At 63.8% G+C, this 56,606-nt stretch carries 51 protein-coding genes and 1 tRNA gene (1 of these 52 running past the window's edge); 22 read left to right on the top strand and 30 right to left on the bottom strand.

All coding sequences use genetic code 11. The features are described 5' to 3' along the window. Window positions 1-381, bottom strand: the 5' portion of a protein-coding gene (locus H163_RS0114520; protein ID WP_019965326.1) for a cupin domain-containing protein. 57 nt of this gene lie to the left of the window's left edge; only the first 381 of its 438 coding nucleotides appear in the window; its start codon is at window positions 379-381; its stop codon lies beyond the left edge, outside the window. A 3-nt stretch (window positions 382-384) separates the two neighbouring features. Beyond that, a complete protein-coding gene (gene gloB / locus H163_RS0114515) occupies window positions 385-1,158 on the bottom strand; it encodes a hydroxyacylglutathione hydrolase (RefSeq protein WP_026355872.1) in 774 nt (257 codons plus the stop codon). Window positions 1,159-1,293: 135 nt separating this feature from the next. Here gloB and H163_RS0114510 point away from each other — a divergent pair, with 135 nt between their 5' ends. After that, window positions 1,294-2,076, top strand: coding sequence for a class I SAM-dependent methyltransferase (locus H163_RS0114510; protein ID WP_019965324.1), 783 nt, complete (start codon window positions 1,294-1,296; stop codon window positions 2,074-2,076). A 3-nt stretch (window positions 2,077-2,079) separates the two neighbouring features. On the opposite strand, the gene metW is transcribed toward H163_RS0114510, so the two are convergent. Beyond that, window positions 2,080-2,712 carry a methionine biosynthesis protein MetW gene (metW, locus tag H163_RS0114505; RefSeq protein WP_019965323.1) on the bottom strand — a complete coding sequence of 211 codons (633 nt, stop codon included), beginning with the start codon at window positions 2,710-2,712 and terminating at the stop codon, window positions 2,080-2,082. 1 nt (window position 2,713) lies between these two features. Continuing rightward, window positions 2,714-3,952 carry a homoserine O-acetyltransferase MetX gene (metX, locus tag H163_RS0114500; protein ID WP_019965322.1) on the bottom strand — a complete coding sequence of 413 codons (1,239 nt, stop codon included), beginning with the start codon at window positions 3,950-3,952 and terminating at the stop codon, window positions 2,714-2,716. A gap of 248 nt (window positions 3,953-4,200) precedes the next feature. On the opposite strand from metX, the gene pheA reads away from it, so the two are divergent. The 3 genes from pheA to H163_RS0114485 all read left to right on the top strand — a co-directional run bounded on the left by pheA (window position 4,201) and on the right by H163_RS0114485 (window position 7,252). Continuing rightward, window positions 4,201-5,070, top strand: a complete 870-nt coding sequence (pheA, locus tag H163_RS0114495; RefSeq protein ID WP_019965321.1) for a chorismate mutase — start codon at window positions 4,201-4,203, stop codon at window positions 5,068-5,070. A gap of 62 nt (window positions 5,071-5,132) precedes the next feature. Then, window positions 5,133-6,239 (top strand): histidinol-phosphate transaminase, encoded by a 1,107-nt coding sequence (hisC, locus tag H163_RS0114490; RefSeq protein WP_019965320.1) that lies wholly within the window; start codon window positions 5,133-5,135, stop codon window positions 6,237-6,239. Window positions 6,240-6,316: 77 nt separating this feature from the next. Continuing rightward, a complete protein-coding gene (locus H163_RS0114485; RefSeq protein WP_019965319.1) occupies window positions 6,317-7,252 on the top strand; it encodes a prephenate/arogenate dehydrogenase family protein in 936 nt (311 codons plus the stop codon). 112 nt (window positions 7,253-7,364) lie between these two features. On the opposite strand, the gene H163_RS0114480 is transcribed toward H163_RS0114485, so the two are convergent. Together H163_RS0114480 and H163_RS23720 are read right to left on the bottom strand one after the other, a co-directional pair. Further along, the gene (locus H163_RS0114480; RefSeq protein WP_026355870.1) at window positions 7,365-8,627 is read right to left on the bottom strand and encodes a hypothetical protein; all 1,263 of its coding nucleotides are present in this window, start codon (window positions 8,625-8,627) and stop codon (window positions 7,365-7,367) included. A gap of 98 nt (window positions 8,628-8,725) precedes the next feature. After that, window positions 8,726-9,967 carry a hypothetical protein gene (locus tag H163_RS23720; protein WP_019965317.1) on the bottom strand — a complete coding sequence of 414 codons (1,242 nt, stop codon included), beginning with the start codon at window positions 9,965-9,967 and terminating at the stop codon, window positions 8,726-8,728. A 317-nt stretch (window positions 9,968-10,284) separates the two neighbouring features. Between H163_RS23720 and H163_RS22895 the strand changes: the two genes are divergently transcribed. Further along, the gene (locus H163_RS22895) at window positions 10,285-12,282 is read left to right on the top strand and encodes a putative bifunctional diguanylate cyclase/phosphodiesterase (protein ID WP_019965316.1); all 1,998 of its coding nucleotides are present in this window, start codon (window positions 10,285-10,287) and stop codon (window positions 12,280-12,282) included. A gap of 11 nt (window positions 12,283-12,293) precedes the next feature. On the opposite strand, the gene H163_RS0114460 is transcribed toward H163_RS22895, so the two are convergent. Continuing rightward, complete coding sequence (locus tag H163_RS0114460) at window positions 12,294-13,196, bottom strand: polyprenyl synthetase family protein (protein WP_019965315.1); 903 nt, start codon at window positions 13,194-13,196, stop codon at window positions 12,294-12,296. A 242-nt stretch (window positions 13,197-13,438) separates the two neighbouring features. On the opposite strand from H163_RS0114460, the gene mtgA reads away from it, so the two are divergent. The 3 genes from mtgA (at window position 13,439) to H163_RS0114445 (ending at window position 15,153) form a co-directional block, all read left to right on the top strand. Then, a complete protein-coding gene (gene mtgA / locus H163_RS0114455; protein WP_019965314.1) occupies window positions 13,439-14,218 on the top strand; it encodes a monofunctional biosynthetic peptidoglycan transglycosylase in 780 nt (259 codons plus the stop codon). A 145-nt stretch (window positions 14,219-14,363) separates the two neighbouring features. Continuing rightward, window positions 14,364-14,549 (top strand): 50S ribosomal protein L32, encoded by a 186-nt coding sequence (gene rpmF, locus H163_RS0114450; RefSeq protein WP_026355869.1) that lies wholly within the window; start codon window positions 14,364-14,366, stop codon window positions 14,547-14,549. Between the two features lie 184 nt (window positions 14,550-14,733). Next, window positions 14,734-15,153: a hypothetical protein gene (locus H163_RS0114445; protein WP_019965312.1), complete on the top strand. Its 420-nt coding sequence runs from the start codon at window positions 14,734-14,736 to the stop codon at window positions 15,151-15,153. 35 nt (window positions 15,154-15,188) lie between these two features. Here H163_RS0114445 and H163_RS0114440 read toward each other — a convergent pair whose 3' ends face one another. Then, window positions 15,189-15,839 carry a septation protein A gene (locus H163_RS0114440; RefSeq protein ID WP_026355868.1) on the bottom strand — a complete coding sequence of 217 codons (651 nt, stop codon included), beginning with the start codon at window positions 15,837-15,839 and terminating at the stop codon, window positions 15,189-15,191. A gap of 599 nt (window positions 15,840-16,438) precedes the next feature. Here H163_RS0114440 and H163_RS0114435 point away from each other — a divergent pair. Further along, complete coding sequence (locus H163_RS0114435; protein WP_019965310.1) at window positions 16,439-17,026, top strand: hypothetical protein; 588 nt, start codon at window positions 16,439-16,441, stop codon at window positions 17,024-17,026. A gap of 54 nt (window positions 17,027-17,080) precedes the next feature. Here H163_RS0114435 and phbB read toward each other — a convergent pair whose 3' ends face one another. Both phbB and H163_RS0114425 read right to left on the bottom strand, forming a co-directional pair. Next, window positions 17,081-17,809 (bottom strand): acetoacetyl-CoA reductase, encoded by a 729-nt coding sequence (phbB, locus tag H163_RS0114430; RefSeq protein WP_019965309.1) that lies wholly within the window; start codon window positions 17,807-17,809, stop codon window positions 17,081-17,083. Between the two features lie 129 nt (window positions 17,810-17,938). After that, a complete protein-coding gene (locus tag H163_RS0114425; RefSeq protein ID WP_019965308.1) occupies window positions 17,939-19,120 on the bottom strand; it encodes an acetyl-CoA C-acetyltransferase in 1,182 nt (393 codons plus the stop codon). 332 nt (window positions 19,121-19,452) lie between these two features. On the opposite strand from H163_RS0114425, the gene phaR reads away from it, so the two are divergent. Further along, window positions 19,453-20,055 (top strand): polyhydroxyalkanoate synthesis repressor PhaR, encoded by a 603-nt coding sequence (gene phaR, locus H163_RS0114420; RefSeq protein WP_019965307.1) that lies wholly within the window; start codon window positions 19,453-19,455, stop codon window positions 20,053-20,055. A 300-nt stretch (window positions 20,056-20,355) separates the two neighbouring features. Here phaR and H163_RS0114415 read toward each other — a convergent pair whose 3' ends face one another. Then, complete coding sequence (locus tag H163_RS0114415) at window positions 20,356-20,787, bottom strand: GlcG/HbpS family heme-binding protein (protein ID WP_019965306.1); 432 nt, start codon at window positions 20,785-20,787, stop codon at window positions 20,356-20,358. Between the two features lie 144 nt (window positions 20,788-20,931). Here H163_RS0114415 and ggt point away from each other — a divergent pair, with 144 nt between their 5' ends. After that, a complete protein-coding gene (ggt, locus tag H163_RS0114410) occupies window positions 20,932-22,533 on the top strand; it encodes a gamma-glutamyltransferase (RefSeq protein ID WP_208975402.1) in 1,602 nt (533 codons plus the stop codon). A gap of 91 nt (window positions 22,534-22,624) precedes the next feature. Here the strand turns inward: ggt and H163_RS0114405 are convergent, their stop codons facing one another. The 5 genes from H163_RS0114405 to H163_RS0114385 form a co-directional block, all read right to left on the bottom strand. Next, a complete protein-coding gene (locus H163_RS0114405) occupies window positions 22,625-22,960 on the bottom strand; it encodes a hypothetical protein (RefSeq protein ID WP_141658924.1) in 336 nt (111 codons plus the stop codon). Between the two features lie 694 nt (window positions 22,961-23,654). Further along, window positions 23,655-24,014, bottom strand: a complete 360-nt coding sequence (gene rplT / locus H163_RS0114400; protein WP_019965303.1) for a 50S ribosomal protein L20 — start codon at window positions 24,012-24,014, stop codon at window positions 23,655-23,657. Window positions 24,015-24,042: 28 nt separating this feature from the next. After that, window positions 24,043-24,240, bottom strand: a complete 198-nt coding sequence (gene rpmI, locus H163_RS0114395) for a 50S ribosomal protein L35 (protein WP_019965302.1) — start codon at window positions 24,238-24,240, stop codon at window positions 24,043-24,045. 309 nt (window positions 24,241-24,549) lie between these two features. Continuing rightward, window positions 24,550-25,092 carry a translation initiation factor IF-3 gene (infC, locus tag H163_RS0114390; RefSeq protein WP_026355866.1) on the bottom strand — a complete coding sequence of 181 codons (543 nt, stop codon included), beginning with the start codon at window positions 25,090-25,092 and terminating at the stop codon, window positions 24,550-24,552. A 210-nt stretch (window positions 25,093-25,302) separates the two neighbouring features. After that, the gene (locus tag H163_RS0114385; RefSeq protein ID WP_019965300.1) at window positions 25,303-26,490 is read right to left on the bottom strand and encodes a glycosyltransferase family 4 protein; all 1,188 of its coding nucleotides are present in this window, start codon (window positions 26,488-26,490) and stop codon (window positions 25,303-25,305) included. A gap of 75 nt (window positions 26,491-26,565) precedes the next feature. Here H163_RS0114385 and H163_RS0114380 point away from each other — a divergent pair, with 75 nt between their 5' ends. Further along, window positions 26,566-27,366, top strand: coding sequence for an alpha/beta hydrolase (locus tag H163_RS0114380; protein ID WP_019965299.1), 801 nt, complete (start codon window positions 26,566-26,568; stop codon window positions 27,364-27,366). Window positions 27,367-27,369: 3 nt separating this feature from the next. Here the strand turns inward: H163_RS0114380 and purU are convergent, their stop codons facing one another. Together purU and H163_RS0114370 are read right to left on the bottom strand one after the other, a co-directional pair. Further along, a complete protein-coding gene (gene purU / locus H163_RS0114375; RefSeq protein ID WP_019965298.1) occupies window positions 27,370-28,221 on the bottom strand; it encodes a formyltetrahydrofolate deformylase in 852 nt (283 codons plus the stop codon). Between the two features lie 118 nt (window positions 28,222-28,339). Continuing rightward, window positions 28,340-28,810, bottom strand: coding sequence for an Lrp/AsnC family transcriptional regulator (locus H163_RS0114370; RefSeq protein WP_019965297.1), 471 nt, complete (start codon window positions 28,808-28,810; stop codon window positions 28,340-28,342). A 114-nt stretch (window positions 28,811-28,924) separates the two neighbouring features. On the opposite strand from H163_RS0114370, the gene H163_RS0114365 reads away from it, so the two are divergent. Beyond that, window positions 28,925-31,309: a transketolase gene (locus H163_RS0114365; protein ID WP_019965296.1), complete on the top strand. Its 2,385-nt coding sequence runs from the start codon at window positions 28,925-28,927 to the stop codon at window positions 31,307-31,309. A 257-nt stretch (window positions 31,310-31,566) separates the two neighbouring features. On the opposite strand, the gene H163_RS22890 is transcribed toward H163_RS0114365, so the two are convergent. The 4 genes from H163_RS22890 to H163_RS0114345 all read right to left on the bottom strand — a co-directional run bounded on the left by H163_RS22890 (window position 31,567) and on the right by H163_RS0114345 (window position 37,456). Next, entirely contained in the window at window positions 31,567-32,565 is a 999-nt protein-coding gene (locus tag H163_RS22890; RefSeq protein WP_019965295.1) for a L,D-transpeptidase family protein, read from the bottom strand. A gap of 259 nt (window positions 32,566-32,824) precedes the next feature. Then, on the bottom strand, window positions 32,825-35,443 hold the full coding sequence (locus tag H163_RS0114355; RefSeq protein WP_019965294.1) for a cation-transporting P-type ATPase: 2,619 nt from the start codon (window positions 35,441-35,443) through the stop codon (window positions 32,825-32,827). Window positions 35,444-35,522: 79 nt separating this feature from the next. Continuing rightward, window positions 35,523-37,232: a cation:proton antiporter gene (locus H163_RS0114350; protein ID WP_019965293.1), complete on the bottom strand. Its 1,710-nt coding sequence runs from the start codon at window positions 37,230-37,232 to the stop codon at window positions 35,523-35,525. After that, window positions 37,229-37,456 carry a helix-turn-helix domain-containing protein gene (locus H163_RS0114345; protein WP_019965292.1) on the bottom strand — a complete coding sequence of 76 codons (228 nt, stop codon included), beginning with the start codon at window positions 37,454-37,456 and terminating at the stop codon, window positions 37,229-37,231. Before H163_RS0114345 ends, H163_RS0114350 begins: the two co-directional genes overlap by 4 nt. A 136-nt stretch (window positions 37,457-37,592) precedes the next feature. Between H163_RS0114345 and H163_RS0114340 the strand changes: the two genes are divergently transcribed. Next, window positions 37,593-38,453, top strand: coding sequence for a universal stress protein (locus H163_RS0114340; protein ID WP_208975401.1), 861 nt, complete (start codon window positions 37,593-37,595; stop codon window positions 38,451-38,453). A gap of 139 nt (window positions 38,454-38,592) precedes the next feature. Here H163_RS0114340 and H163_RS22885 read toward each other — a convergent pair whose 3' ends face one another. After that, on the bottom strand, window positions 38,593-39,027 hold the full coding sequence (locus H163_RS22885; RefSeq protein ID WP_019965290.1) for an NUDIX domain-containing protein: 435 nt from the start codon (window positions 39,025-39,027) through the stop codon (window positions 38,593-38,595). A 225-nt stretch (window positions 39,028-39,252) separates the two neighbouring features. On the opposite strand from H163_RS22885, the gene H163_RS0114330 reads away from it, so the two are divergent. Further along, the gene (locus tag H163_RS0114330) at window positions 39,253-40,329 is read left to right on the top strand and encodes an NAD(P)-dependent alcohol dehydrogenase (RefSeq protein WP_019965289.1); all 1,077 of its coding nucleotides are present in this window, start codon (window positions 39,253-39,255) and stop codon (window positions 40,327-40,329) included. Window positions 40,330-40,440: 111 nt separating this feature from the next. Here H163_RS0114330 and H163_RS24945 read toward each other — a convergent pair whose 3' ends face one another. From H163_RS24945 to H163_RS0114305, 6 genes are all read right to left on the bottom strand, one after another. Next, window positions 40,441-40,782 carry a hypothetical protein gene (locus H163_RS24945; RefSeq protein ID WP_342210616.1) on the bottom strand — a complete coding sequence of 114 codons (342 nt, stop codon included), beginning with the start codon at window positions 40,780-40,782 and terminating at the stop codon, window positions 40,441-40,443. Beyond that, a complete protein-coding gene (locus H163_RS22880) occupies window positions 40,779-42,620 on the bottom strand; it encodes a TRAP transporter permease (RefSeq protein WP_342210617.1) in 1,842 nt (613 codons plus the stop codon). The genes H163_RS24945 and H163_RS22880 overlap by 4 nt, the downstream gene beginning before the upstream one ends. Before the next feature lie 142 nt (window positions 42,621-42,762). Beyond that, window positions 42,763-43,740, bottom strand: coding sequence for a TAXI family TRAP transporter solute-binding subunit (locus H163_RS0114320; protein WP_019965288.1), 978 nt, complete (start codon window positions 43,738-43,740; stop codon window positions 42,763-42,765). A 238-nt stretch (window positions 43,741-43,978) separates the two neighbouring features. Beyond that, window positions 43,979-45,328: a sigma-54-dependent transcriptional regulator gene (locus H163_RS0114315; RefSeq protein ID WP_019965287.1), complete on the bottom strand. Its 1,350-nt coding sequence runs from the start codon at window positions 45,326-45,328 to the stop codon at window positions 43,979-43,981. Next, window positions 45,325-47,187, bottom strand: coding sequence for a sensor histidine kinase (locus H163_RS0114310; protein ID WP_019965286.1), 1,863 nt, complete (start codon window positions 47,185-47,187; stop codon window positions 45,325-45,327). The genes H163_RS0114315 and H163_RS0114310 overlap by 4 nt, the downstream gene beginning before the upstream one ends. 87 nt (window positions 47,188-47,274) lie before the next feature. Then, on the bottom strand, window positions 47,275-48,108 hold the full coding sequence (locus tag H163_RS0114305; RefSeq protein WP_019965285.1) for a helix-turn-helix transcriptional regulator: 834 nt from the start codon (window positions 48,106-48,108) through the stop codon (window positions 47,275-47,277). Between the two features lie 108 nt (window positions 48,109-48,216). Here H163_RS0114305 and H163_RS0114300 point away from each other — a divergent pair, with 108 nt between their 5' ends. The 7 genes from H163_RS0114300 (at window position 48,217) to H163_RS0114270 (ending at window position 56,352) form a co-directional block, all read left to right on the top strand. Next, window positions 48,217-49,476 (top strand): cytochrome P450, encoded by a 1,260-nt coding sequence (locus H163_RS0114300; protein ID WP_019965284.1) that lies wholly within the window; start codon window positions 48,217-48,219, stop codon window positions 49,474-49,476. Between the two features lie 29 nt (window positions 49,477-49,505). After that, a complete protein-coding gene (locus tag H163_RS0114295; protein WP_019965283.1) occupies window positions 49,506-49,826 on the top strand; it encodes a 2Fe-2S iron-sulfur cluster-binding protein in 321 nt (106 codons plus the stop codon). Window positions 49,827-49,999: 173 nt separating this feature from the next. Further along, window positions 50,000-50,242 (top strand): type II toxin-antitoxin system VapB family antitoxin, encoded by a 243-nt coding sequence (locus H163_RS0114290; RefSeq protein ID WP_019965282.1) that lies wholly within the window; start codon window positions 50,000-50,002, stop codon window positions 50,240-50,242. After that, window positions 50,242-50,682, top strand: coding sequence for a type II toxin-antitoxin system VapC family toxin (locus H163_RS0114285; RefSeq protein ID WP_019965281.1), 441 nt, complete (start codon window positions 50,242-50,244; stop codon window positions 50,680-50,682). Before H163_RS0114290 ends, H163_RS0114285 begins: the two co-directional genes overlap by 1 nt. 202 nt (window positions 50,683-50,884) lie before the next feature. Further along, window positions 50,885-51,499, top strand: coding sequence for an ImuA family protein (locus H163_RS0114280; RefSeq protein ID WP_019965280.1), 615 nt, complete (start codon window positions 50,885-50,887; stop codon window positions 51,497-51,499). Further along, window positions 51,414-52,895, top strand: coding sequence for a Y-family DNA polymerase (locus tag H163_RS0114275; RefSeq protein WP_026355863.1), 1,482 nt, complete (start codon window positions 51,414-51,416; stop codon window positions 52,893-52,895). The genes H163_RS0114280 and H163_RS0114275 overlap by 86 nt, the downstream gene beginning before the upstream one ends. A 1-nt stretch (window position 52,896) precedes the next feature. Next, the gene (locus tag H163_RS0114270) at window positions 52,897-56,352 is read left to right on the top strand and encodes an error-prone DNA polymerase (RefSeq protein ID WP_019965278.1); all 3,456 of its coding nucleotides are present in this window, start codon (window positions 52,897-52,899) and stop codon (window positions 56,350-56,352) included. Window positions 56,353-56,486: 134 nt separating this feature from the next. On the opposite strand, the gene H163_RS0114265 is transcribed toward H163_RS0114270, so the two are convergent. Then, window positions 56,487-56,563: transfer RNA gene (locus H163_RS0114265), tRNA-Met, on the bottom strand. Between the last annotated feature and the right edge of the window lie 43 nt (window positions 56,564-56,606).

Raw genomic sequence — 56,606 nt, 5'->3', positions numbered from 1 at the left:
GACCGTGCAGCCCACAAGCGTGAAATCGCCGAGGCTTTGAGCCTGCTGCCAGGCATGACGCGGCACCACCGCCTGCGGGCGCTGACCGGCAGCCAGATCGGACCCGAGGGTCACAAGCTCAACCGGCCCTTCTCCGTCGCTGATCAAAAGTTCCAGCGGTGCGCCACCGTACCAGTGCCACACCTCCACCGCATCCACCTTGTGCCAGCGCGACAGCACGCCCTCCGGCAGCAGGAAATAGATCGCCGTCGAAGCCGGGCGGCCTGTTGCATCGCAGGCCGGATCGCGGAAGGTCTCGGCATAGTAGCCGCCTTCGGGATGCGGCTGCATGTCCAGCGTTTCGATGATTTCGGCGGCGGTGAATCCGGTCAGAGGTCTCATGGCTCAGAACCTGTCCTTGCGTCCCCGCAGTTCCGCGAAGACTTCGGCAGGGCTGGCCCCTGCCATGCCGAGGGCTGCGGCAAGCGCCGGATCACCCGCCCGCAGGAACGGATTGGTTGCCCGCTCCCGTTCCATGGTGGTTGGCAGGGTGGCCATATGTTCCGCCCGCAACCGCTCCACCTCTGCTACCCTTTCCTTGAGCGCAGCGTTATCCGGATCAACACTCAGGGCAAAGCGGCCATTGGAGAGGGTGTATTCGTGGCCGCAGTAGATGACAGTATCATCCGGCAGGCGGCGGTTCAGCTTGTCGAGCGAGGCCCACATCATTTCCATGTCGCCTTCGAAGACGCGCCCGCAGCCCAGCGAGAACAGGGTGTCGCCCGTATGGATGACGCCCGCCTGCTCGAACCACCAGGAAATCTGGTCGAGCGTATGACCCGGCGTCGAGATGGCCTCCACCTTCAGCTCGGCTATGTGGAAAATGTCGCCATCTTCCACCACTTCATCGAGGCCTGAAATCTTGTCCCGCGACAGGCCGGGGCCGATCACCCGCGCACCCGTTGCTTCCTTCAGCGGCACCAGCCCCTGCACATGATCCCAGTGATGGTGGGTGATCAGAATATGCGTCAGGCGCCAGCCGGTCTCGGCCAATTCAGCCAGATAAGGCGCGGCGTCCGGCACGTCGATGGCAATCACCGATCCGCTCTCCGGATCGCGTGCCAGCACACCGTAATTGTCGGACAGGCAGGGAAACTGCCTGATCTGAAGCCGCGCCATCTTGTCTCTCCCGTTGATGAATCCGGCCTGCAGAGTGGCAAATGCCGCAGGCAGGGGCAAGGGCGATCGGGTCATCAGCCCTTGCGTCTTGGGTCAAGGCAAGGTTCAATCGCGCCGAATTGAACCGGGCAGGCCATGTATCTCGACGTCGGCGATCTCAGAACCTTTTACGACCTGCCGCTTGGCCGCCTGCTGCGCAGCCTCATCGGCGCGCGCGTGCGCTCCCTCTGGCCCAGCGCGAAAGGCGAAAGCCTGCTCGGCATCGGCTATGCGGGACCATTCCTGCGCCCCTACATGGATGAGGCGGAGCGCTGCGTTGCGGCCATGCCGGCGGCGCAGGGTGTTGTTCACTGGCCGCGCGAGCGGGCCAATGCCTCGGTGCTGGTGGAAGCGGACCAGCTGCCCTTTTCCGACAGTTTCTTCCAGCGCGCCATCATGGTGCATGCGCTGGACATGGCCGGCGATCCTGCCGCCCTGCTGCGCGAGGCCTGGCGCGTGCTGGTGCCGGGCGGCAAGCTGATCGTCATCGTGCCGAACCGGCGCGGTGTCTGGGCACGGGCGGAAACCTCGCCATTCGGCTATGGCCGCCCGTTCTCCAAAAGCCAGATCCAGGCGCTGCTGCAGAGCTGCCAGTTCGACGTGATCTCGAAGGAGGAAACGCTCTATATCCCGCCGGTTAAGTCGAAAGTCATCCTGCGTTCGGCGCGCACCTGGGAAACCGTTGGCCGCGCGCTCTGGCCGGCCTTTGCCGGACTGCTGGTGATCGAGGCGCAGAAGCGGCTCTACAAGCCCGCTCAGGCCGATGGCGGCAAGCGCAGCGTGCTGAGGGTTCTCAGGCCCGTCTTCGTGCCGGAGGCCGGCGTTACCCCCGGCCTCAACCCGCACCGGCGGGACAAACCAGGCCCGCGCCGCCGGTGAAGTTTAGCGGCGCAGCAGGAACACCGCCTGCTCGCCGGCCAGATTCCAAAGCCACCAGGGCGCATTGAAGCTGATGCGCGACCCCTGCCCGTTGAGCGCCACGGCCTTGACCACCGTTGCATCCATCTCGTCCACCAGCGCGACAAAATCGCGGATGGAACAGAAATGGATGTTGGGCGTGTCATACCACTGGTAGGACAGATACTTGGTCACCGGCATCCGTCCGCGCAGCAGAAGCTGCATGCGGTTGCGCCAGTAGGCGAAATTCGGGATCGAGACGATCACCTGCCCGCCGATGCGCAGCAGCTGCTCCATCACGCCCTTCGGATCGCGGGTGGCCTGCAGCGTCTGGCTCAGGATCACCACATCAAAGGCATTGTCCGGATAGTCGGCAAGGTCCGTGTCGGCATCGCCCTGCACCACGGAAAGCCCGCGTGCCACGGCCTTGTTCACCCCGCCCTGCGACAGCTCCATGCCGCGCCCGTCAACGCGCCGCCGCTCGGCCAGAAGCTGCAGCAGCGCCCCGTCTTCACAGCCCACGTCCAGCACCCGTGCCCCCTCGGGCACAAGGTCGCACATGACGAGATGATCGCCGCGCGGCTGGTTCAGTGTTCCGCCTGTGTTGCCGTTTGCCATCTTACGCTCCTCCCGGTCCGGCGATGCCGCGTGCAGCTGCTGCTCCCGTCAGGAAGCCGCGCACGGTGCGGAACATTTCCGGCTCATCCAGCAGGAAGGCATCATGGCCGCGGACACAGCTGATCTCCACGAACGAGACGTTGGCCGCAGCCGCATTCAGCGCCCGCACCACCGCCTTGCTCTCCGATGTCGGGAACAGCCAGTCCGAAGTGAAGGACATGACACAGAAGCGCGTCGGCGTGTGCAGGAAGGCCTTGCTCAGAATGCCGCCGTGCTCCGCAGCAAGGTCGAAATAGTCCATCGCCCTTGTCACATAGAGATAGGAATTGGCATCGAACCGGTCGACAAAGGTCATGCCCTGATGGCGCAGATAGCTTTCGATCTGGAAATCCGCGTCAAAACCAAAGGTCAGCGCCTCGCGGTCCTGAAGATTACGGCCGAATTTCTGATGCAGCGACATGTCGGACATGTAGGTGATATGCGCAGCCATGCGCGCCACGGCGAGCCCTTTGCTCGGGCGGGTGCCATCTGCAAGGTAGCTGCCGCCGCGCCAATCCGGGTCCGCCATCACAGCCTGCCGGCCCACCTCGTGGAAGGCAATGTTCTGCGAGGAATGGCGGGCGCCGGTGGCAATGGGCACGGCCGAAAACACCCGCTCAGGGAACAGCGCCGCCCATTGCAGCACCTGCATGCCGCCCATGGAGCCGCCCACCACGGCAAACAGGGTTTCGATGCCCAGATGATCCACCAGCCGGGCTTGCGCGCGCACCATGTCGCGGATGGTCACAACCGGCATGGTCAGCGCATAGGGCTGGCCGGTTTCCGGATTGGTGGAGGCCGGGCCCGTGGTGCCCATGCAGCCGCCCAGCACATTGGCGCAGATGACGAAGAAGCGGTCCGTGTCCACCGGCTTGCCGGGGCCCACCAGCATCGTCCACCAGCCGGGCTTGCCGGTCACCGGATTGCGCGAGGCAACATACTGGTCGCCGGTCAGCGCGTGGCAGATGAGAATGGCGTTGCTGCGGTCCGCATTGAGCGTGCCGTAAGTCTCATAGGCAATCTGCCAGTTGGCCAGCGTGCCGCCGGCATCCAGCGGCAGTGCCTGATCCGGCCCGAAGCGCAGGCACTGGCTGCTGGGCGTGTCGATTTCCCGGCGCTGTGCCTTTTCCAGATCGGCAAGGCTCGCGGCCACGGCAGCTGCACCGTCCTGCGGGATCGAAGTCTGAGGTGTATCGGTCATGCCGGACGCATCATCCCGTTTTCACTGGCCGCTTCAAGGGCCGTTCTCACGCGCCATTTTCCCGAGAGAGGCCTGCCCTGCCGGGCGGCGGAAGCCTCGCTGCGGCAACAGCGCGCCACCATCTTCAAGGGGTTGTTAGCTAGGGTTCGCGAGGCCATGGTGTCAACGTTTTCTTTTGCTTTCCGCCCGCTTGCTGCCTATGACTATCGCCGAATGCATCGCATGTTTCAGGAAGGCATTTCCCGCCCATGGCCAGTGACCACACCCAAGGCACCGCTCTCGACAGCCTGCGCCAGCGCATCGACGTGCTCGACGCCGAGCTGCACCGTCTGCTGATGGAGCGGGTGCGCGTCATCGACGGCATCGTTGCGGCAAAGCGCGCCAGCGGCGCAGACGGCGTGATGTTCCGCCCGGACCGGGAAGCCGACATGATGCGCCGCATGGTCGAGCGCCACGAAGGCAGCCTGCCGCTGACCAGCGCCGAGCATCTTTGGCGTGAGATCATCACGGCCTGCACCCGCCTCCAGGGCGAGTTTCAGGTGCATCTGGACGGGTCTGCCGACATTGCCGCCATGCGCGATGCCGCGCGCTTCTACTTCGGCTTTGCCGTGGAGATGGAAACGGCCGGCGATCCGGCCGATGTGGTCGGCACGGTTGCCGCCTCCCATTCCGACCTTGGCGTCATCGCCCTGACCGAGCGGGCCGAACTGCCCTGGTGGCGCGGGCTTGGACAGGACGGGGCGCAGATCATCGCCCGCCTGCCCTTCTTCGTCGCCGAGGAGCGCCCGGCGGATCTGGCCTCCATGGTCATTAGCCGCCCCATTCCGGGCTCCGGCACGCCGGACACGGCGGTCTATGATGCCCGCTGGCGCGGCGTTCTGCCCGGCAGCCTGATGGATTCCGGCCTCGAAATCCTGAGTTTCTTCCGCCATGCTGACGGCGTTGACGCCCTGCTGGCCGCCTCCGGCGACATCAGCGAAGACGAGGTTCTGACGCTCTGCCGCGAGGCCGGGGCCGAGCCGGACGTGCTGCGCTTTGTCGGCGGCTATGCCGCTCCCATCGACATCGATGAGGGCGAGGCGGACGAGCTTGACGATTTCAGCGAAGACGCAGACTGATATCCTGCCCTGCAGGCCTTTCATAGACAGCGGCCAAACACACGAGAGACAGAGACACTTCCATGGACAGCGCCACGAAATCCCGCCCCCAACCGCGCGCAGGCATTCTCGACATCGCCCCTTACGTTCCCGGCAAGTCCAAGGCCTCGGGCACCGGCAAGGTGCACAAGCTGTCCTCGAACGAATCCCCGCTGGGTGCCAGCGAAGCCGCAAAGAAGGCCTATGCCGAAGTGGCCGCCAAGCTGGAGCTTTATCCGGACGGCGCATCCACGGCCCTGCGTGACGCCATCGGCGAGGTGGTGGGCATCAACCCGGAGCGCATCATCTGCGGCGCCGGGTCGGACGAGATCCTGACGCTCATCGCCAACACCTATCTGGCACCGGGCGATGAGGCGATCTATTCGGAGTTCGGCTTCCTCGTCTATCCGATTGCCATCCGCGCTGCCGGTGCAACGCCCGTTGTCGCCCCGGAAAAGAACCTGACGACGGATGTGGACGCGATCCTTGCCCGTGTGACGGAGAAGACCAAGATGGTCTTCCTCGCCAACCCGAACAATCCGACCGGCACCTACATTCCCTTTGACGAGGTGCGCCGCCTGCATGCGGGCCTGCCCTCCCATGTGGTGCTGGTGCTGGACGCGGCCTATGCGGAATATGTGCGGCGCAATGACTACGAGAGCGGCATCGAGCTGGTGGCGACCTCGAACAATGTCATCATGACGCGCACCTTCTCCAAGATCTATGGCCTCGCCAACCTGCGCCTCGGCTGGTGCTTTGGCCCGGCGGAGATGATCGACGCCATGAACCGCATCCGCGGGCCGTTCAACGTCTCGGGACCGGCCATGGCCGCCGGCATTGCCGCGATCCGCGACCGTGCCTTTGTCGAAGCAGCCATTGCCCACAACGAGACCTGGATGGCATGGACGGCGGCAGAGATCGAAAAGCTCGGCCTCAAGACCACGCCCAGCGTCGGCAACTTCCTCCTCATCCACTTCCCGGATGAGGACGGCAAGCGCGCCGCCGATGCCGATGCCTATCTGTCGGAGCATGGCCTGATCCTGCGGATGGTCGCCAATTACGGCCTGCCGGGCGCGCTGCGCCTGTCCATCGGCACCGAGGAAGCCAACAAGGCGGTGGTTGCCGCTCTTGCCGGTTTCATGGCGCGCTGAAAGCGCCAAGCCCCTGATGGCCCGGCCCAGCCCCAGCGGCAGCCGGGCCAAACCCATTTGAAGACACCAGACGAGACATGTCAGATCCCCATTTTCAGCGCGTTGCCCTGATCGGCATCGGCCTCATCGGCTCCTCCCTCGCCCGCGTCATCCGCGAAAAGGGCCTGGCGGAGACCATCACCATCTCGACCCGCTCGGCGCCGACGCTGGCCCGTGCGGAAGAGCTGGGGCTTGGGGACCGATACTGCCTCTCGGCAGCGGATGCGGTGAAGGATGCGGATCTGGTGGTGGTCAGCGTGCCGGTCGGCGCTTCGGAAGAGGTGGCGAAAACCATCGCGCCGCATCTGAAGCCGGGCGCGATCCTGACGGACGTGGGCTCCACCAAGGGCTCGGTCGTCTCGCAGATGGCCCCGCATGTGCCGGAAGGGGTGCATTTCATCCCCGGCCACCCGATTGCAGGTACGGAACATTCCGGCCCGGATGCAGGCTTTGCGGCACTGTTCCAGAACCGCTGGTGCATTCTGACGCCGATGCCGGACACGGATGCCGGGGCGATTGAGAAGCTTGCAGCCTTCTGGACCGCCTGCGGCTCCAATGTGGACACCATGGACCCGCAGCACCATGACCTGGTGCTCGCCATCGTGTCGCACCTGCCGCATATCATCGCCTACAACATCGTCGGCACGGCCGATGATCTCCAGACGGTCACCAAGTCGGAAGTGATCAAATATTCCGCTTCCGGCTTCCGCGACTTCACCCGTCTGGCAGCATCTGACCCCACCATGTGGCGCGACGTGTGCCTGCACAACAAGGATGCGATCCTTGAAATGCTGGCGCGGTTCTCGGAGGATCTGTCCGCCCTGCAGCGGGCGATCCGCTGGGGCGACGGACAGGCTCTGTTCGACCTGTTCACCCGCACGCGCGGCATCCGCCGCTCGATCATCGAGGCCGGACAGGAAACCCCGGCGCCGGACTTCGGCCGTCAGGCCGCAGCCCCCGGTGCAGGCGAATAAGACCAAGCCTTGATGAGATGTCTCATCCAGGTTTGGTCAAGCCCGTGCGGCCTGTGAGCATGTTCCAGGCGTGATGCGCCGGCATCGTCAGACTTGGTCCAAGGCTATGTCCTCAGACAGTCACATCCGTCTGCAGCACAAGGCTGACGGATGTGGATGACAGACTGACAGCCGTCTTGTTGATGGACACCGAAACGCCCACCGTCCCGGCCGGCATCGCACTGTCCGCAGGTTTGCCCATTCCGGGGAAGAGATTGGCAATGCCGCCGGCGCTTCCCTCAACGCCCGGCATGCCCTGCTCCTGCAACTGCTCCGTGCGGAAATCGTTGAGCGCGTCGCGGCCTTCCTCGATCTCGCGCTTGGCCTTGGCCAGTTCCTTGCGCTCTTCCCTGTCGTTCTTGTTGGCAAGGCCTTCAATCTGCTTGGACAGAAGATCGATCTGTTTTTCCATATCGCGCAGCTTGTCATAGTCGGCTTGCTTGCGGGCGCTGCCGTCATAGGCGCTGCCATAAGCCTTCACCGTCACGTGCGTGCTGTTGTAAGTGGCGATGGCTTCGCGCACCTCCAGGAGCAAGCGGGCCGAGGGTTCCTGTTCTGCGCCAGCAGCTTCTCCCGCTTCTTCTCCCGCAGCTTGCGCACCGGCCGCAGCAGGAGCGGTGGTCTTGTCCGCCGCCGGAGCGTCCTGTCCGGGAGCAGCCTCAGCCTGCTTCACCGGCTTTGCGGCAGCAGCACTCGCTCCAGATTGAGCCTTTGCTGAAGCACTCTGTTCTATGGGCTTTCCCGTCAGAACGGACGCCACTTCCAATGCGGCAGCGCCCTCCAGCAGAACGGCTGAAGCCGACGCTTCGGAGTAGGAGGCTTCGGAAGAGGAGGCAGACAGGGTGATGGAAGAACCGGCTGCGGCCTGTCCGGCAGCTGCCTTGCTGCTGCCTTCCGACAGCGACTGGGCCGCCAGCTTGAAATCCTGACCCAGTTTCTTCAACTCGCGGATCAGGGCCTTGGCCTGCGCGGGGCTGGCAAACTTCAGCCGCTCCTTGAGGGCGTCGATGCGCTGCTGCAGCCGGGCGATCTTCTCCGCACGCTGGTCGTCCTTGGCCTTGGCCATGGCGTCTTGCAGCGAGTTGCCGAGCTGCAGGGACTCCTCAACCTCCTTGAGAAAGTCCTCGGAGAACTCACCCAGCACCCCGTTCTTGGCGATGGACAGAAGCTTTGCATCCTGCTTGTCGAGGCGGCCTTGCGCCACGTTGCTGGATGTCGCGCCTTTCTGCTCCATGATCGTCGTCGACTGGGGCCGGGTTTGCGGCTTGTTTTGTGTCTGTGCACGCTGGGACTGGGTGGCCAAAGGGCTGGGAGAGGCGGCAAGCGTTGACAGCATGGCATTCTCTCCTTTCCGAACCGGCGCTCATCTCCTGGCAAAACCGGCACCTGGCCGCAGGTGCAGCTTTAGCGCCCCCACCCCGGCAGTACACTCGCTCACACGGTCACATCCGCACGCAGATTAAGTGTAAGCGGCACCGATAGTGCCATGAGCGGCATGTCAGCGCCACCCGGAACTGAAGATGCCGGAGACACAATCGCAGGACTTGCCGGTCCCGACGCTACCTGAGCACCGGAGACAGCCACGTCTGCGGCCCCATCTTCGGGCACAATTTCGCCTGCGCCGGTTTCCGCATCAGCATCAGCTTCGCCGTCACCGCCGGCAGCAATCTCCGAATTGCGCAGCCGCTCGAGCGCATATCCATCCAGCGCCTTTTGTCCTTCTGCAAGCTCACGCTTGGCTTTTTCCAGCTCGCGGCGCTGCTCAGGGTCATCCTTGTCCGCCAGCGCCTCGATCTGCTTGGCGATGACGTCGATTTCCTTCTTCAGCTTGCTCAGCTTGTCATGATGGCCAGCCTTGATGGCAGCGTTGGCTGCGGCCTGTTCAGCCGCCTGCTTGCGCTCTGCCTTTTCCTGCGCAGCCGGCTTTGCTGCCGTGTAACCGGCAATTGCCTCGCGCATGCTGGTCTGGAGGGCGAGCGCCTTGCCCTCATCTTCATCGCCGCCAGCCGTTCCGGCTCCCGCAGTTCCATCCGCATCATCGGCTTCAGAGGTGCCCTGCTGCGTTCCGCCTGCGGTGGAAGCCGCCGCCTCATCTTCGCCGCCAGCATCCGTGTCAGCATCCGGCTGAGCCTGCGTAGTCTGGGCGGTTTGGGTCTGAGCAGCACCTGCGTCTGCAGCCTGAGCCGGAGACGGGGCCTGAGACACGGCAGCACCAGCCGCGCCTTCCGTGCCCTGCGCCGCAAGGGTGGCAGCCGGTCCAGCCGCCTGCGCACCAGTGGCGGCAGAGCCAGCGGCACCAGCCGTGCCTGCCGCTGCCGTTACCGGGATCGCGGTGGCACCGGCCATGGCGGCGGATACGCCGCCGCCGGAAAGCGACTGAGCCGCTTCCTTGAATTCCTTGCCAAGTTCCTTCAGCTCGCGGATCAGCGCGCGCGCCTGGGCAGGCGTTGCGAACTTGAGCCGCTGCTTGAGCGATTCTATCTTCTGCTCGATCTGGGCAATCTTGTCGGCGCGCTTGTTGTTGTCAGACTGGGAGGCCGAGTTCTTGAGGGTGTCACCCACCTGCTTTGCTTCGCTGAGCTGCTTGACGACAGCGTCTTGCGCCTCGTCCTGGCTACCCGAAGACGTCTGAGCGGCAGCTGCCGCAAATGCTTCTGCCTGTCTGGCTTTGGTCACTTCAAGAGGATTGACAGCAACAGAAGATCCCTCAGCCCCTTGCTGACGGTTGAGAAGACCTGCGCTACCGGAAAAAGATCTTTGAGCGGGTGAAAATGAGACCGACATGACGTCCTCCGGCCATACTGTGGCGACCTGCGGTCGCCCCCTACTCAGCAACCAGTCAGAATTGTACCGCCACGAAGGTTAATGGTGCGTTAATATTTTGTGCAATTCCAGATACGAACATGCGCTGCCTGCAACTTTTGCCCGTTCCGGGATAGAGAAAATTAGGGAGTCCGCTTTTAACGTCACCCTTGGGTTAATCGGGGGCAGGGATGAAAGAGCTGAAGCGGACAGCGGATCTTCGTCTGATTGGCGGTTCCATTCTTGTTGCGATTGTTTTCGTGACACTGACCACGTCCATCCTGAGCACGGCCGTGGACCACTGGATCAGGCATGATGCACGGATTGAGACAACCGTGCTGGCGCAGACCCTGCAGGAACGGCTGCCCCAGCTGGAAGCCCTGATTGGGGGCTCATTCCCCTCAGGCCCTGACGCCGCGGCTCTGCAGCTCATTCAATCTCTTGGCCGCGCCAGCCATGCCACGCTCGCAACACCGGAGGGAGAGCCGGTGCTGATCCTGACAGATGGGCAGGTGCTGGCAGCTTCGGGTCAGGAAGGGCGCATCCAGGCCGGTGCTGCCGGCGCACCCTATACGCGGGTCGAGACAGTCAAGGAAAATGGCGCGGCGTCCGTTGTCGCCGTTACGGCCATGATCCTGCAGGACCATGGCCGGCCGGTGGGCATGCTGGAGACACGGATCGACGAAACGGCTCTCGCAGACAGTTTCCATCAGGATCTTCTGATTGCCAGTATCATTCTTGCCAGCGTGCTGGGCCTCGCCTTTGCCATCGGGTACTCTTGGCTGACCGCAGCCGTCCGCTCGCGCAATGCTTCGGAGGAGCGGGCGGAGTTTCTGGCCAGCCACGACGGCCTGACAGGACTGTTGAACCGGGGAGCCTTTCAGGTGAAACTGGATGCGGCACTGGCCAGGATGAGCCCAAACGAAGCCATTGCCCTGCATCATCTGGACATAGACCGCTTCAAGCGCATCAATGACGATCTGGGCGAAGAGGGGGCCGACAAGCTGATCCGTCTCGCCGCCCTGCGCCTGCGTGATCAGGTCAGGCCTTGCGATATCCTGGCCCGGCTCGGCGGTGACGAGCTTGTCATCGCACAATGCGGCATCGCCCATCCCGCACAGGCCAAAGCCTTTGCCCACCGGCTGGCAGAGCGGCTGTCCGAACCCTATGCGCTGGAAGGGCGTGAGATACGCATCTCGGTCAGCATCGGCTGCAGCCTCGCCCCGCACCATGCCCGGCAAGCCCAGGACCTGGTGGTCAAGGCAGGCATGGCCCTGCAATTCATAAAGGCCACGGGCCAGCGGGGCTTCGGCATATTCCGCGAGACAATGCAAGAAGAGCTGCTTGGCCGCAGGGATCTGGAGGGGCTTGTGCGCAGTGCCCTGCGCAAGGGCTTGTTCAGCCTGCAGTTCCAGCCCATCATGAGCCTGCCTCACGGCCGCATCTGCGGATTTGAAGCGCTGCTGCGGCTGACCAGTGAGGCTGGCACCCCGGTTTCACCAGAGCTTTTCATTCCCGTGGCCGAAGAGCTTGGCCTCCTGCCGGAGACGGGAGAATGGGTGCTGAACAAGGCCTGTGAAACAGCCGCAGGCTGGCCGGACGGGATTTCGGTTGCAGTGAACCTGTCCCCCTCCCAGTTTGCCGCCGGTGGCCTGCCCCGTCAGGTTCAGGCTGCCCTGACAGCAAGCGGACTTGCCCCGGAGCGGCTGGAGCTGGAGATCACCGAGGGCATCCTTCTGAAGGATACGGACGCAATCCTGCAGCAGCTGACCGAACTGAAGGCACTTGGCGTCACCATCGTCATGGATGATTTCGGCACCGGCTACTCCAGCCTCAGCTATCTGTGGCGCTTCCCCTTCGACAAGCTCAAGATCGACCGCAGCTTCATGGAGGCCTATTCCCATTCGGGCGAGACCATCCAGCAGATCCTCAAGGCCATTGTCGCGCTTGGCCGCGCCCTGAAAATGCAGGTGACGATCGAGGGCATCGAAACCGTGTTCCATGCCCGAGCCGTCAAGGATCTGGCCATCGACAATCTGCAGGGCTACCTGTTCGGCAAGCCAATGGCAGACGTGGAAATCCCCAATGCGATGCTGAAGGATTTCATGAAGACGATGAATGCCCCTGCCGATGCCGCGCCCGCCGCCCGCATGCAGACCCCGGCAGGGCAGAAGACCGGCGCAGGCTAGAGCCGGAGGGCCTAGCGGTCGCGGAAGGCAACGAAGGCGGCAATCTCTGCCAGCCTCTGACCGCCCTCACTGGCGCCCGCCACCAGCTGCTCCGCCTCAGCCACAAGGCCTTTGAGAATGGCACGGGTGCGCTCCGGCCCATAGAGGCTGACCAAGGTGGCCTTGCCCGCCTCGGCGTCCTTGCCTGTCGCCTTGCCCATCACCTCCGGCGAGGCCTCCAGGTCCAGCAGATCATCCGCGAGCTGGAAGGCAAGGCCGATGATCTCGCCAAAACGGGTCATGCGCGCCACATCGTCCGGGGCAGCCCCGGCCAGAATGGCCCCGGCCCGGCAGGCATAGCGCAGCAGCGCGCCGGTCTTCATCGCCTGCAGGGTGCGGATCTCGTCCTCGGAAAGCTGACGGTGCTCTGCCGCCAGATCCAGCATCTGCCCGCCGGCCATGCCGCCAACACCTGACGCGCGCGCCAGTTCCTGCGACAGCTGCAGCCGCACCGAAGGATCGGCATGGACCTCAGGAGCCGCGATCAGATCAAAAGCCAGGGTCAGCAGCGCATCGCCCGCCAGAATGGCGGCTGCCTCGTCAAAGGCCTTGTGAACGGTCGGCTGGCCCCGGCGCAGATCGTCATCATCCATCGCCGGAAGATCGTCATGGACCAGTGAATAGCAATGAACGCACTCCAGCGCCGCCGCAGCGAGCAGCACGCCCTCGTCCCTGCGCCCGAAGGCCGCCGCCGTTTCGGCAACCAGCAGCGGGCGCAAACGCTTGCCGCCGTTGAGCGAGCCATGGCGCATGGCCGCAAGCAGACGCTCCGGCCGCAGAACTTCGCCCGGCCGCGGCTCGTCCGACAGCACCTTGCCCAGAACCGCATCCATCTGCTGCGCCATCTGGCGCAGGCTGTCCTCAAGCCACGTCATTGCATCTGCCCTTCACGCAAGGCTCCAACCGGATGCCCTCGTCACCCGAAACCGGTCCGCCGTCAAGACGGCTTGCACATCTTCCGCCCGGCTTTGACGCAGGACCCAACCACATGTAGAAACGGCAGGAAGGCACGAGGCGGCATGCACCCGCCGCAATGGTGAGGAGCAGCGTTCCTTTGGCCCAGGAAGATGGCTTGCCAGGCAGCACGACCAGCCCGCCGGAATTGCGGCATCCAGGCATGCCGGACACGGGCGCGCCGGACATGGATGTCCGGGAAGCGGACGCGCGCGGAGCTGGCGATCGGGACAAGGCCGCAAGAATGCCGCGCAACCGGACGAGACGCAGCCTGAGGATCACCCGGATCATCGTCTGGACACTGCTGCTGCTTGTTCTGGCGCCGCCGCTGCTGACAGTCATTTATTCTGTTGTGCCGCCCATCAGCACGCTCATGATCAGCCGCTATGCGCAGGGCCTCTGGGTGGACCGGCAATGGCGTTCGCTCGACCAGATTTCCCCCCATCTCGTGCGGGCCGTGATCACGTCCGAGGATGCGCGCTTCTGTGACCACAGAGGCGTTGACTGGGACGCGCTTCATGGCCAGATCCAGAAGCTGAATGCAGGTGAGGACGCGCGCGGCGCCTCCACCATCACCATGCAGCTGGCCAAGAACCTGTTTCTCTGGGGCGACCGCAGCTTCATCCGCAAGGGGCTGGAACTGCCCACCGCGCTGATGATCGACCAGATCCTGACCAAGCGCCGGATCATGGAAGTCTATCTCAACGTCGCTGAATGGGGCGAAGGCATCTTCGGGGCGGAAGCGGCGGCTCAGGCCTGGTTCGGCAAGTCAGCCGCAGACCTGACGCAGGCCGAGGCGTCACGCCTGGCCACAGCCCTGCCCAACCCGATCCTGCGCAACCCCGCCAGACCCGGCCGCGGACACGCCCGTCTGGCCAGCACGAATCAGCGCCGGATTGCGAATGCGGGCAACATTTTCGGCTGCGTTCTGGCCAGCCGCTGAGGCGGTGAAGAAAAATTCTGTTATGGACTGGCAAAAGCGTTCGGTTGCCTGTATAACCCCGCCCATTCTTACACGCTGCGTGATGCCACGCCCCGGGCAATCCCGGTCCGGGCCGCGCTGACTATGGACCACGGAGAACAAAAAAATGGCCGTTCCGAAGAGAAAAACTTCGCGCATGAAGCGCGGTTTTCGCCGTTCCGCGGACGCCCTGAAGCAGCCGACCTACGTCGAGGACAAGGATTCGGGCGAACTGCGCCGCCCGCATCACGTTGACCTGAAGACCGGCATGTACCGGGGCCGTCAGATCCTGCAGCCGAAGGCCGACGTCTGAGGCAAGGGTCGCGACCGCGATCTCAAGATAAAGGCTGGTGGCAACACCGGCCTTTTTCGTGTGCACAGGACAGCCGTCCAGGATGGCGGGGGCCTGCAGCTGCAAGCCATGATGCGCCGGCATCGAAAGACTTGATATAAGACAGGCAGCATCACCGCAGAATCGAGTCTCCAAGGAGAGGCGCATGTCCAGGTTTCTGTCCCTTCCGCTGACGCTCATCCCCCTCGCGCTCTACAATCTGACCGCCTTCGGCTTTTTCGGAAGCCCCGCAGGGGACCCGTGGTTCCAGCCGATGCTGACGCTGGAACTGGTTTCAGGCGCAAGGTTCTCGCTGGTCTCGGGCGACCTGATGATCCTCTGCGGGCTGGTGGTGCTGTTTGCCGAAATCCTCAAGGCCACCCGCACCGGCACGGCAGCCCTGTCCGACCACATCCTGTCGATGATGGTCTTTGCCGTCTATCTGGTGGAGTTCCTGACCGTGCCGCAGGCCGCCAGCTCGGTATTCTTCATCCTCACAGTGATCTCGATGATCGACGTGATTGCAGGCTTTACCGTTAGCCTTGCCGGCGCCCGCCGGGACATCAGCCTCGACCGGCGGGACTGAAGCGCCAGAACGCCCCCCCCCCCCCGCGCCGGCTGTCAGGCGCCCGTCTTGCCGCTGCCCTCTTCGGGCAAGGCATGGCGCTGGATCAGCGGCAGCTGGGTCATGGTGAAGATCAGCGTGATCGGCATCATGCCGAACACCTTGAAGCTGACCCAGAAATCCGTCGAGAAATTGCGCCAGATCACTTCATTCAGCACCGCCAGCGCCAGAAAGAAGATGCCCCAGCGCAGGGTGAGAATGCGCCAGCCCTCGTCCGTCAGGCGGAAGGCGCTGTCGAAGACATAACCCAGCAGCGATTTGCCGAAGAAAAGCCCACCCAGCAGGATGGCGCCGAACATCGTGTTGATGATCGTTGGCTTCAGCTTGATGAAGAGATCATCATGCAGCCACAGGGTCAGCGCACCAAAGACGAAAACGATGATGCCGGAGACGAGCGGCATGATGGGCAGGCGGCGCGTCAGATAGAGCGACACGGCCAGCGAAATGGCAATGGCCACCATGAAGGCGGCGGTCGCCAGAAAGATCGGCGCGCCAAAGACGCTGAGCGCCGGAAAAGCCGCTGCGATCTGCTCGCCGCGCGTGTTGAACAGAAAGAAGACCGCCAGCGGCCCCAGTTCCAGCGCCAGCTTCAAGAGCGGCGCCATGTCCTTGTGTGCAGGGTCGTTCGGGGCCCGTTCAAATTCCATGCTCACTCCACCAGCCACCGGCTGTAATTATGCCTGCCTGCAGATAGGAACAGCAGGGTCACGAGGTCAAGGGCGAAGAGACATACTTACGAAGTCCGTGCAACAGGACAGATAGAAAAAACACTTTGAATTCAGTGCATTCAGAACGTAACGGCATCACACGATACGTACCGAGAATCACCCAAGAAACGAAAAATAAAACATTTTCAACTGGCACAGGACATTTACGCTTGCAGTTTAAGAAAAAGTTGACATTGTGGACGATAGTATGTATGCGCCACGCACAAAGTGGCTACTCATACGTCATAAAAAGCGTAGACAGTGATTTGGGAGATGCAAGATGCCGCATCAATGCATCGAGATGGAACGACGCGAGGAAGAAGCTCTCCCTCGCGATGTAGCACGTTTCAAGAGACTTTACGCCAATGGAAGGGCTGTGATTTCCAAAGATGCTCCGGGGACTATTGGCTTCGTATCGACCATCGAGCTGATCGCCTCAACTGATCGGCACGCATAAATCCCCAAAAAATTAATATTTCAAAAGGGCGAAGGATTGCAATCCTTCGCCCTTTTGTTGCAATTGGCCTTGTGAGGCAAAAATGATTCAGATTTCCGATAAAACGCTCGACATTTGGATGGCAGATTTCGATTCATTTAATTATGAATTCCGAAGATTTTGCCTTACCCAGTTTCGCATACACGGCATAGAAGTCAATTTTGTCCCCAATGTTCTCAAGCAAATTCACGACCAATGGATCGCAGACCATCAGTCTTGGCTTGAGAACGAAACAGACGACCAAACGAAACAGCTATCCCACGTCAAGATATGCGCATTGCTACTTGCAAACCTGGTTTCAGAGCCTTTTTTGGGCAATTTTTACCCACATACGTATACTGACGCCCCCGACCATAGATTCAACGGGAATGCGAAACAAAAAGAAAAAGCAAAACGTGATCTTATAGATGGTCGCGAAATTAGCCTATCTCTAGATTTCGTAATACTCGTCATCGATTGGCACGAGCGCTACAGAACCGACAGGGAACAAGAGTACAAGCAACCTCTGACAGAGGACATGCGACACGATCTTATTAATTATTTAATCGGCAACAGCTCCGAGAAAAAGGCAATCTACCTAATACTAAAAGCTCTATACCTGAGACCAAACGGCAACGGAAAATCAAACTAACCCCGCCGCAGCCTCAAGGGCCACGGCGGGGCTGGGTCAAAACATCACGTTCTATCAGCCGTTGGCGATGTACTGGCCGCCGTTGATGGTCATCACGGCACCGGTCATGAAGGCGGCTGCGTCAGAGGCGAGATAGACCACCGTCTGGGCAATTTCCTCCGGGTGGCCAAGGCGGCCGACCGGGATGCCGGCAACGATCTGCTGCAGCACCTTTTCCGGCATGGCGGCGACCATGTCCGTGTTGATATAGCCTGGGCAGACCGTGTTGACGGTGATGCCCTTGAAGGCATTTTCCTGCGCCAGCGCCTTGCTGAAGCCGATCACACCGGCCTTGGCGGCGGAGTAGTTGGCCTGGCCCATCTGGCCCTTCTGACCGTTGATCGAGGAAATGTTGATGATGCGGCCCCAGCCCCGGTTGCGCATGCCCTCGATGACCGGGCGGGTCATGGTGAACATGCTGTCGAGGTTGGTGGACATCACCGCGCGCCACTGCTCGAAGGTCATCTTGTGGAACATGCCGTCACGGGTGATGCCGGCGTTGTTCACCAGAATCTCGACCGGGCCGAGTTCTGCTTCCACCTTGGCAATGCCTTCGGCGCATTCCTGCTCATTGGCCACGTCCCACTTGTAGACGTGAATGCCCGTGGCCGCCTTGAAGGCCTCCGCCTTTTCCGTGTTGCCGGCATAGGTGGCAGCCACCGTGTAGCCTGCCGCCTTCAAACCCAGAGAAATTGCCTCACCGATACCGCGGGTGCCACCGGTGACCAACGCAACCTTGCTCATTCATCTCTCCCCAGACTACGGGCCTGTTTCTTCAGCCCTGTTCCCGATTGAACTTCCCGGCAGGCATCCCGCCGGGAAGAAACTGGACATGCAGGCTCTTGCGGCCCGCTTCACAGCAAAGGCTTGGGCTTAGCGCTCGACGCAGAGCGCCACGCCCATGCCGCCGCCGATGCAGAGCGTCGCAAGACCCTTCTTGGCGTCACGGCGGCCCATTTCGTGCAGCAGCGTGACGAGAACGCGCGCGCCCGATGCACCAATCGGGTGACCGATGGCGATGGCGCCGCCGTTGACGTTGACGATGTCCGGGTTCCAGCCCATGTCCTTGTTGACGGCACAGGCCTGCGCCGCGAAGGCTTCGTTGGCTTCCACCAGATCGAGGTCGGCAACGCTCCAGCCGGCCTTTTCCAGCGCCTTGCGCGAGGCCGGGATCGGGCCGGAGCCCATGACGGCCGGATCGACACCAGCCGTCGCCCAGGAGGCAATGCGGGCGAGCGGGGTGAGGCCGCGGCGGGCAGCTTCAGCCGCGCTCATCACCACCAGCGCCGCAGCGCCGTCATTGATGCCCGAGGCATTGCCGGCGGTGACGGAGCCTTCCTTGTTGAAGGCCGGGCGCAGCTTGGACATGCTCTCCAGCGTTGCACCATGGCGGATGTATTCGTCATCCTCGATCACCTTGTCGCCCTTGCGGTCGGCGATGGTGACGGGCGTGATCTCGTCCTTGAAACGGCCGGCCTTCTGGGCAGCTTCCGCCTTGTTCTGCGAGGCAAGGGCGAAGGCGTCCTGCTCGTCACGGCTGATCTGCCACTTCTGGGCAACGTTCTCCGCCGTCTGGCCCATGTGGTAGCCGTTAAAGGCATCCCACAGGCCGTCCTTGATCATGGTGTCGATCATCTTGTAGTCGCCCATCTTGTAGCCGGCGCGCATCGGAGCGCAGTGCGGCGAGAGCGACATGTTTTCCTGACCGCCTGCAATCACGATGCTGGCGTCGCCGCACATGATCTGCTGGGCAGCAATGGCAACGGTGCGCAGGCCGGAGCCGCAGACCTGGTTGAGCAGCCAGGCGGTGGAATCCTGGGAGAGGCCGGCGGCAATGGCGGCCTGACGGGCCGGATTCTGGCCCTGACCGGCGGTGAGCACCTGGCCGAAGATCAGTTCGTTGACGTCGGCGGCATCCACGCCAGCCTTTGCCAGCGCAGCCTTGATGACGGTGGCACCCAGCTCATGGGCTGGTGTATTGGCGAAAGACCCGTTGAATGAACCCACGGCCGTGCGCGTGGCACTGACAATAACGACGTCGGTAGAAGCGCTCATGAAGACCTCCTGAAACTGATTCCTCCCGGGATTTTGCGGGTCCGCCGCTTGTTTTTTCTGACAGGACCACACTCCCCGCTCCGTCAGACTAGAGACTGTGAAACGCGACAAGTCAACCGCCCTTCGCGCCCGCAACAACCCGTATAGCGTGCAACGCACACAAGCTTTCGCCCCGCAGCAGGAAAAGGCTGGCATGGGTGCCCGGCTTTGGCATAGTCTTGTGGCGGAGGACGCTGCAACACGGGGAAGATGTTGCAGCAAAAGAGGAACTTGCCGCCACCGGCCCCGCAAATCCGGGCAGGCAGGAAAGGCAACCGGGAGCGACAGACGAGATGGCCAAGACGACCGAGCCCACGATCATCAAGAAATACGCCAACCGCCGCCTCTACAACACAGGCACCAGCACCTATGTGACCCTTGAGGATCTGGCCGTGATGGTGAAGGGCGAAGAGGATTTTGTGGTTTTTGACGCCAAGACCGGCGAAGACATCACCCGCTCCGTCCTCACCCAGATCATTTTCGAGCAGGAAGGCAAGGGCGGGCAGAATCTGCTGCCGATCACCTTCCTGCGCCAGCTGATCCGCTTCTACGGCGACAGCATGCAGGGCCTGGTGCCGAGCTATCTCGAGTTCTCGATCTCCTCCCTGACCAAGGAGCAGGACAAGCTGCGCGCCCAGATGAGCGAAGCCTTCGGCGCCAGCGCCTTCGAGATGATGGAAGAGCAGGTGAAGCGGAACACCGAAATGTTCGAGCGGGCGATGAAGATGTTTATGCCCTTCTCGCTGCCCGGCGCCGCCGCCCCCGGCACGGCCGCAGCGCCCGCCGCCGCACCGGAAAAGCCGGCCGCCTCCTCCGGATCGGATCTGGACGACATGAAGAAGCAGCTGGCCGCCATGCAGAAAAAGCTCGACGCCATCAGCAGCAGCAAGGACTGAGGCGGCACGGGAGACATGCGGGCCAGTCACCCTGGCACCATCTCTCCGCCACTCTCTCCTTTGCTAACGGGTTCACACATCAGGTCCGGACGTCTCCCTCAGTTCTGGTTCTAATCTGTGGCAGGGCCTATCCGGCCCCCTCCCCCTTGTGGGGAGGGGGCCGGATAGGCCCTGCCTGAGTGACCAGACTGCTGGCTTTCCCCAAGCCGTAACCGGCTTCAAGCACGATGTGTGCATGCAGTAGCTCAAGGGGGAGAGGGGTTGGAGCCTGACTGGCAGTCCGTTGCAGGCAATGCCCCCTCAGCCGCAGTCCGGCTTGAAACCGGCGGCTTCGATGCCTGCAACGGCGCAGTCTTCGTCATTGTCCGAGGTATCGCCGGAAATGCCCACGGCGCCGAGGATCTCCCCTGCCCCATCGCGGATCAGCACGCCGCCGGGCACCGGCACGATGGCACCGCCCGAGATTCCGTTGAGCGCCTGGACGAAATGCGGCCGCTCGGCAGCTGCCGTGTTGAGCCAGCGCGAGCCCGCCCCGACACCGACAGCACCATAAGCCTTGCCGAAGGCAATCTGCGGCCGAAGGATCGAGGAGTTGTCCTGCCGGACCATGGCAACCAGATGCCCGCCGGCATCGATCACCGCCACGGTCAGCGGCTTCAGCTTCAGGCTCTCCGCTTTTGCCAGAGCGGCAGAGATGATTGTCTGTGCGGACGAAAGTGTCAGTTTGCTCATGGCCCGGCTTCTCCTCTAGACTTGGTCAATGCAGGGCATCATCGCCCTGCCCTTCCATCTGGCTACCAGATCTTACGGACGGGACACAGCGGCAGCAGCGGGTAAAGATCTGCGCCGGGAGGGAAACAATGGGCGAGGGAGAACATGATCTTGGCGCGAAACTTTGAAATGCCCGGCCGCTCGCCGGTCTATGCCACCAACGGCCTTGCCGCCACATCCCACCCGCTGGCGACGGCCGCCGCCCTGGAGGTGCTGCAGGATGGCGGCAATGCGGTGGACGCGGCCATTGCAGCGGTCGCCGTGCAATGCGTGGTCGAGCCGCACATGACCGGGATTGGCGGCGATTGCTTTGCCATCGTCACGGAAGCCGATGGCCGCATGGCAGGCTTCAACGGCTCGGGCGCAGCACCAAGAGGCGTTTCCTCCGCAGCCTTGCGCGATGCGGGACTGACCAGCATCAACCCGGAGAGCGCCCACGCGGTGACGGTGCCCGGCGCGGTGCGCGCCTGGGAGACCCTGCTGAAGGCCCACGGCACCCGCTCCTTCGCCACCCTGTTCAAGCGCGCCATTGCCTACGCCCGCGACGGCTTTGCCGTTGCGCCGCGCGTCGCGCTCGACTGGCCGGCCTCCATTGCCAAGCTTTCGGCCGATGAAGCGGCCGCCAAGACCTATCTGCCCGGCGGCAAGGCACCACAGGCCGGTGACATCATGCGGTTCCCGGCGCTGGCCGATACGCTGGCCGCCATCGCCAGCGGGGGCGCGGATGCCTTCTACACCGGCGCAGTGGCCGAGGATATCGTTGCCACACTGAAGGCACGCGGAAGCTACATGACGCTGGAGGATCTGGCCGCCTGCCACACCACCGCCGTTGCCCCCGTCACCCGCGACTACCGCGGCTATACCGTGGCCGAGCTGCCGCCCAACGGGCAGGGCATTGTTGCGCTGATCATGCTGGGCCTGCTGGAACGCCACGACCTTTCCAGCCTCGATCCGCTGGGCGGCGAACGGCTGCATCTGGAAATGGAGGCCGCGCGAATCGCTTATGCCATGCGCGACAGGTTCGTCACCGATCCGGGACATATGGATGCCTGCCACATGTCCCTCTTCGCCGATGACATGATTGAAAGACTTGCCCCGCTTCTCAACCCTGCCGCACGCACGCAGGACCTGCCCCTGCCCAGCGCCCCGCCGCAGACGGATACCGTCTATCTGACCGTCGCCGACAGCAGCGGGCTGACGGTTTCCTTCATCAATTCCATCTTCCACAGCTTCGGATCGGGCATTCTGGCGCCCAACTCCGGCGTGCTGCTGCACAACCGGGGCGCCAGCTTCAAGGTGGCGCCGGGCCATCCCAACACCATCGAGGGCGGCAAGCGCCCGATGCACACGATCATTCCCGCCTTCGTGCTGAAGGATGGCGCGCCGTGGATGTCCTTCGGTGTCATGGGCGGCCAGTATCAGGCCTGCGGCCACACCCATCTTCTGACCAACATGATCGACTATGGCATGGACGTGCAGCAGGCGATCGATTGCCCGCGCATCTTCATGGATGACGGTTTCAGCTTCCTGCAGGCCGAGAGCGGTATTCCGGCAGCAAGCCTCGACGTGCTGCGCGCCAAGGGCCACATCGTGAAGCAGGCACCGGCACCGATTGGCGGCTCACAGGCCATCCGCATCGACCGCAAGCGCGGCCTGTTCATCGGCGGCTCCGACCCGCGCAAGGATGGTCACGCGGCGGGATACTGACCCCGAAAAGGCGAGAGGGCAGCTCCTCCCCCGAGCCGCCCTCTCCTGAAGTCCCCACCCAGGGACTTCGAAACAGCACTGATGCCTGTCTTCAGAAACTGGCTGACACCACGAAACCGGCCGGCCGGCGGCGCGGGCTGGCCGCCGTGCGCCGGTAGCTCACCGCCGCATCGCTCCCCGCGTCATCATTCAGCGTACCGGCATCGCGCATGGCGATGAGCTGGGCCAGAAACGCCGCATCGGGCCGGTACATGGTGAAGCTGGCGGTGCGCTCCTCGGTACGCAGCACCATGGGCACGGGAACGGAGGGCGGCGTGCGGCGCAGCTCTTCGGCCTGCGCGGCGGTGGCAGCTTCGGCCTTGGCTCTCGCTCTGGCACTGCGGCGGGCGGCGGCACGCTCTTGGGCTCGGATAGGATCGATACGCAACGGATCTGCCTCTGCCTGTTTCACTTCGGGACGCCCTCACGGGGCTTGTCCTGAAAGTCGCAAGGCATGTGCCAGCAGGCCGGATCGCGTTAACTTTTTGACATTGAATTTATTGAGAAATTTCATTTAATGGTTAACGCCGCAGGCCGCAGGAAGGCCTGAAACGGTCAAGGCACTGAGATTCCGTCTGAATCTCCCCGCCCCCGCCAGCCCCATCCGGCGGCCCTTTGCGCCGCCCAGGCGCCCCGGGGCGGGCATACTGCGCCGGTCCGGCCCATGCCTCCGGTCCGCCAGCCTGTCCCGTCCCGGCACCCGGCCCCGCTTTGGCACAGAATGCGGACGTGAAATGGGACGGGATGGCTGCAATACCTCCGTCCCCTACAGTCTCTCGAATGTCATCCTGGTTTGCCGCGCAGCGGCAAGACCGGGATCCAGTGCGCACGGAGATCAAGATAAACAGAAGCACTCATTCTTTGAAACCAGTGGCATCGAAGATGCTCTATTCTCCTGCTTTCACGCCGAACAATCCCCCACTCTTGCTGGAATAGCTTGAATCCGGGGATACTGGATCCTCGCCTTCGCGAGGATGACAGCGAGAATGAGCCGGCGCCCCCTCCACCCCCAAAGAAAGAAGGCGCCCCCGTTTCCGGGAGCGCCTTGCGATCATGAGATCACGCCGCGAGGACCTTGCTGCTTAGGCAGCCAGAGCGCCCTGAGCCTTCTCGACCAGAGCCTTGAAGGCTTCCGGCTGATGGATGGCGAGATCGGACAGAACCTTGCGGTCGACTTCGATGCCAGCCTTGTTGAGGCCGTCGATGAAGCGGCCGTAGGTCAGGCCCAGCTCACGGGTGGCAGCGTTGATGCGCTGGATCCAGAGCGAGCGGAAGTTCCTCTTCCTGACCTTGCGGTCGCGATAGGCATATTGTGCTGCCTTCTCGACGGCCTGCTTGGCCACGCGGATGGTGTTCTTGCGGCGGCCATAGTAACCCTTGGCTGCCTTGATAACCTTCTTATGACGGGCATGGGCCGTTACGCCCCGCTTGACACGCGCCATTGGTAGTCTCCTTGATTGTCAGGTGGCGTTAGGCGTTCGGCATGTACTGCTTCACGATCCGGGCGTCCTGCGGCGACAGCGTGGTGGTGCCACGTGCGTTGCGGACGAACTTGGCCGTGCGCTTGATCATACCATGACGCTTGCCAGCCTGACCGGTCTTGACCTTACCGGTCGCGGTCAGCTTGAAGCGCTTCTTGGCTCCAGACTTGGTCTTCAGCTTGGGCATTTTGCATCCTTTCATTGGCGCGGGCCAAAGCCCGCTCGTTTGTTGGTGCATCGAGAAGCCGCCACGGCATGCCCTGGTTCTCTTGGGACCCGCCTGCGCAGTCTGACTTGTTTCAGGAAAACAGGTCAGAAAACGGCAACAGACGATTGGTCCACGGAGAGCCGGACGACTCTGGACCGGAGGCTTATAGGGACAGCCTGCCGCCTTTGCAACCGGATTCATGCGGGCACTGGATCACCCGCCTCAAAAAAGCAAGGCGGCCACGGATTGCTCCGCAGCCGCCGCACGAATCTTTTGCCGGAGAAAGGCTCAGCGCTGGATCGGCGAGAGAACCATCACCATCTGGCGGCCTTCGAGGCGGGGCGAGGACTCGACCTTGGCGATTTCCGCCGTCTCGTCGCGCACCTGCATCAGCAGCTTCATGCCCAGATCCTGGTGAGCCATTTCACGGCCGCGGAACCGGAGCGTGACCTTCACCTTGTCGCCTTCAGAGAAGAAACGCATCATCGCCTTCATCTTCACTTCATAGTCATGAGTGTCGATGTTCGGACGCATCTTGATCTCCTTGATCTCGACGGTCTTCTGCTTCTTGCGCGTTTCAGCTGCCTTCTTCTGCGACTGATACTTGAACCGGCCGTAGTCAAGGATCTTGCATACGGGCGGCTGCGCATTCGGCTGAATCTCGACCAGGTCGAGACCGGCCTCCATCGCGATTTCGAGGGCTTCACCGGTCGGGACAATGCCGCGGTTCTGGCCTTCGTGATCAATCAGCTGGACTTCGCGAACGCGAATTTCGTCATTGGTGCGCGGGCCATCCTTCGTGGGAGGCGGGGCGCGGAACGGACGGCGAATGGTCGCTATCTCCTCTATCGTTGCAGCACGGTCATTTGGCTGTTCCCGCAAGGGCACAGAGCACCATTCCAGAACAGGAACAGAGCACCACTCCAATGCGCTTCAGCCCCGCGCGCTTGCGCCGGGGCCGCGGCCACATCCAGTGTGGCAGGAACAGACAAAGCATTGGCCGAAGCGCAGAGAAAGTCAACCTTTCTTGCAAGCCGGCGATCATTCTGCCCTGCGGCCAAGCAGCCCGGCATAAGCTTCGAGCGTGGAAGCGCACATGGCTTCCACCGTGAAATGCCGCGCCACATGCCCCTGCGCCCGCTCCACCAGCGCCGCCCTTGCATCAGGGGCAAGCGCCAGAACGCCGGCAATGGCACCGGCCAGCGCGGCGGCATCCCCCGGCGGCACGCGCCAGCCGGTGCGCGCGTCTTCCGGCACTTCCGGCGGCGCCAGCACCGTTTCCGGCACGGCGCCCAGATCCGACACGATCACCGGCACACGGGCCGCCTGCGCCTCCACCGCCGCCCGGCCGAAGGCTTCAGGCTCAATCGAAGCCACCACGGAGAGGGACGAGAGCGACAGTGCCGCCGGCACATCGGCACAGTGCCCCACCAGCCGCACGCCGCCTTCCAGCCCGGCAGCGGCAATCTGCGCCTTCAGTTCGGCCAGATAGCCGCTGCGGCCCTGATCATCCCCGGCAATGATGGCGAGCGGCAGGGCCGCGCCCCGCGCCTTCAGCTCCGCCATGGCGGCAATCAGCACCTTTTGCCCCTTCCAGCCGGTCAGCCGGGCCAGCTGCAAAAGAATAGGCCGGACCCCGTCCACGCCCCAGGCCCCGGCCAGAGCCGCGCGCCGCTCCGCCGTCACGGCCTCGGGCGCCAGCGCAGCGATGTCCGAGCCCCGGTAGATGACAGTGATCTTGCCGCGCGCAAATTCATGGCGGGCGGCAATGAGGTCTGCCGTGTAGCGGGAGTTGGCGATGACACAGTCGCCCCGCGCCATCACGGAATTATACCAGGACTTGAGCGCGCCCTTCTGCTTGTAGATACCGTGATAGGTGGTGACGAAAGGAAGCTTGAGGCTCCGCGCCGCCATCAGCGCCGACCAGGCCGGCGCGCGGCTGCGGGCGTGGATGAGCGAGATGTTCTCCGCCAGCGCCACCCGCTTCAGCCGCCGTGCATTGGCCAGAATGGTCAGCGGGTTCTTGGATTTCACCGGCAGAATGATGTGCTTTGCCCCCAGAGCTTCCAGCTCCGGCACCAGCCGCCCGCCTTCGCTGACGACAACCGCCCGCCAGCCCCTTGCGACCAGCGCCGCCGCCACATCCACCGTGGTGCGCTCGGCCCCGCCGGTGTTGAGATCCGGGATGACCTGCAGCACGGCCGGGCGGGTGGTAGTGTCGCTCTTCACAGGCAGGGCCCTTCAATTTGCCGCCCGCCTGTGCCACACCGGCCCGCAGCAGGACTGTTACAACGGAGCCTTACATTGGATCAGGACGGCCTTCAATTCCTCACCCTCGGCCATGGCGCGGATGAACGGCAGATCGCGGTGAAGTCGGAAGCGGGCAGGCAGCCCGGCCTGTTCTGGCTCTCCGGCTTCAAGTCCCACATGAACGGCTCCAAGGCCGAGGCGCTGGCGGCCCATGCGAAGGCGCGCGGGCAGGCGGTGACGCGCATGGATTACTCCGGCCACGGCCTGTCAGGCGGCGCTTTCGAAGACGGCACCATCTCGCGCTGGCTGGAAGAAGCACTCGCCGTGTTTGACCGCTGCACCAGCGGCCCGCAGGTTCTCATCGGCTCGTCCATGGGCGGCTGGCTGGCGCTGCGGCTGACACAGGAGCACCGCAAGGCCGCACTGGCCGCCGGGCAGCCGAGCCGCATTCGCGGCCTCGTGCTCATCGCCCCGGCCACGGACTTCACCGGAGAGCTGATCTGGAAGATGCGGCTGGATGAGGAGGGCCGGGAGCGGCTGATGCGCGAGGGCCGGATCGAGCGCCCCTCCGCCTATGGAGACGGGCCTTACGCCATCACCCGCCAGCTGATCGAGGATGGCCGCAACCACCTGCTTCTGGACGAGCGCCTCGCCACGGGCTGCCCGGTCACCATCCTGCAGGGACGCGAGGATCCGGATGTGCCCTGGCAGCATGCAAGCCGGCTGGTGGAGGCTCTGGCGGAAGATGATGTCACCTTCACGCAGATCCCCGATGGCGACCACCGCCTGTCCCGCCCGCAGGATGTGAACTTGCTCCTGCAGGCGGTGGACCGGCTTTCGGGCCTGAAGGCCTGAGCCTCAGCGGTTGAAGACGATGGTCTTGTTGCCGACGATGATCACCCGGTTTTCCAGGTGGAACTTCACGGCACGGGCCAGCACCCGCGCTTCGATATCACGGCCGCGGGCAGCGAAATCATTGGCCGAAAGCGAGTGGTTCACCCGCTCCGCATCCTGCTCGATGATCGGGCCTTCGTCGAGATCCGCCGTTACGTAGTGAGCCGTCGCACCGATCATCTTCACACCGCGCTCATGTGCCTGATGATAAGGCCGCGCGCCCTTGAAGCTCGGCAGGAACGAGTGGTGGATGTTGATCACCTTGCCGAACAGCCGCTTGGACAGGGTGTCGGACAGGATCTGCATGTAGCGGGCCAGCACCACCAGATCGGCACCCGTTTCCTTCACCAGCGCCAGCAGCTTGTCTTCCTGCTCCGCCTTGTTGGCCTTGGTCACCGGCCAGTAGTGGAAGGGGATGCCCTCGTGGGTGGCGGTGCGGGCGCTGTCCTCGTGGTTGGAAACGATGGCGACAACCTCCGCATCCATCCAGCCGACGCGGATCTGATAGAGAAGATGCAGCAGCGCATGGTCGAATTTCGACACCATGATGATCATCTTCTTGCGGCGCGACATGTCGGTAAGTTCGGTCTTCAGGTCGAAGCGGTTCACCACCGGTGAGATGGCGTTTGCAATCGCGTCACGGGTTGTCTCCACCGGGACAATGAACTCGATCCGCATGAAGAAGCGGTTGGTCACCCGGTCCCAGAACTGATCGCTCTCGGCGATATTGGCGCCCAGATCGGCCAGCTCGGTGGTGATGGCGGCCACGATTCCCGGACGGTCTTCGCAGGACAAGGTCAGGACAAAAGACTTCATTTTGAGGACCAATCTTGTTTTCCAGTCAGTGGGCGAGCGTTGTAGATCAATTCGGCAGAAAGTGCAGCGCGCTTTTCGAACCGCCGTCCGAAATCAATGCAGCTTCCGGAGGCAGGCGTCATGGCGTGCGGCTGATGCCGGACTTGACGCGGCGCAGGGGGATGGAGCTTTCGATGCTGGAAACGCAGGCAAGCTTCGTCAGCCGCCCGGTGAGAAACGCCTCGAATCCGGCCAGCCCATCCGTCACCACCCGCAGCAGATAGTCCCGGTTGCCCGTCATCAGCCAGCAATCCACCACTTCGGGGAAGGCGCGCACCGCCTCCTCGAACTGGGCCAGCGCCTGATCTACCTGCCGGTCGAGCTTCACCGACACGAAAACGGAAACGGAAAAGCCCAGCGCCGCCTCGTCGATGAGGGCGGCATAGCCGGTGATGATGCCCGCCGCCTCCAGTTGGCGCACGCGCCTTGCCACCGGCGTGGGGCTCAGCCCCACCCGCTCGCTCAGCTCCTGCACGCTCAGGCGGCCATTGGCGCCCAGCTCCCGCAGGATACGGACATCAAATTCATCAATCCTGGCTGTTTCCACCACTCAAACTCCAAAATTGGAGAAAACCGGCAAAACACTGCGCCCGAAAGGCGGAAATAGCAAGGACACACTCCCCCGCTTCATCCCATGATGGGATGCCGGAAGGAGAGAACAACCATGTCCCATCAGCATCTCAAGACCATCGAGCAGCGCCTGCTCTGGCTGTCGCACTGGATGATCCACAACGCCAACCATCTGCGGCCCAAGGCGGATGGCATCAAGATTGGCGGCCATCAGGCTTCCTCCGCCTCGATGGTGTCGATCATGACGGCGCTCTATTTCTCGGCGCTGCGGCCGGAGGACAGAGTGGCGGTGAAGCCCCATGCCGGGCCGGTGTTCCATGCGATGCACTACCTGATGGGCAACATCGCCCGCGAGAAGCTGGAGAATTTTCGCGGTTATGGCGGGGTGCAGAGCTATCCGAGCCGCACCAAGGACGTGGATGACGTGGATTTCTCCACCGGCTCCGTCGGCCTCGGCGTTGCCATCACCTCCTTCGCCTCCATCGTGCAGGACTATATTTCCGGCAAGCCCTGGGGCAAGGATCTGCGCCAGGGCCGCATGATCGCGCTGATGGGCGATGCGGAGGTGGACGAAGGCAATGTGCATGAGTGCCTGCAGGAAGGCTGGAAGCACGACCTTCGCAATGTCTGGTGGATCATCGACTATAACCGCCAGTCCCTCGACGGTGTTGTGCACGAGGGCCTTTGGGCCCGCATCGAAAAGATCTTCGAGGCCTTCGGCTGGGATGTGGTGAAGGTGAAATATGGCGTGTTGCAGCGCGCCGCCTTTGCCGAGCCGGGCGGCGAACGCCTGCGCGCCTGGATCGATGCCTGCCCGAACCAGCTCTACTCCGCCCTCACCTTCAGCGGCGGTGCCGTCTGGCGCCAGCGGCTGATGGATGATCTGGGCGATCAGGGCGATGTTTCCGCCCTCATCGCCCGGCGCAGTGATGCAGAGCTGGCAGCATTGATGGAAAACCTCGGCGGCAACTGCGTCGAGACCATGGCACAGACCTTTGACAGCATTACGCATGACCGGCCGGTCTGTTTCCTTGCCTATACGGTGAAGGGCTGGGGCACGCCGATTGCCGGGCACAAGGACAACCACGGCGGCCTGATGACCAAGGCGCAGATGCAGGACTGGCAGGCCCACATGGGTGTGCCGGAAGGGCAGGAGTGGGAGCCTTTCGCAGGCGTGAAGGACCAGGCCGGACTGCAGGCTTTCCTGAAATCCGCGCCCTTCTTCGCGGCAGGCCGCCGCCGCCACAGCAGTGACAGGGTGAGCGTCCCTGCCCTGCCCGCCCCGTCCGGCGAACGCGAAACCTCCACCCAGATGGCCTTCAGCCGCATTCTGGATGACATCGGCCGCCAGAAGAGCGAACTGGCCCAGCGCATCGTCACCCTGTCGCCGGATGTGACCGGCACCACCGGCCTCGGCCCCTGGGTCAACCGGCGCAAGCTCTGGGCCCGGAACGCCAGAGCCGATCTCTTCCGAGCCCAGAACATTCCTTCCACCGCCAAATGGGACTTCGCCCCGGAAGGCCAGCACATCGAGCTGGGCATCGCAGAGATGAACCTCTTCCTGCAGCTTGCTGCAGCAGGGCTTGCCTCTCCCCTCTTCGGCAAGCGGCTGCTGCCGGTCGGCACGGTCTATGATCCCTTCGTCTGCCGTGGCCTCGATGCCCTCAACTACGCCTGCTATCAGGACGCCCGCTTCCTCATAGCAGGAACGCCCTCGGGCGTGACACTCGCTCCCGAAGGCGGCGCGCACCAGTCGATCAACACCCCGCTGATCGGCATGTCGCAGGACGGGCTGGCCGCCTTCGAGCCTGCCTTTGCCGCCGAGCTGGCGCTGATCATGGGCTGGGCCTTCGACTACATGCAGCGCGAGGGTGATGCCACGCCCGACCCGGTGAGCCTGCTGCCGGATGCCAAGGGCGGCGCAGTCTATCTGCGCCTAACCACCCGGCCCATCGAGCAGGCCGCGCTTCCGTCGGGTGAAGATTTCGCCAGCGATGTCATCAATGGCGCCTACTGGCTGCGTCCGCCGGGACCGAACTGCGAGGTGGTGATTGCCTATCAGGGCGCCGTGGCGCCGGAAGCCATTGCTGCTGCCGGCTATATCGGCGAAGGCCGCCGCGATGTGGCGGTTCTTGCCGTCACCTCGGCCGGGCGCCTGCATTCCGGCTGGACGGCGGCGCAGCGCATGCGCCGCAAGGGCGAGCTGCCGCCCTTCGGCCCGGCGAGCCATGCAGAACGCCTGCTGTGGAACCTGCCGCGCCATTGCAAGCTGGTGACCGTTATCGACGGCCACCCGGCCACGCTCTCCTGGCTCGGCAGTGTCTGTGGTCATCAGTCGCTGGCACTCGGGGTGGAGCATTTCGGCCAGACCGGCACCATCGGCGATCTCTACCGCCACTTCGGCATCGACACGGCCTCGATCGTCGCCGCCGTCTCCAGCCTCACCGCCGGCCGCCAGCTGCGGCAGGTGCCCGCATAAAACAGCAACGGGGAGCCAGGGCTCCCCGGCTGCCTTTTTGAGGAGCGCTCACCCCTCCATCGTCATACCGGACGCAGCGAAGCGGAGATCCGGTACCGGTGAACCCCGGACCATCAACTACGTTCCTTGAGGACAAACATCTCGCACCCCGGCTCACCGGTCCCGGCTCGCGCTCCGCTTGGCCGGGAAGACGATGGAGGGGTGTGCGGCAGATTGACGGGGATCCAGGGCTCCCCGTTCGTACATTCGGATTGCGCTCAGTCCTTGCCCACGTGCCGGTCTTCCGGCTCCACCAGCTCCTTGAAGGGGTCGGCCAGCGCGGCTTCCGGGCGGCTGACCGGATAGGCGCGGTTCGAGGTGCGGGCGGCCAGCTGCTCCGGCCCGTCACGGCGCAGCAGCGCGCGGAAGCTCGGGTGCATGCCGCCGTCCACATAGGACACCACATGGTTTCTGCGGCTTGAGGCAATCGCCTCATCCACCTTGAGCTTTTCCGCATCCAGCTGAGCCACCAGTTCCGGCTCCGGCGGAACGGCCACCTCCGGGCACGGCGCCAGCGGATTGCGCGGCGTGCCATCCTTGAACCCGGTGTTGAAGACATAGCGCCTGCCGCAGGCGGCCACCTTCGGCTGCTGCTTCGTCAGTTCGAAACTATCGTAGCCTTCCTTGAGTGTCCGCCAGAACGGCATTTCCGGATCGGACCGGTGCAGCGCCATGTTCTCTGCCGTCATGCGGAAAGGAAAGGCCTGCACCTGGAACGCGGCCTGACCGGAGGCCAGCGCCTTGGCGGCAATGGCGTAAATTTCGCCCGCCGCCTGATCGGTCATCGCATAGCAGCCCGACGAGGAACAGGCGCCATGCACCATGAGCGCATCACCCGTGTAGCCCAGCGCCGATTCCAGCCGGTTCGGATAACCCAGATTGAAGGAGACGTAATACTGCGACTGCGGGTTCAGCATCCCCGCCGACACATGATAGAAGCCCTCGGGCGCCTGACGGTCGCCCTGCTTGCGTTTCGGCCCCAGCTTCCCGGACCAGCGGCACATGGGATAGGTCTTGAACAGGGCATAACGCCCGGTCTTGTCCACCTTCCACACCTCCAGCTCGCTCTCCTGCTTGAAGATGCGGACCAGCACCGGGCTTTCCGGCTTCATGTCCTTCTTCGCCATTTCGGAGATCGTGGCACTGGAGAGGCGCGGCGCATTGCGCGACAGGTTTTCGTAGTCCGACCCCGCACAGCCGGCGAGGGCAAGCGCCATGACGCCCGCAAGGACAAGCCTGCGCAAGGACCGCAGACCCTGTCTCGAACGGCCTTGGGGTTGGATGGATGTGCCGGGCAGATGGAACAGCGAACTCATTCTGGCAGTATCTTCAGCTTCCGGTCCTGAGCCCCCCGAAGCGGGTGGTTACATGGATATGCGTCAAGATCAACCGAAGTTATTACCGGCGCGTTAAGGATGTGAACACGTTCAGGTGAGCGTCGGGCTGGCGCAGCAAACCCGACGCTGCACGGGCCGGTCAAGCCTTGCCGGGCCTGACCCTCAAGCCCAGCCGGATCTGTTTTTCGATCTCCGTCAGGGCGAAGAAGACCACCCCGGCTCCAACGATCAGCAGCCCATCAAGGAAGGGCACGGCCTCCGTCCCCAGCACCATCTGCAGGGGCGGCAGATAGGTGACGGCGAATTGTGCCGCAGTGACCGCCAGAACCACCGTCCAGACCACCTTAGTGCCCTTCACCGCCGCCCATGTGAGGGAGGTGCCATAGATGTTGCGGATGAAGAAGAGGTGGAAAATCTCGAGCACGACAACGGTGTTGACCGAGATGGTCTGCGCCAGTTCAAGCGAATGGCCACGCGCCAGCGCATAGTTGAACATGCCGAAAACGGTTGCGACGAAAAGGCTGCCGACCAGCACGATGTGCCAGACCAGATCCCCCGTCAGCAGCGGCGCATCACGGCGGCGCGGCGGCCGGGCCATGGTGCCGGGCTCCGAGGGTTCAAAGGCCAGCGCCAGCCCCAGCGTCACGCTGCTGACCAGATTGATCCACAGCACCTGCACGGCCGTGATGGGTAGGGCAAGGCCGAGAAACAGCGCCAGAATGATCGGCAGAGCCTGACCGGCACTGGTCGGCAGCGTCCAGCTGATGACTTTCTTCAGATTGTCCCACACCGTGCGCCCTTCGCGCACGGCGGCGGCGATGGAGGCGAAATTGTCGTCGGCAAGCACGAGATCGGCGGCTTCCTTGGCCGCTTCCGAGCCCTTCAGCCCCATGGCAATGCCCGCATCGGCACGCTTCAACGCCGGGGCATCATTCACCCCGTCTCCCGTCATGGCCACGGACAGGCCCCGCGCCTGCAGGGCCGCAACCAGCCGCAGCTTGTGCTCGGGGCTGGTGCGGGCGAAGACATCGCAATCCATCACTTCCATGGCAAGCTGCGGGTCATCCAGCCTGTCGAGATCCGAGCCGGTGAGCACCCGGTGCGGATTTTCAAGACCGATCTGCCCGGCGATGGCCGCCGCTGTTCCGGCGTGGTCGCCGGTGATCATCTTCACCCGGATTCCGGCCGTCCGGCATTCGGCAACAGCCGCGATCGCCTCCGGGCGCGGCGGATCAATCAGCCCGGCCAGGCCCAGGAACGTCAGGCTTCCGTCGAGGCTGTCCCGGCCGATTTCCGGACCCGTCTCGTGCCGCATGGCAAGGGCCAGAACACGCAAGCCCCGTTTTGCCATGACTTCGGCCCGGTCATGCCAGTGCGGCAGGTCAATCCCGTGGCACATGCGCAGCACCCGCTCCGGCGCCCCCTTCACATGGGTGATGCGCTCGCCGCCGGCCTCCGCCAGGACCGCCATATAGCGATGGCGGCTGTCGAAAGGAATGACATCCAGCCGCACGGCATTGATCGCGCCCGCAGCCTTGCCCGCAAAAGCCAGCAGAGCTCCTTCCATCGGATCGCCTTCGACGATCCAGTGCCCGGCCTTGCAGGCAAGGGCTGCATCGTTGCAAAGCGCGGCCGTCCGGGCGAGATGCGAGAGATCTCCGTGCGGCTGGATCGCCCCGGAGGGGGCATAGCCGTCACCCTCCACCTCGAACACGCCCTCCGGTGTCTCGACGCAGACAACGGCCATCTCATTGCGGGTCAGGGTTCCGGTCTTGTCGGTGCAGATCACCGAGACAGAGCCGATGGCCTCGATGGCCGGAAGGCGGCGGATGATGGCATGGCGCTGCGCCATGGCCCTGACACCGATGGCCAGCGTGATGGTGGTGACGGCTGGCAGGCCTTCCGGAATGGCGGCAACAGCAACGCCGACAACCGCCATGAACAGGGATGCAAAAGGATGGCCGCCGAGGAAATACCCCCAGGCCAGCAGGATCGCGGCCGCCAGAACGATCAGCAGCGAGAGCCAGCGGGCAAAGTGATCCATCTGCTCCACGAGCGGCGTCTTCAGTGTCTCCACGCCGGACAGAAGCCCGCCGATGCGGCCGATTTCCGTATGCGCACCCGTTGCCACCACAAGGCCGCGCCCGGAACCTTGCGTCACCAGCGTGCCGGACCAGAGCATGGACCGCCGGTCCCCCAGCGGCGCATCCTCCGCCACCGGGGCGGCGGTCTTGTCCGCGGGAACCGATTCGCCGGTCAGGATGGCTTCCTGCGCGCTCAGCCCATGGGCCTGCAGCAGCCGCAGATCCGCAGGCACCTTGTCCCCGGCCTCCAGCAGCACGACATCGCCCGGCACCAGCGCCGTGCCATCCACCGAAACGCGCTGCCCGCCGCGCAGGACAGCCGCGCGCGGCGCCAGCATGCTGTGGATGGCGGCCATCGCCGCCTCCGCCTTGCCTTCCTGCAGGAAGCCGATCATGGCATTGCCTGCCACCACCGCCAGAATGACGGCGGTGTCGACCCAGTGCTGCAGCAGGGCCGTCACCACAGCCGCCCCCAGCAGCACATAGATCAGCACATTGCGGAACTGGGAGAGGAAACGGACAAGCGCGCTGCGCCCGGCAGCTTCCGGCAGGCGGTTGGGGCCATAGGTTTTCAGGCGGCTGGCCGCCTCTTCCGGGGACAGCCCCCCGGGGCCTGCGGACCATTGATCAAGGCAAGCCTGTGCGGTCTGGCTGTGCGGAGAGGTCTGGGTCATGCAGTCTCTGGCTCCTTTTTCAATCAGATCGTGCGGGCTTGACCAGTTCACGATGAGAAAGGCTCATCGCGAGATGGCCTCAGACTGCCGTCCTGCCTTCCGAGGCGATCTCGGGAAACTCGGTCCGCTCTTCCTCCCCGGCGCCGCACAGAAGCTCGGCAGCCCGCTCGGCGGCATCCTGGAACGGCTCCAGCACCAGATCCGCACCGGAGCCGGACAGCACACCCGTGTCATGAGCAGTGTGGGAAGCAGCGGCGATGCGCCCGGTAAAGCCAGCCGCCCGCGTCAGCTGAATCAATGTCCGGCGGGCATCCTCGTGACTGAGGCCTGCCGGGTGGATCGGCACGGTCGAGACGATCCAGACCGCCTCACGCAATGGCAGTTCGGCGACGAATTCCGGATCGGTCGCATCCCCGAATTCGGCGGCAAGGCCCAGTTCCTTCCAGCGCTGCACGGCCTGCGGATTGAAATCGATGCCCAGCACCCGGATGCCGCGCCGCTGCAGCCGCATGCCGATGGCCGTGCCGAAACGCCCGAGGCCGAAGAGAATGATCTGGAACCGCCCCTTGGGCAGAGCTGCCGTCTCCCCTGCCTCCCGGTGGGCATTGCGCCGCTCAAACAGGCCGAGCCAGGATTCGCACAGGGCATAGAGCTGATGGGAGTAGGTGATCATGTAGGTCGAGGCGGCGATGGTGACAAGGCCAACCATGGTCACCAGTCCCAGCGCCTCGTCCGGCACATGGCCCAGCGTGACGCCCATGGCGATGAAGATCAGCGAGAATTCGCTGATCTGCGCCACCGTCAGGCCGGCCAGAAAGCCGGTACGCTTGCGGTAGCCGAGTGCCCCCATGATCGCCAGAACGATCAGCGGATTGCCGATGAGCACGAACAGGGAGAACACCACGGCCCCGGTCACATGGCTGCCGAGCTGCGAAAGGTCCAGCGTGGCACCGAGCGCAATGAAGAAGAAGAGCAGCAGGAAATCGCGCAGCGGCCCGAGCCGGGCTGCAATGGTTTCCCGGTAGGCGGTGGAGGCCAGCGCCACACCGGCCAGCAGGCCGCCCACTTCCTTGCCAAGGCCGATCTGGTCGCCGATGGCTGCAAACATGGCCGCCAGCGCAAGCGCGAAGATCACCAGCAGCTCCGGCACCCGGGCCAGCCATTCGGTGAGCGGATTGGCAAGATACCGCACGAACAATGCCACCGCTGCGACCATGGCAAGCCCCGCGCCCATGATGGTGACGATGGAGCCATCCCCATGCCCGCCCTCTCCGGCAGCACCGATGCCGATGGCCGACAGCACGATCATGGCAAAGACCACGAACAGGTCCTGCACGATGAGGAAGCCAAGCGCGATCTGGCCGTGCAGCGCATCGATCTCGCGCTTGTCCGACAGCAGCTTGACGATGATGATGGTGGAAGAAAACGTCAGGGCCACCGCCACATAGAGGCTGGTGACATGGCCAAGGCCCAGCGCAAGGCCGATCAGATAGCCGAAGAAGGCGGTGAAGAGCACCTGCCCCAGGCCGGTCATGACCGAGACGAGGCCGAGCGAGCGGACCAGCTTCACATCCAGCTTGATGCCGACGAGAAACAGCAGCACCGCAATGCCGAGTTCGGACAACAGCCTGATCTGCTCCCCGGAATGGACAATGTCCAGCGCTGACGGCCCGGCCAGCAGGCCGACCGCAATGAAGCTGACGATGAGCGGCTGGCGCAGCAGCGTTCCAGCCAGGCCGACAACGGCGGCAAGAGCCAGAAGCAGCGAGACCTCGGTGAAGACGCTCATGGGGTCCGCTCCTCTTCATGCGGCTCCGCAAGCTGTCCGGGCGCACGGGGCACGGTTTCATGCCGGCGCAGGAATTCGGCCAGATCCGCATCCGCGATCCGCCAACCCTTGCCGATATCGATGGCCCTGAGTTCTCCGGCCTTGATCCAGTGCCGAACCGTGGCCTCGGCAATCTTCAGGCGGTCAGCGACCTCCCGGACGGTCTGATAGGTTTCGCAAGGCATCCTGGCTGTCCCTGACTTCAGTTCGGTGAAGCATAGCGGCGTTTGACATCGTTTGATTGAGATGGATCAATTCAGCAGCTGCCGATGCGTGTTCGTATGATGGAAAGACGACCTGAACAGCCAAGGGAGACAGCCCGTGCTTCAGCGGATCATGCTGGCGACAGATTTTTCCGAACGGTCCGACCGGGCGCTGCGCCGCGCCGTGCTGCTAGCGCACGCCCACGGCGCCGCCCTTGAACTTGTTCACGTGGTTGATGATGACCGCCCCCGGCGGATCGTTGACCACGAGCTTTCCGACACACGCAATCTGCTGATGGATCTCGCCCAGTCGCTCCGGGCGGCCGATGGCATCACCTGCACGGTCGATGCGCGTCTGGCAGATCCGTTCTCCGGCATTGTCCAGGCAGCAGAAGACCGCAAGCCGGACCTGCTGGTGCTGGGCCCCCACCGGCGGCAGATCCTGCGTGATGCCTTCGCCGGCACCACGGCCGAACGCACGATCCGCACCACAAATTGCCCGGTTCTGATGGTCAATGGCCCTCCGGCCGGCCCCTGGCGCCATGCTCTGCTGACCACCGACCTCTCCGATCAGTCGCATGCCGCGCTCTGCCGCTTTGTCTCATTGGGCCTCACCGCAACGCCGGCCAGCGTGCTGCATGTGTTTGATGTGCCGGCCCTCCGGCTGACCATGTCCGGCACGCTGCACAAGGAGGACCGGGATCTCTACCTGTCGGATCAGGCGAGCGCGGCCCGCGGCCGCCTTGCCGCCTTCGTACAGGGGGTCAGCGGCCTGCAGGCAGGCATTCTGGTCCGGCATGACGAGACCACACATGCCCATGAGATCCTGCAGGCGGCAGATGAAGCGGGGGCTGATCTCATTGTCATGGCCAATCACGGCAAGGGCATGCTGACACGGATGATCCTTGGCAGCGTCACGGCCAAGGTGCTGCAATCCGCCCCGGTGGACGTCCTCGTCTTCCCCGCCAGCCCGGGCTGACACCGCTCCCGATGGGCCTGTCTCATCGGGAAACGGCCTTGCCCGTCAGGTAATACCAACTCTCGGTGAGCTTGGCTCATCGAGAGTTGGTCAAGCCCGTGCGGCGTCTGAGCAATTTCAAGGCGTGATGCGTCAGCATCTAAAGCCTTGGTATAAGGCCGCGCTCTTCAAACTCCTGATAGGTCTGCGGGCTGGTGAGGACGGCCCAGACATAGGGCACGATCTGGTCCCGCACGGCCTGAAGGTCAAACATGCCGATTTCGGAAATCTTGTCAGGCTCGCAGATCTGCAAGGCATCGGGCATGTGCTCCGCCTTGAAGAAATAATCGATATAAATCTGGTCCGGCAGGCGGCGGTGCAGCACCTTGGCAAAGGAAACATCTCCGGGCGCAAGCCTGACGCCGATTTCTTCCTCCACCTCACGCAGCAGGGCTTCCAGCGGGGTCTCGGGCGGCTCTACGTGACCCGCCACAAGGCTCAGGAAGCCGGGATAATAAGCACTGCCCGCACGCCGGATCATCAGGTGCCTGCCGTCTTTCTCATGGATGAGATGGGTGGAAACCTGTGTCTTCATCGAGCCTGCCTTCCCTGTCCGCAGAGGCCTGCTTGTAGCGCAGCATCAGCCAGGCGGCGAGCCTTTCCGGGCAAATTCAGAGAGTGTGAAGCGCCACCGTGAAACGTCAGGGTTTCAACCAAGGTGATCGGGAAGCCGCCAGACGGCAGGATGGCTTGCCGGACGTCCGGGACCTGCCCGGCAGGGCTGTTCCGGCATCCTGTATGGGGGCAGAAGGAGGACACCATGGTACAGATGATGAAGGCAGCGATCTTCGCCGGACCCAACCGCATCGTTCTTGATGAAAAGCCGGTGCCGGATGTGGGGCCGCTGGACGCGCTGATCCGCATCACCACCACGACAATCTGCGGCACGGATGTGCATATTCTCAAGGGTGAATACCCGGTGGAACGGGGGCTGACCATAGGGCATGAGCCGGTCGGCATCATCGAGAAGCTGGGCTCCGCCGTGAAGGGGTACCAGGAGGGGCAGCGGGTGATTGCCGGCGCGATCACCCCCAGCGGCCACAGCGCCGCCTGCCTGTGCGGCTGCATGTCCCAGGATGGCGCCGGCACGAAACATGGCTTCAAGGCCATGGGCGGCTGGCGCTTCGGCAACACGATTGATGGCGCTCAGGCCGAATATCTGCTGGTGCCGGACGCGATGGTCAATCTGGCGCCCATCCCCGACGGACTGACGGACGAGCAGGTTCTGATGTGCCCGGACATCATGTCCACCGGCTTTTCCGGCGCAGAAAACGGCGCCATCAGGATCGGCGACACAGTAGCGGTGTTTGCACAAGGGCCCATCGGGCTTTGCGCCACGGCCGGTGCGCGGCTGATGGGCGCGACGACCATCATCGGGGTGGAATCCGTGCCTGCCCGCATGGAAATCTCCCGCCGCATGGGCGCGGACCACATCGTCGACTTCAGCAAGGGCGACCCGGTGGACGAAATCATGCGGCTGACGGATGGGCGCGGCGTGGATGTTGCCATCGAGGCCCTCGGCCGGCAGGAGACCTTTGAAGCCGCGCTGCGGGTGCTGCGCCCCGGCGGGACCCTCTCCTCGCTCGGCGTCTATTCCAGCGATCTCACCATCCCGCTCGGACCCTTCCTCGCCGGACTTGGAGATCACAAGCTGGTCACCTCCCTGTGCCCCGGCGGCAAGGAGCGCATGCGCCGGCTGATGGATGTCATTGCCTCCGGCCGCCTCGACACCAGCTCGCTGGTGACGCACCGGTTCAAGCTGGATGACATTGAAGCGGCCTATGACCTCTTCGCCAATCAGCGCGACGGCGTTCTGAAAATCGCCATCACGCCCTGAAAATCGTCATTCCGGCGCTGTGGCGCACAAAGAAGAAGCGGCGCCATCGGGTGGATGGCGCCGCTTGCATTTGGCCAGGTCTCCATGAGCCAGGCTCATGGAGAGTCCGGATCAGTCCGAGCCGCGGGCGAGCATGCCCGGCGTGACGAAGCGCTTCTGATAGGCAAGCAGCGCCACGCCGATGGCAAGACCGGCGAGATCGGAAATCAGGCCGCCCTGGATCATGCACAGGGCGCCGATCAGCAGCACCACGCGCAGGACGGCCGCAAGCTTGCCGAAGTACCAGCCCTGCACGGCCGCCGCGAGCATGTAGATGCCGATGCTGGCCGTGACGAAGACATGCAGGACTTCCATCCAGGTGCCCTGCATCAGCATGGCCTGCGAATAGAAGAACATGAAGGGCACGACGAAAGCGGCAAGACCGATCTTGAAGCTTTCGACCGACGTCTTCATCGGATCCGACCCCGACAAGGCCGCCCCGCATAGGCGGCGAGCGCCACCGGCGGTGTGATGGCGGACATGACCGCGAAGTAGAACACGAAGAAATGCGCTGTCAGCACCGGGATGCCGAGGTTGACGAGGCCAGGAGCCACGACAGCGGCGGCGACCGCATAGGCAGCCGTCGTCGGCATGCCCATGCCCAGCACGATGGAAATGCACATGGCAAAGAACAGCGCCAGAAGCTGGTTCTGTTCGGCAATGCCAAGCAGCAGGCTGGAGAAGCGGGCGCCGACACCGGTAAGCGCGATCACGCCGACGATGATGCCCGCGCAGGCACACACGGCCACCAGCTGGATCGACATGCGCGCCGCCATATCAAAGGCCTTGGCGAAAAGCCTGGGCCCCATGCGGTGCGGCGTCAGCCAGCTGACAACGGCTGCGGCCATCATCGACACCGTACCGGCACGGATCACCGAATAGCCGGCAAACAGCGTGTAGATCAGCATGATGATCGGGATGAAGAGATAGACCTGCTTCAGCAGCTCCTTGAAGACCGGCAGCTCTTCCTTGGGAAGGCCCTTCATGCCCATCTTCGTCGCCTGAAGATCGACCATGAAGTAAACCGAGGCGAAATAGAGCACCGAGGGGATGATCGCCGCAATGACGATGTCCGTGTAGGGGATGCCCGTCACTTCGGCCATGATGAAGGCGCCGGCGCCCATGATCGGCGGCATGATCTGTCCGCCGGAAGAGGCAGCCGCTTCAACGGCAGCCGAGGTCTTGGCCGGATAGCCGACCTTCTTCATCAGCGGAATGGTGAGCGAGCCGGTCGACACCACGTTGCCGGCCGATGTGCCGTTGATCATGCCCATCAGGCCCGAGGCCAGAACCGCCACCTTGGCCGGTCCGCCGCGGGCGCGGCCTGCCGCCGCAAAGGCGAAGTTGACGAAATAGTCGCCCACTTTGGAGGCCTGCAGGAAGGCGGCGAAGGTGATGAACAGGATGATGTAGGTGGAGGACACCGCCACCGGATCACTCAGGATGCCCTGATCGGTGAAGATGTAGGTGAAGAAACGGCTTGGCTCATAGCCACGATGGTTGAGGAAGCCGGGCAGGTAGGGGCCTGCAAAGGAATAGAGAATGAAGATCGAGGCGATTACCACCAGCGCAAGGCCGGCCACGCGCCGCGTCACCTCGAGAATGAGGATCACACCGACGAGTGCTGCATAATAGTCCGCCGGCTGAGCCATGGCGGTACCAGCGCGCAGACGCAGAGGCCCGACGTTGAAGAGGATGTAGCCCAGAACCGCGATGGACGCGATGCCGAGGGCATAATCCGCCCAGCCGATACGCGCACGGTCCCGGTTCGGCAGGAACCAGGCTCCGGCCAGAGCGGCAAGCGTGCCCACCAGCAGCGGCAGACCGAAATTGGCGAAAACGAACACCGGCGGGCGCGGAATGCCGGCCAGCCAGTAGCCGCCCCAGGCATAGGCCACCATGGCAAAGCCATAACCGATGCCGCCGATACCCACGGCCATGAACAGCCAGTCGAGCGGGTTGCGCCGCGCACCGGCGGGCGCCGTATTCGGCAGCTGCACGGCGGAATAGATCAGGAACCCGAGCAGAAGACCGCCGCAGACGTGGATCAGACGGTAGGTCCAGGTCTCCAGCGGATAGAGGTTCATGACCCCGATGTGGAAAGCGGTATAGGCAATGCAGAGAACCGTGATTGTCAGGTTGATCCAGCTGCCATGCAGGCGCTGGTTGCTGGCAACCGGTTCTTCATCGACATTCTGGGCCAGAATCGGCCCGCTGCCCTTGGGCGCTGAGGCATTGTCAGCTTGTGTCATGGTGTTCGTCCCGAATGGATACCGGATCATTCACGAAGAATGGCGGCAGCCGGCAGCTGCCGCCCTCCGGAGTTTGGCCGCCCGGCACAAGGGCAGGGGGCTCATCTCAGGGCCTGATGCATCAGCATCTATAGCCTTGGTCTTACTGACCCTTCAGGGCATCCGGAATGGTGATGCCCTTTTCTTCATAGTAGCGCACGGCGCCCGGGTGGAACGGCAGGAACGAGTTCTTGTCGATGTTCTCTGCGATCGTCTCGGCAGCGGTCGCGTGGATCTGCACCATGCGGTCGTTGTTTTCCATCACCAGCTTGGTGATTTCATAGGCCAGCGTTTCCGGCATTTCGGTATTGGCAACGGCGAAGTTCCACAGGCTGACGGTGCCCTGCGGGTCCGGGAAGCCCTGATACAGGCCGCCGGGGACTTCGAAGGCAGCCAGTTCCGGCATGGCTTCGAGGATCTTCTTCTGCTGGTCTTCACTGAAGCCGAAGATGTTCACCGGGTTTTCGGCTGCAATCTGGGCGAAGGCGGAGATCGGAACGCCGGCTGCGAAAGCAAAGGCGTCGATCAGGCCGTCCTTGACCTGGCTGGTCGCGTCATTGGCGCCGGAATAGGAAATCACCGGCTTCACGCCGACGGCTTCAAAGTAGCGGGGCCAGTAGGTTGCGGCCGTACCGCCAGCCGGGCCAACCGACACGCGCTTGCCGTCAAGATCGGCCACCGACGTGATGCCCGACGACTTCAGCGCGACGACCTGGAACGGCGTCTGGTACATGGGGAACAGGGCGCGAAGCTTCTTGTGCTCAACACCCGGTGCCAGTTCGCTTTCACCCATCCAGGCCTGATAGGCCGGGCCCATGGTGACGAGGCCCATCAGATGGTCGCCGGTTTCCACCAGCGTGGCGTTCTGCACCGGCCCGCCGGTCACTTCAGCCGAAGAATTGACGCCGAGCTTCTCGGTGATCAAGCCGGCAAGGCCCGTGCCGTAGATGAAATAAGTGCCACCCTGGCTTGCCGTTCCCACGGTCATGCTGCCGGGCCAGCCGGTCTTGTCCTGAGCAACGGCCGGGGCAGCAACGCAAAGCGCCATGGCACCAGCCATGGCAATCATCAGCTTCTTCATGGAATCCTCCCAACGGTCTTCCGATGTGGTCCGCCCGGCGCCTCCTCTGGGCCGGACTTGACCGGACCTAAGCGCCTGCCGGGACGCATGGCAACGCCGGGAGGTCCTCCAGACGGCTGGATTCTTTCATTTTCCGTTAAGGGATGGGAGGAATCCGTAACATTGCCCAGTTGGCATGTGTGGAATTCCACACATGCGCAGGTCATCCGGCCCATCTGAACAGAACTGAAGCCTTACCCTACTCGCGGGCATCCAGAGCAAGACTCTTGTCGAGCCCGTATTTCTGCATCTTTTCGTAAAGCGTCTTGCGCGAGATGCCGAGCTGTTCGTAGACCGGCTTCAAAGCCCCGCCATGAGCCGTGATGGCATTGGCAATGAGCTGCCGCTCATAGGCGGCCACCTTGTCGGCCAGCCGGGTCGAGGGCGCATCCTGAGCCCCGGCGCTGTCCAGTCCGGTCTCCAGCCCCAGTACCAGCCGGTCCGCCGCATTGCGCAGCTCGCGCACATTGCCCGGCCAGTCACGTTCGGCGATTTCCGACAGGACCTCCGGCGCCACTTCCAGATCCTCGCGGCCATAGCGGGCACAGGCTTCCCGCACCAGATGCAGGAACAGGAGCGGAATATCCGCCCGCCGCTGCGCTAGGGACGGAACGCGGATGGTCGCCACATTCAGCCGGTAGAACAGGTCGGCGCGGAACCGCCCCGCCGCCACTTCCGCCGCCAGATCCACCTTGCTGGTCGCCAGAAACCGCAGGTCCAGCGGTACGGCCTCATTGGAGCCGAGCCGGGTGATCGTGCGCTCCTGCAGCACCCTGAGAAACTTGGCCTGCAGGTCCACCGGCATGGAGCCGATTTCATCCAGTAGGATTGTGCCGCCCCGCGCATGCTCGAACTTGCCGTAACGCGCGCGCAGCGCCCCGGGAAAGGCTCCCGCCTCATGGCCGAACAGCTCGCTCTCGATCAGCGTTTCCGGCAGCGCCGCGCAATTGATGGCGATGAACGGCCCCTTGGCGCGGGCGCTGATGTCATGCAGGCTGCGGGCGACGACTTCCTTGCCCGCCCCCGTCTCGCCAATGATCAGCGCATCCGCATCGCTGGCACCGATGGCCCGCAACCGGTAGCGCAGATCGACCATCACCGGGGTGCGGCCCGGCAGGCGCGTTTCGATATCATCACGCTTGCCTGCAACAGCCCTGAGGCGGCGGTTCTCCAGCACCAGTGCCCGCCGGTCCAGCGCATGGCGCGCCACGCCCGCAAGCGCCTGGGTGGTGAAAGGCTTCTCGATGAAGTCATAAGCCCCTTCGCGCATGGCCTTCACGGCCAGCTGCACATCCCCGTGGCCGGTCACCAGGATCACCGGGATCTCATGATCCAGCTCCCGGATCCGTTGCAGCAGCGTCATGCCGTCCATGCCCGGCATGCGTATGTCGCTGACCACGATCCCGTCGAAGCCGAATCCGGTACGTGCGAGCACTTCTTCTGCGGAGGAGAACGTCTTGACCTGCAGCCCATAGAGCTCCAGCGCCTGACTGGTGGAGAGGCGCAGGTCCTCCTCATCATCAACAAGCAGCACCACGCCGGAGTTCATACGGCCACCTCTTGCAAAGTCCCGGCGCCCGCTTCCGTCTGCGCCTGTATGAGCCCGATGCGGAACAGCGCTCCGCCCCCCGGCCTTGGCAGAACTGCGAGACTGCCGCCGAAGTCCTTGATGATGTTATAGGAAATCGAAAGGCCCAGACCAAGCCCCTTGCCGACACCCTTGGTGGTGAAAAAGGGATCGAAAATCCGCTCGATGATTGCCGGCGGCACACCGGGCCCCCGGTCGCCGATTTCTATGATGATATGCCCGCCGTCCTCGCGGGCGCTGAGCATGATCTCCCGGTCCTCCAGCTCCTCGACCGCATCACAGGCGTTGGTCAGGATGTTGACGAGCACCTGCTGCAGGCGCACCGGACCGCCGCGCACGGGCGGAAGGCCCGCAGGAATGCTGCTGGTCACGGTTGCATCGGCCGAAGCCAGCCGGGCCGAGACAATTTCCAGAGTATCGCGGACAGCATCCTCGATCCGCACCGCCCCAAGCCGCTCGTTCGGCTTGCGGGCGAAATTGCGCAGATGCCGTGAAATCGACGCCATCCGGTCGATGAGCTTGGAAATGCGGCCGAGATTGTCCTGCGCCTCCGCGATGCGGTTCCGCTCGATCAGCAGGGCGGCACTGTCCGCATAGGTCTTGGCAGCAGCCAGCGGCTGGTTGAACTCATGCGAGAGGGCCGCCGACATCTGGCCGAGCCCGGCAAGCTTGCCGGCCTGGATCAGATCGGCCTGGGTCTGGCGCAGCTGCAGGTTCACCCTTGCAAGATCGGCCGTGCGCTCCTCCACCCGCCGCTCCAGTTCCGCCTGCGCCTCGATCTGCATGAACATACGCTCCTGCAGCCGGGCGCGGCGCTGGATGACGGCGGAAGCCCCGAGCACGGACAGGCAGAGGAACAGGAGGATGGCAACAAGGCTGGTGCGCGCCTGGGTGTGGATCGAAGCGGTATCAAGCAGCACCTTCACCGTCCAGTCGGCTCCGGGCATGTAATGCTCGAGCATCAGGTATTCACGGCTGCCGCCGGACTGGCTGCCGCTTTGGCCGCCAGACTGGCTGATGGTCATCAGATCATGTCCGGCAAAACTGCTGCGTGCCACCGGCAGCTCCCGCAGGACGGCGTCGGAATAGCGGCGGGATTCTTCTGTCCGGCTCAGCCGCTCCTGGGTCAGCGGCAGCACCGAGGCATAGAGCCATTCGGGATTGCCGGTCATGAAGATGATGCCTTCCGGATCCGAAACGAGGATCTTGTATTCACCGCCCTGCCAGGAGCTTTCGATGCCTTCGATATCGACCTTGAAGACGATCACCCCGCGGATTTCACCGGCGGCCCGGACCGGTGCAGAAAAATAATAGCCGCGTTTGGCCGAAGTGGTGCCAAGAGCGTAGAAGCGCGCCGGCCGCCCGGCTGCAGCTTCCTGGAAGTAAGGGCGGTAGCTGAAATTCTCGCCGACGAAACTCGCCGGCCCGTCAAAATTGCTGGCGGCGATGGTCGTTCCGTCCGTTGTCATGACATAGATGTCGGAGGATTCCAGCAGCGCGTTGATGTCCTTGAGATACTGGTTTGCCAGCTGGCGCAGGCCGGCATTGTCCGGATCCATCAGCAGATCCTTCATGTCCTGATGATCGGCGATCAGGGTTGGCAGCGGCTCATAGCGGCTGAGATGGCCGCTGAGCGCTGCGACCGCCAGCCGCAAGGCACTGACGGCCTGCAGCGAGGCTTCCTGCATGAAATGCCGTGTCAGGGTCCTGTCGCCGATCGTCACAAGCGCCAGGGCCGAAAGCCCCAGCAGCACGATCAGCGCCGCAATCATCCGCCGCGCTGCAATGATGCGTCTTTCAGGAGATATTGCATCGGCCATCAGGTCAGGTCCTCTTCGGGCAGAAGATACCGTGGCAGGCGGAGGTTTCCAATGGCAAGCCAAAGCCAGGGCCGCAGCTGCCGCCCGTCAGAAACCGGCACCCTTGCGGAACCGCGCGGGCGGAAGTCCGGTGAGGCGGCGGAAGTCGCGGGAGAAGTGATAGGGATCGGCATAGCCGCAGGCGGCGGCAACCTCTGCCACGTTTTCGGAGCTTTCCGTCAGTGCCCGCTTGGCGGCGGTGATGCGCTCATGGCGCAGGAAATCCATCGGTGTCGTGCCCGTGGCCGCCCGGAAGGCCCGGAAAAGCTGGGAGGGACTGAGCCCTGTCAGCCCCGCCAGATCCCCGATCCGCCAGGGATGGGAAAGACTGGCGCGCAGGCGCTCCATCAGCGCAGCGATACGGGGATCCTGCGTGCGTCCTTCATCCGCCGGGCGCCCGGCCGCCAGCTGCGAGACGATGAGCGCCACTTGCGCATTCACCAGGGCATCCACCGCAGGCCCGCCCTGCTGTGCCAGCCGCAGCACAGCCGCAAAGGCAGCTTCCATCTCCCTGCAGGCCCCGGGCAGAAACAGCGGCTGGCGCGGCACATCCAGCACCCGGTGCAGCGCATCAAGCCCGGCGCCGCGCAGGCCCATCCAGTAATAGCGCCAGTGGCCCTCCCCCGCCGCGCCATGGGCATAAGGCCTTGATGTGTCGAGCCAGGCCACCATGCCCGGCAGGACCGCATGTGTGGCACCGCCCGTCTCGATCCAGCCCTGCCCTTGCGTGGCGATGAGCAGCACGTGATCACGGTAGCGCTTGCGCGTCGGCTCGGCGCCGGGCAGCGCCAGCCCGTAACCGGCCGCCTGCAGCGCATAGGGCAGCACCGCCGCCAGCGCACCGGGGGTGTGAAAGGCAATCTCTTCACGCTCGTCCATCATGCCCCGACGATGCGGGGCCTTGCGAGTTTTGTCCAGCTTTTGCGTTGATCCTGCATTTCCGCCCGGATTTTATGAAGCTATCTTCCGCCTCTTGAGGGAGATTTTGTCATGTCAGGTTCCGCAGCCGGCGCAGCGCCGTCACAGGGTGAGTTTGTCTTTGCGCCGCTGGAGCCTGCCTTTGCGGCGGATCCCTATGCCGCCTATGCGCAGCTGCGGGCGCGAGAAGGGCTGACATGGTTCCCCGATTTCAAGATCCATCTCGCCTCCCGCTTCGAGGATGTGTCGGCCATCGTCATGGACAAGCGCATGGTGCGCTCGCTGGACGGGCTGGCAAGCCCCGAGGAGATCGCCGCTGAAAAACGCGCCGGAAACTGGCACGACATGCCCCACCATTCCCGCTTCGTGCAGTTCAGCCTGCTGGACAGCGACGGCGAGGTGCATGACCGGCTGCGCAAGGCCGTGTTCCGCCTGTTCACCCCGGCGATGATCGCCAAGTTGCGCGACAGCATTCAGGCCTATGTGGACGGGCTGGTGGACCGCCTGCTGGACCAGCGGGACATCGACTTCGTGGAAGATCTGGCGGCGCAGGTGCCCGGCCACATCATCGGGCGGCTGCTCGGCGTGCCGGATGAGGATTGTCCGCAGCTGCGCATCTGGTCCGAGAATATCGTCCAGTTCTTCGATATCGACCGGTCGGACGCCCGCAAACAGCTGGCCGAAACCGCGACCACCGAATTCTACACCTATCTCACCGCGCTGAAGGCAGAGCGGCAGAAGGCCCCGCGCGAGGATCTCATTTCCGAACTGATCCGCGCCGAGGCCTCGGGACAGTTCACCGAGGACGAGTTCATCTCCACCTGCATGCTGATCCTCATGGCCGGGCACGGCTCCACCATCGACGTGCTGGGCTCAGGCATGCACTGCCTGTTCCGCTTTCCGGACGAGCGGGAGAAGCTGAAGGCCGGTCCCGGCCTGCTGCCCACCGCCGTGCAGGAGATGTTCCGCTTCGAATCGCCCCTGCCCTTCTTCCACCGCTACGCGAGCGAAGACGTGACCATCGCCGGCACCGCCTATCCGCGCGGGACGAAATTCGGCCTGCTCTATGGCGCGGCCAACCGCGACCCGGCGGCCTTTGCCGATGCGGACCGGTTTGACGCGGGCCGCAAGCCCAACCGGCATCTGGCCTTTGGCGGCGGCGCGCATTTCTGCCTGGGCAACCATCTGGCGCGGCTGGACATGGAAATCATCTTCGCCACCCTGCTGCGCCGCTGCGCAAGGCTGGAGCTGGCGGAAGACCAGGTGGACTACAAGCGCGGCCTTTCCGTGCGCGGGCCCAAGCGCCTCAACCTGCATCTGGCTCCTGCCTGAGCCTTCAGCTTCCAATTGGACACGCCCCCATGCCCCGTATCATCTTCCAGTCCGCCGATGGCACCCGCACCGAAGTGGAGGCCGCAAGCGGCCAGAGCCTGATGAGTGCCGCCGTTGCCCATGGCATCGAGGAAATCGCCGCCGAATGCGGCGGTGCCTGCGCCTGCGGCACCTGCCATTGCTACATCCCCGAGGGACAGGGCATCGCCCTGCCGGAGGCGGAAGAGATGGAACTGGCGATGATCGAATGCGTCATTGATCCCCGCCCGCACAGCCGCCTCACCTGTCAGGTCACCGTCAGCGAGGCCATGGACGGCCTGGTGGTGGAGCTTCCAGCAAGCCAGCACTGAAGCTGGCTCTCAATACGCTTGCCCCATCAGGCACCGGTCGAGCCCGTGCGGCGCCTGAGCAATTTCAGGGCCTGATGCGTCAGCATCAAAAGCCTTAGTGCGAGGCGGGAAACGGCATCTGGCAAGGATATGAAATTCAGAATATGATAATATCCTTGAAAGGATATGCTGCCATGCCGCTCTATATTAAAGACCCAGAGGTCGACAGGCTCACCAATGAGCTGATCGGCCTGACCAAGTCAAGCAAGGTCGATGCGGTCAAGGATGCCCTCAAGAGCGCCATCGCCAATAAACGGGCCAATCTCCCGATCCGCGAAAAGCTGGCAAAGACCTTTGCCATGATGCATGCGCTTGGACCACTGGCACCGGGAGACCACAAGCAGGAAACCGATGACATGTGGGGTGAGGACGGCTGATGCTGTTTATTGATGCCTCTGTCATCGTCGCAATTCTTGCCCAGGAGGAAGATGCAGGCGCGCTTCTGGACCGCCTCGAGGCAGATGGTGGACCTTACTACATCTCCTCCATCGTCCGCATGGAGGCGGCACTGGCCTTGACCCGCCGAATGGCAGAGGCCACCGGCAGGGATATGCCCGCGACCACCCAGATGATGCTGAAGGCGCGGAGTTTGGTCGAACAGTTCGCCGTAGACCTCGATTGCAAGGAGGCCATGATTTCCGGCGATGTTGGATCCAAGGCCCTCGATGCTGCCATGCAGTTCGGCAAGATCATGAACCACCCGGCGCGTCTGAACATGGGTGACTGCTACAGCTACGCTTGCGCGAAGGCCTACCGCACAAAGATCGCCTACAAGGGCGATGACTTCACCCATACTGATCTGGGCTGGCCGGTCTAGGTTGGCCTATCTGGACCGCCCCATCCGCTGACGCGGAAACCAATGGCACAAGCCCACGCATGCGGGCTTCTCTCCTCTTGCGGGTGAAACATTTCCGGGCATCAGGCATTCCGCATGGCTTGCCAGATTCAACAGGGAGACTCGCTGCCGCTTTCAGGCTATAGGTGGATACGTTCACGTTTTACCCCAACCCTGCCAAGTGATGAGCAACAGTCCGTCAGTCTCCCTTCCCGTTCTGGCCCCGGACCGGGTGCATGAAGCCTCCGGCCCGGCAGCGCTGGCCTTTGCGCTGCTGCAGGCGGCGCAACTGCGGGAAGGCAAGGGAACGGACAAGGCGGTGCTGCTGATCGCGCCCACCCATCTGCGCGGCGGACTGCTGCCTTCAGGCGTTGCGCCGCTGATCGACCCGAGCCGCCTCATCACCGTGCTGGCCCCCACGCAGACGGATCAGCTGTGGAGCATGGAGGAGGCGCTGCGCTCCGGCGCGGTGCATGCGGTGATCACTCTGACGGAAAAGCCCCTGACCCTGACGCAGGGCCGCCGCCTGCAGCTAGCCGCAGAAAGCGGGCGCACACTGGGCCTGCTCGTCACCGGACAGGAGGGCGGCAGCAACGCCTGTGAAACCCGCTGGCACTGCGCGCCCCTGTGGGACGAGACGGACTCGACTCTGCAAGTCTGGTCGCTTATAAAGAACAAAAAAGGAACGAGCGGCAACTGGATGGTACGCCTCAATGACAAGAGCTCAGGCCCGGCGGGTGTTGTGCATCTGGTTTCCCAGACTGGCGAGCGACCGCATCCTGCGGCTGCGGCCTCATGAGGGGCCGTTTGCCATCAGCCTCAACCGCAGCAACAGCGAGCATATCCACTGCCTGAATACGGCGGCAGAAACACGCGGCCTGCGCCGGGGCATGAGCCTTGCCGACGCAAGAGCCCTGTGCCCGCAGCTTGTCAGCGAACCGGCAGACCTGCCCGGCGAACGGCAGTTTCTGGCCGCCCTTGGCCGCTGGGCCGGGCGCTATGGCCCCATGGTGGGGCGCGATGGCGCCGATGGGCTGGTGGCCGACATCACCGGCGTGCCGCATCTTTTCGGCGGCGAGGAAGGCCTTCTCGCCGATCTCCATGGCCGCATCAGCCATGCCGGACTGACAGCCGCCGCCGCCATTGCCGGTACGCGCGGGGCGGCCTATGCGCTCTCACGCCATGGCGGCGGCATTGCTCCGCCGGGTGAGGCGCTCGCCGCCATCGGCGCGCTGCCGCCCTCGGCCCTGCGGATCGATGGGGAGACGGCCAGCGGCCTGCAGCAAATGGGCCTGCGCAGTATCCGTGACCTCACGCAGGTGCCCCGTGCGCCGCTGGCGCGCCGCTTCGGCGCCTCGCTGATGCTGCGGCTCGATCAGGCGCTTGGCCTTGCCGGAGAGCCCGTTTCTCCCGATGGCCCGCCGCCGCATTTCGGCGCCCGCATCACGCTGCCGGAGCCGGTGGGCCTCGTCGATGACGTCATGGCCGGCCTGACCCGCCTGCTGGAGCGGCTGTGCGAAAAGCTGGCGGCCGTCAATCTCGGCGCCCGGCGGCTGCATGTGGAGCTGCGGCGGGTGGATGGCGATCTGGCGCAGCTGGACGTGGGCCTTGCCCGGCCCATGCGCGACCCCGCCGCCATCGCCCGCCTGTTTGCCCGCTCGATCGAGAAGGTGGATGCCGGTTTCGGCTTCGACCAGCTGCGCATGACCGTCAGCATCGTGGAGGAGATGCAGCCGCAGCAGCTGACGAGCGCCGGCGAGGGCGAAGTGGAGGGCAAGCTCGCCGATCTCATCACCCGCATCGGCAACCGGCTGGGCTTTGACGCCGTGCGCCGCCATTTGCCTGCGGACAGCCACATTCCGGAGCGCAGCTATCTGACCGCCCCAGCCGCCTTCAGCCGCCCGGAGCCTTTTCCCCGAAGTGGCCCGCGCCGCCCGCTCCTCTTGTTTCCACCCGAGCCGCTGACGGCGCAAGGGACAAGCCCGCCCGCCCGTTTCTTCTGGCGGCGCATGCGCTTCACCCTTGGCCGTGCCTCGGGGCCGGAGCGCCTGTCACCGGAATGGTGGCTGGATGATCCCGCCTGGCGCCGGGGCCTGCGCGATTACTGGTTGATCGAAACCCGCGAGGGCCGCCGCCTCTGGCTGTTTCATACACCGCAGAACCCGGGATGGTACGTCCATGGCGAATTTGCCTGAAATGATCGCGGGCGGCTATGCCGAGCTTTGCGTCACCAGTAACTTCACCTTCCTGACCGGCGCCTCGCATCCGGAGGAGCTGGTGTTGCGGGCAGCCGAACTGGGCCTGCGGGCCATCGCCATCACCGACCGCAACAGCCTTGCGGGCGTGGTGCGCGCCCATGTGGCCCTGCGCGAGCTTCGGCGGCAACTTGCGGAACAGGCAGACACGCCAGAGACAGCCCCCGCTGCTGAACCCGCCCCGGAAAAGCCCGGAGAGACACCGCTGCACCCGATGACGGGCCGCCCGCATCCCCCCGTCCGCTCCCACCGGCGCATTGATCCGTCCAGCCGCCAGGACATGGGAAAGCAGGACATGCTGGCGCCCGAATCCGGCGAGCCACGGAAGCCCGCAGTCCCCACCCTGCCGAAGCTGATCATCGGATCGCGGCTGGTGCTGGAGGAGTGCCCGCTGGAGTTTGCCGCCCTGCCGGTGGACAAGGCCGCCTATGCAAGGCTGTCGCGCCTGCTGACCCTCGGCAAACGCCGTGCCGTCAAAGGCGCCTGCACGCTCTATCTCGCCGACCTGATGGAGTGGGGCCACGGCCTCATCCTCATCGCCCTGCCACCGGATCTTCTGGCGGTGGCGCCGGAAACGGCGCTGGAGGTGAAAAGCGTGCTGAACCGGCTCGTCCAGCATTTCCCCGGTCATGTCTACACCGGCGCGGCGCCTGGCTATGACGGTCAGGATCAGGCCCGCTTCGATGCGCTGTACCGCCTGTCGCTGGCAACGGCCGCGCCCCTTGTGGCCGCTGGCGATGTGCTGATGCACAGAGCCAGCCGCCGGGCGCTCGCCGATGTGCTGACCTGCCTGCGCGAGGGCTGCACCATCGCCACCCTCGGCCGCCGCGCCCTGCCCAATGGGGAGCGGCGGCTGAAGGACGGAGCCGGCATGGCCCGTCTTTTTGCCCGTTATCCGGCAGCGCTCCGCCGCACGCTGGACATTGCCGCCCGCTGCGCCTTTTCGCTGGATGACCTCAGCTACCAGTATCCCGAAGAGGTCAGCAGCGGCGAAGATGCGCAAGCCCGGCTGGAGCAACTGGTGCGGGCGGGCCTCGAAAGCCGCGAGCGTTTTCCCGATGGTGCGGATGCGGACACGCTGGCCAAGGTGGAAAAGGAACTGGCGCTGATCCGCCTCAAGGCCTATGCGCCCTATTTCCTCACCGTGCATGACATCGTGCAGTTCGCCCGCAGCCGGAACATCCTGTGCCAGGGGCGCGGCTCGGCGGCCAATTCCATCGTCTGCTATGCACTTGGCATCACCGAGGTGAAGCCCGGCACCACGCTGATGGTGTTCGAACGCTTCATCTCCGCCGAGCGCGGCGAGCCGCCGGATATCGACGTCGATTTCGAGCATGAGCGCCGCGAGGAGGTGATCCAGCACATCTACGAGCGCTATGGCCGCCACCGCACCGGGTTGACTGCCACCGTCATCCATTTCCGCTCCCGCGCCGCCATACGCGAGGTAGGCAAGGTCATGGGCCTGTCGAAGGATGTGCTTGCCGCCATTGCCGGGCAGAGCTGGGGCTGGTCCAGCGGCCCGCCGGATCCGGCCCGGCTGCGCGAGATCGGACTGGACCCGTCGGAGCGGCACCTTGCCATGACGCTGGAGCTGATTGCGGAAATCATCGGCTTTCCCCGCCATCTGTCGCAGCATGTGGGCGGCTTCGTCATCACCCGTGACCGGCTGGACGAGCTGTGCCCCATCGAAAATGCCGCGATGGAGGGGCGCACCGTCATCGAGTGGGACAAGGACGACATCGACGCCCTGGGCATCCTCAAGGTGGATGTGCTGGCCCTCGGCATGCTCACCTGCCTGCGCAAGGGCTTTGAGCTTCTGGTCCAGCACGAGCGGCAGGCGCTGACGCTGGCCAGCGTGCCGGAGGAGGATCCGGCCATCTATGACATGCTGTGCCGGGCCGATGCCATCGGCGTCTTCCAGGTAGAAAGCCGGGCGCAAATGAACTTCCTGCCGCGCATGCGCCCGCGCGTCTTCTACGATCTGGTGATCGAGGTCGCCATCGTCCGTCCCGGCCCCATTCAGGGCGGCATGGTGCATCCTTATATCAACCGCCGCCGGGGCAAGGAGAAGGTGGATTATCCTTCTGACGCGCTCAGGGAAGTGCTGGGCAAGACGCTGGGCGTGCCGCTGTTCCAGGAGCAGGCGCTGCAGATTGCCGTGGTAGCAGCGGGTTTCACGCCCGGCGAGGCCGACCGCCTGCGCCGCAGCCTTGCCACCTTCAAGCGCATGGGCACGATCCATACGTTCCGGGGCAAGTTCATCTCCGGCATGCTGGGCAATGGCTACAGCCCGGAGTTCGCCGAGCGCTGTTTCAGCCAGATCGAGGGCTTCGGCGAATATGGTTTTCCCGAAAGCCACGCGGCGAGCTTTGCCCGGCTGGTCTATGCGTCCGCCTGGATGAAATGCCACCACCCGGCCATCTTCGCCTGCGCCCTGCTTAATGCCCAGCCGATGGGCTTCTATGCCCCGGCGCAGATCGTGCGCGATGCGCGCGAGCATGGGGTGGAGGTGCGGCCCGTCTCGGTCAATCACTCCGCTTGGGACAACACGCTGGAGCGGCGCAGCGACGGCGCGCTGGCCCTGCGGCTTGGCTTCCGCCAGATCAAAGGCCTGTGCGAAGCGGATTGCCAGGCCATCGCCGCCAGCCGGGGCAACGGCTATCCGGATGTGGAGACCATCTGGCAGCGCACCGGCCTCAGAGGTGATGTGCTGCAGCGGCTGGCGGAAGGCGATGCCCTTGCCTGCCTTGGCCTCACCCGCCGGGCCGCCCTGTGGCAGGCGAAGGCGCTGGGTCAGGCCCGCACCCTGCCGCTGTTCTCCGGCATGGATGGGGAAGCGATTGACGAGCCTGAGGTTACCCTGCCCTCCATGTCGCTGGGAGAGGAAGTGGTGGAGGATTACGCCGCCCTGCGCCTGTCCTTGCGCGCCCACCCGATGGAGCTGCTGCGCCCCGCACTTCCGGGCCTGACCACCCATGACCAGCTGACCCGGCCGGATCTGCGGCAGGTGAGTGTGGCCGGTCTCGTCATCACCCGCCAGCGCCCCGGCACCGCCTCGGGCGTCATCTTCCTGACGCTGGAGGACGAAACCGGCGTCAGCAATGTTGTGGTCTGGCCCTCTGTTTATACAGTTTTCCGCCGCGCCGTCATTAGCGGTCGTCTTTTGCGCGTGACGGGGCGTTTGGAGCGCGAGGGGTGTGTTGTGCATTTGATTGCGGGTCAGATCGAGGATCTGTCCCACATCGTCCCTGGTCTCGTCCGGTTTGGCGGAGAGATTTCTGCTAGCGTGGGGACGGCTTCTGCGGCTGTTTGTTCTGATTTGGGGGGTGGAGGATCCGGTGTCCGCCATGCGCGAGAACAGGCCAAGCTTTTATTTTTGAGCCGTGATTTTCATTGATTTTCTGATTTGAGAGGGGCTGTTTCGCGCGTTTTCTGTTTTCTTTGTTTCTGTTTTGTTCTTTTTTGAGATGTGTTTATGGAGTAACGATTTTTGCCCCGCTTTTGGCGAGGTTTTGTGTGTTTTTTTTGATTTGGTTGCGGGGGCAGGATTTGAACCTGCGGCCTTCAGGTTATGAGCCTGACGAGCTACCGGGCTGCTCCACCCCGCGTTAGTTGGGTGGTTGTTGAAGAGTTTTGATTTGTTATCTGCGT

The sequence above is a fragment of the Pannonibacter phragmitetus DSM 14782 genome, assembly GCF_000382365.1.
In the GTDB taxonomy this organism is placed as follows: Bacteria; Pseudomonadota; Alphaproteobacteria; order Rhizobiales; family Stappiaceae; genus Pannonibacter; species Pannonibacter phragmitetus.
The sequence above is the reverse complement of the archived record's forward strand: the minus strand, read 5'-3'. Positions and strand labels throughout refer to the sequence as shown.

Excerpts from the sequence above, each read along its gene's own strand:
- H163_RS0114320 (WP_019965288.1), bottom strand. The coding sequence starts at position 43,740 with ATGAAGAAGCTGATGATTGCCATGGCTGGTGCCATGGCGCTTTGCGTT.
- H163_RS0114285 (WP_019965281.1), top strand. The coding sequence starts at position 50,242 with ATGCTGTTTATTGATGCCTCTGTCATCGTCGCAATTCTTGCCCAGGAG.
- gloB (WP_026355872.1), bottom strand. The coding sequence starts at position 1,158 with ATGGCGCGGCTTCAGATCAGGCAGTTTCCCTGCCTGTCCGACAATTAC.
- H163_RS0114425 (WP_019965308.1), bottom strand. The coding sequence starts at position 19,120 with ATGAGCGCTTCTACCGACGTCGTTATTGTCAGTGCCACGCGCACGGCC.
- H163_RS0114480 (WP_026355870.1), bottom strand. The coding sequence starts at position 8,627 with ATGCTGTCAACGCTTGCCGCCTCTCCCAGCCCTTTGGCCACCCAGTCC.
- H163_RS0114300 (WP_019965284.1), top strand. The coding sequence starts at position 48,217 with ATGTCAGGTTCCGCAGCCGGCGCAGCGCCGTCACAGGGTGAGTTTGTC.
- metW (WP_019965323.1), bottom strand. The coding sequence starts at position 2,712 with ATGGCAAACGGCAACACAGGCGGAACACTGAACCAGCCGCGCGGCGAT.
- H163_RS0114350 (WP_019965293.1), bottom strand. The coding sequence starts at position 37,232 with ATGAGCGTCTTCACCGAGGTCTCGCTGCTTCTGGCTCTTGCCGCCGTT.
- H163_RS0114345 (WP_019965292.1), bottom strand. The coding sequence starts at position 37,456 with ATGCCTTGCGAAACCTATCAGACCGTCCGGGAGGTCGCTGACCGCCTG.
- H163_RS0114355 (WP_019965294.1), bottom strand. The coding sequence starts at position 35,443 with ATGACCCAGACCTCTCCGCACAGCCAGACCGCACAGGCTTGCCTTGAT.
- H163_RS0114365 (WP_019965296.1), top strand. The coding sequence starts at position 28,925 with ATGTCCCATCAGCATCTCAAGACCATCGAGCAGCGCCTGCTCTGGCTG.
- H163_RS0114435 (WP_019965310.1), top strand. The coding sequence starts at position 16,439 with ATGATTCAGATTTCCGATAAAACGCTCGACATTTGGATGGCAGATTTC.
- rplT (WP_019965303.1), bottom strand. The coding sequence starts at position 24,014 with ATGGCGCGTGTCAAGCGGGGCGTAACGGCCCATGCCCGTCATAAGAAG.
- H163_RS0114270 (WP_019965278.1), top strand. The coding sequence starts at position 52,897 with ATGATCGCGGGCGGCTATGCCGAGCTTTGCGTCACCAGTAACTTCACC.
- rpmI (WP_019965302.1), bottom strand. The coding sequence starts at position 24,240 with ATGCCCAAGCTGAAGACCAAGTCTGGAGCCAAGAAGCGCTTCAAGCTG.
- H163_RS0114485 (WP_019965319.1), top strand. The coding sequence starts at position 6,317 with ATGTCAGATCCCCATTTTCAGCGCGTTGCCCTGATCGGCATCGGCCTC.
- H163_RS0114440 (WP_026355868.1), bottom strand. The coding sequence starts at position 15,839 with ATGGAATTTGAACGGGCCCCGAACGACCCTGCACACAAGGACATGGCG.
- rpmF (WP_026355869.1), top strand. The coding sequence starts at position 14,364 with ATGGCCGTTCCGAAGAGAAAAACTTCGCGCATGAAGCGCGGTTTTCGC.
- H163_RS0114295 (WP_019965283.1), top strand. The coding sequence starts at position 49,506 with ATGCCCCGTATCATCTTCCAGTCCGCCGATGGCACCCGCACCGAAGTG.
- H163_RS0114510 (WP_019965324.1), top strand. The coding sequence starts at position 1,294 with ATGTATCTCGACGTCGGCGATCTCAGAACCTTTTACGACCTGCCGCTT.
- H163_RS22895 (WP_019965316.1), top strand. The coding sequence starts at position 10,285 with ATGAAAGAGCTGAAGCGGACAGCGGATCTTCGTCTGATTGGCGGTTCC.
- H163_RS0114330 (WP_019965289.1), top strand. The coding sequence starts at position 39,253 with ATGGTACAGATGATGAAGGCAGCGATCTTCGCCGGACCCAACCGCATC.
- ggt (WP_208975402.1), top strand. The coding sequence starts at position 20,932 with ATGATCTTGGCGCGAAACTTTGAAATGCCCGGCCGCTCGCCGGTCTAT.
- H163_RS0114280 (WP_019965280.1), top strand. The coding sequence starts at position 50,885 with ATGAGCAACAGTCCGTCAGTCTCCCTTCCCGTTCTGGCCCCGGACCGG.
- H163_RS0114460 (WP_019965315.1), bottom strand. The coding sequence starts at position 13,196 with ATGACGTGGCTTGAGGACAGCCTGCGCCAGATGGCGCAGCAGATGGAT.
- H163_RS0114290 (WP_019965282.1), top strand. The coding sequence starts at position 50,000 with ATGCCGCTCTATATTAAAGACCCAGAGGTCGACAGGCTCACCAATGAG.
- H163_RS0114315 (WP_019965287.1), bottom strand. The coding sequence starts at position 45,328 with ATGAACTCCGGCGTGGTGCTGCTTGTTGATGATGAGGAGGACCTGCGC.
- phaR (WP_019965307.1), top strand. The coding sequence starts at position 19,453 with ATGGCCAAGACGACCGAGCCCACGATCATCAAGAAATACGCCAACCGC.
- H163_RS0114310 (WP_019965286.1), bottom strand. The coding sequence starts at position 47,187 with ATGGCCGATGCAATATCTCCTGAAAGACGCATCATTGCAGCGCGGCGG.
- hisC (WP_019965320.1), top strand. The coding sequence starts at position 5,133 with ATGGACAGCGCCACGAAATCCCGCCCCCAACCGCGCGCAGGCATTCTC.
- purU (WP_019965298.1), bottom strand. The coding sequence starts at position 28,221 with ATGAAGTCTTTTGTCCTGACCTTGTCCTGCGAAGACCGTCCGGGAATC.
- H163_RS22885 (WP_019965290.1), bottom strand. The coding sequence starts at position 39,027 with ATGAAGACACAGGTTTCCACCCATCTCATCCATGAGAAAGACGGCAGG.
- H163_RS22890 (WP_019965295.1), bottom strand. The coding sequence starts at position 32,565 with ATGGCGCTTGCCCTCGCCGGCTGTGCGGGGTCGGACTACGAAAACCTG.
- H163_RS0114415 (WP_019965306.1), bottom strand. The coding sequence starts at position 20,787 with ATGAGCAAACTGACACTTTCGTCCGCACAGACAATCATCTCTGCCGCT.
- phbB (WP_019965309.1), bottom strand. The coding sequence starts at position 17,809 with ATGAGCAAGGTTGCGTTGGTCACCGGTGGCACCCGCGGTATCGGTGAG.
- H163_RS0114275 (WP_026355863.1), top strand. The coding sequence starts at position 51,414 with ATGACAAGAGCTCAGGCCCGGCGGGTGTTGTGCATCTGGTTTCCCAGA.
- metX (WP_019965322.1), bottom strand. The coding sequence starts at position 3,952 with ATGACCGATACACCTCAGACTTCGATCCCGCAGGACGGTGCAGCTGCC.
- H163_RS0114305 (WP_019965285.1), bottom strand. The coding sequence starts at position 48,108 with ATGATGGACGAGCGTGAAGAGATTGCCTTTCACACCCCCGGTGCGCTG.
- H163_RS22880 (WP_342210617.1), bottom strand. The coding sequence starts at position 42,620 with ATGACACAAGCTGACAATGCCTCAGCGCCCAAGGGCAGCGGGCCGATT.
- mtgA (WP_019965314.1), top strand. The coding sequence starts at position 13,439 with ATGCCGGACACGGGCGCGCCGGACATGGATGTCCGGGAAGCGGACGCG.
- pheA (WP_019965321.1), top strand. The coding sequence starts at position 4,201 with ATGGCCAGTGACCACACCCAAGGCACCGCTCTCGACAGCCTGCGCCAG.
- H163_RS24945 (WP_342210616.1), bottom strand. The coding sequence starts at position 40,782 with ATGAAGACGTCGGTCGAAAGCTTCAAGATCGGTCTTGCCGCTTTCGTC.
- H163_RS0114445 (WP_019965312.1), top strand. The coding sequence starts at position 14,734 with ATGTCCAGGTTTCTGTCCCTTCCGCTGACGCTCATCCCCCTCGCGCTC.